This is a genomic window from Luteimonas sp. A277 (assembly GCF_054052045.1).
Genome location: NZ_JBSVRG010000010.1, coordinates 1 through 56,410 on the forward strand (window position 1 = coordinate 1; position 56,410 = coordinate 56,410).

Below are 56,410 nucleotides of genomic sequence, written 5' to 3' on the forward strand. Positions count from 1 at the left end.
CCCGAAGCAAAAACTCGCACTTGCTGCTTAGCTCCACTTTTGGTGTCCGCTAAAAATGGGGGGATTACCCTGGGTTCTACCCTCCAGCACGGGATTCTTCTAGAAGGGAGCTGTTCCGAAATCAAGACACTTCTTACCTCACAGGAAGGTCCGCTCTAAGATTTCGGAAATGATGCGGATTACTGACCGTGGCTGGCGTCGATGATTGCCGTCTGATCCGTTCAGTCCTTCACGAGCTGAACGGCCGGTGTTGGCCGATAGCAGACATTTACTCTCCAATCCTCGGGTATCTGCTCGCCAGGGCCTGCGCGATTAGTGGCCGCGTTTGGGCATCTATCTGTCCCAGATCCTTCGCCATGAAGTTGGCGCCGTTGCGCATCGGGCTAAACACCTTCACCCGAGAAGAGCGCCAGATTTCGTCTGGCTGTTCGATCATCCAGCCCGGCAACGCCAAAGCCGGGATGACGGGAGCGTTGATTTCAAACTCACGTAGCGTTTTCTCCAGCCAGTGCGCATAGCGTTCCGCCTGCTCGACGGCTCCGGTCTCAACGAAATCCGGAAAGTGAAGCCTCTTCCCGTCGAAGCGGACGTTGTAGTTGCGTTCGGATTTGGCGCGCTTGGGTTTGCGGAACGACTTGGTCTCCACTGCGTAGACGCCGCGCGGAGACACAACTACGTGATCAAGGTTGAAGCCGTCTGCAGGCAGGTCATGGAGGACCAGGCAGCCTTGGGCCACCAGGCGATTCAGTTGCATGCCCGTGACGCGCTCCGCCAGCAGGCCGTCGGCGACCCGATCCCGGGCGTGCAGGTGTTTGATGTACTCCCAAAGACCGTAAGCGAAGCACGCGAGTGCTCCGGTGGTAAGCAGCCCCTCACGCGTTCCCCATTGGAACTCGGTCCAGTCGATCTGCATGCCCGCCCAAAGCATGAACATCATCGGGAAGGCCATGTACATGATCATGACCGACGTCATCAGCTCCGTCTCGTGGTCTGACATGCGCTTGACGAGCTGTTGTCCGGGCACGTGGCCGATGTGTCGCGATGCCAGAGGTGAGCGTCTGGCGAGCCGTTTCTTGACAGCCTTGTAAGTGAGCGCGCAGGCCAGCGCCAAAGAGGCTGAGAAGAAGAAGGGCAATATGCCCAGGTACATCTGCCAATCCATGGTCATGCACTCCGTCGTCTGCGCGCCTTTTTCTTCTTGGGGACTGGAAGCAGGCTTGTGATCGCTTGATAGCGTTCGAACAGGAAGGCGACGCGCTCCGCATCAGTGGTGAGCTTCGGGGCCTTGCGGCCGGCGTTCCTTTCGGCAGCGACGTAAGCGTCCTCGACGACTTTGTCGAGGTGCCGGTGAGCCGAGACTAGAACCGGCGGCATGCTAAGTGGGTCATACAGATCAGCGAGGGTGCCGCTTGGGAACTGTCCGCGCGTGTGGAGCACCGCTTCAGCTGCGGATTCGATGGCTGAGTCGTGCTTGGAGTCGCCGATCTCAGGCCAGGGAAAGTTGTTGTAGACGATGCTGCCCGAGTAGCGAAGGTCACTCTTCAGGCGTCCGCATACCGTACGAACCCAAGCCATGTGCATGTTTGAGGTCAGTACACCGAACTTTCGGAGATTGGCATCAGGCACCAAGTAGTTTGTGTTGCTGCAAATGACATCAGGTGGGAGGAATCCCATTGGAATGTACGTCCGGCGCTCAGATGAAACCTCGGGTACCACGACGTATGAAGAGTCGGGCTGTGACCGGTAGAAGAATTCGGTGGGGATATCTGCCGCCTTCCTGGTAGGTGCTGCGGAGCTGGCTAAGCGGAACTCGCGAACGGCCTCAACCCTCTGAAGGACAAGCGGCATGCGACGGAGTTGATCAGGCTGAATTCCAGTAAGCCACAAACACCAACGTTCGATTCCATTGATGAAGTCGGCAGACCCAACATAGCGCCTGATCCATCGCTCTGCCGCTGGCTCCTCAGCAACAAGGGCAGCCTTCTCCCCGGGGCTGAGGATGAAGTTTCCGCCATCCGTTGGCTTATTCCCATAGCGCATTTCCGGCACATTCATTAGAGGTCGTCTACGTTTAACGACCACGATATTTGGTGCATCAATAAGGTACGGATTGATTTGGCGTACAACGATTTCAGATGGTTCACCTGCCGGCCTGTCGTAGTCGAAGAGACGATATTTGGTAGGCAGCTGGCGAGAGAATCCGACGATCACGCAGTGTACGGCTGCTTTCCCCCGCGCGTCATTAGTCCAGTTAAAGGTTCGGTGTGCGAACGTAATCGTCACCTTCGCTTGATTGAGCAGGTAGCCCCAAAGTAGAGCTACCTGCTCTCCTTGAGTTATGGAGTTGGTTGAGACGAACGCTACGGACGTGTCGGAGCCTGCCGTGTAGTCGGCAGCCTTGATGAACCAGTTGGCGACGAAATCCAGGTCAGATCCGCTCTTGATCTTTGCTGTCACCAGTGCCTGATCCGCCCGCTGATCCTTGCTCTGGTAATGCTTTCCGCCGAACGGCGGGTTTCCAAGGATGTAATCCAACCTCTCCGCCGGCACCACCTCATTCCAATCGATCCGCAACGCATTCCCATGCACGATCGTCGGCGCCTTAACCAGCGGCAGCCGCGCAAAATATTCGCCGAACAATTCCGCCACCCGCAGGTTCATCTGATGGTCCATCAGCCACAGCGCCACTTGGGCGATCTGGGCCGGGAACTCCTCGATCTCGATGCCGTAGAACTGGTCCACGTCCACCGCCACGTGGTCGGCCACGCGGGTCAGCACGCTGCCCTGTTTGGCGAACAGACGCCTGAGCACTTCCAGTTCCAGCAGCCGCAGTTCGCGGTAGGCGATGATGAGGAAGTTGCCAGCGCCGCAGGCAGGATCCAGAAAGCGCAGGTTGGCCAGCTTCACGTGGAAGCTCTTGAGCTTGCCCTCGTGGTTGCCGATGCCCTCCAGCTCTTGGGTCAGCTCGTCCAGGAACAGCGGGCCGATCAGCTTGAGGATGTTCTTTTCGCTGGTGTAGTGCGCGCCCAGGTTGCGGCGGGCCTTGGCGTCCATCACCGACTGGAACATGGAGCCGAAGATCGCGGGGCTGATCCGGCTCCAGTCCAGGGCCGAGGCCTCCAGCAGGAGCTGCCGCATCTTTGCGTCGAAGGCCGCCAGCGGCAGGGTTTCTTCGAACAGCTTGCCGTTGACATAGGGAAGCTCGGCGAGCTGGGCGTCCAGGGTCCGTTGGCGCTGGTCGGGCGTGCGATTAAGGGTCTGGAACAGCTGCGCCAGCCACATGCCGACGTTGGCGCCGTCTTCGCTGGTGCGCTGGTCGATCAGGTCGTGGAAGGCGTGGCGCGGGAAGATGCCGGTGTCGTCGGCGAACAGGCAGAACAGCAGCCGCACCAGCAGCACTTCCAGCGCGTGGCCCTCGAAGCCGGCGGCCTTGAGCGCGTCGTGCAGGCGGCCCATGCGCTCGGCGGCCTGCACGTTCACCGGGTCCTGTTCCTTGAACGCGCGCGCCTGGTACCCGGCAATGAAGCCGAACAGGCGTACATGTTTGTGCAGGTCGGTGAGCGGGAACTCGGCGGGGGCCTCTTCGCCCTCCAGGTCGTAGAGGCGGAAGCTGGCGAAGTCGGAGACCAGCAGGTAGCGCGGCAGTTCGGCGTCGGTGAGGCCGTGGAAGTAGTCGCGGGCCTGGGTGTGGGCGCGGGTGAGGTCCTTGCCGCGGGACTTGTGCTCGATCAGCAGCACGCCCTTCCACAGCAGGTCGATGTAGCCGTCGCGCCCGTCCAGCTTCTTCACCCGGCGCTCGAAATTGGCCACCCGCCGGCGCGAGACGCCGAAGATATTGAAGAAGTCGTCCCAGAAGCTCTTGGCTTCGGCGTGCTCGTTGGCCTCGTCGGCCCATTCGCGCGAAAACCGCAGCGCGCGGTCCTTGATCTCGTTCCAGCTCAGCGGCATGTGGTCCCTCCCCTATGCCGCCATGATGCCGAAACCAGCGGTCGCTTGCCGACATCCCTCCGGTTACCACAAGGCCGGTTCTGGCTGCGCTTCGTGATCGCACATCTTCACAGCCCATCCACGTACTTCAACGTCAGCTGAAGGCGGGTCATGAGGCCCCCATAAACCCCGCTATATTCGAATACCCCACACGAAGGAGGATTGCCATGTTCCCGACCAAGAAGCATCTGGTGATGGCGCGTACGCTCGGCGTGGCGATCGTCGCCGCCGTCGGCCTTTCCGCTTGCGCTACCTATAGTGACGAGTTTGCAGGCATCAACTCGCGCCTCGATCAACTCGACACGAGGGTGCAGGGCGCGGCCCAGAGCGCCGAGTCCGCCAACCAGTCCGCGCAGCAGGCCAACCAGCGGCTGGATCAAATGGAAAGCCGCGTCCAGCAGCTCGAAACGGCCCCGCGCCGCGTGCCGCGCGGTTAGTCGCTCCTGAACCGGGACCGGTGGCCTTGGCTGGCCACCGGTCTCCTTGGTCTTCCACCCAGTCTTCGTTCCAGGGAGCCGTCCCATCCGTACGTCCTTACCCCCTGCGATCCGGGCCGTTGTTGTTGCGCTGGCGCTGGCGTTCGCAAGCTTCGGCGTGGCAAACGCCGAGGATGCCGTCGCGCAACCTGTCGCCGCCGTCGACCAGCTTCCGCGAGGCCAGGATGTGTCCGACACGGTGATCGAGCTCGCGGGCTGGGTTGTCGCAGCCGAGGACAACCAAGGCTATCCATTCGCGGTCATCGACAAGGCGGCCGCACAGATCCTGGTGTTTGGCGGTGACGGCCGGCTTCGCGGCGCGGCACCCGGGCTGTTTGGCTCGGCGAGTGGCGATCACACGGCCCCCGGCATCGCCGGTCTCGCGCTTCGCGAGATTCCGGGCCGGGATCGCACGACGCCTGCTGGTCGCTTCGTGGGCGGTTACGGTCCGTCGATCGACGCCGGGCGCGTGCTGTGGGTGGACTACGATTCGGCGGTCTCCATCCACCCGACCGCGACTGGCGTCCCGGCCGAGAGACGCGCCGAACGCCTTGCATCGCCTTCGCCCGACGACAACCGCGTCACTCATGGCTGCATCAACGTCTCGCCGGAGTTTTACGAGGGCGTCATCCGTCCGACGTTCGAGCGGGGCGGGGTGTTCTATGTCTTGCCGGATGAGGCGTCGATGGCGGAGCTCTTCCCGGAGTTCGCGCAAGGTCGCGCGACGACGCAACGCAACGATTGAAGACGCGCACGGCCCGCCCGCCAGTGAAGGGCGCGTCGGAAGCTATAAGGGCGTAATTCTCGCTCGCTTCATCGCCCCGGAAAGCTCAACGGGGCGGTCGCGGCTGGCGGACATCCGGGGGAGAATGTCCGCCCATGAGTATCCGATCTTCCTCTTTCTTCCTGCTGATGTGCAGGCGTGTCTGACCCATCCATGAGGCCGATGCCGGGAGCGCCGAGGCTGCGGGCGCCGGAGTGGTTCGTGTTCGGCCTGATGGCCAGCGTCACCTTCGTGGGGCTGCTGTCGGAGCTGATCCCTTCGGGGATCCTGCCGCAGATGACCGAAGACCTGGGTGTGTCCGAATCCCACATCGGCATGCTGGTGGGGGTGTACGCGCTGGCGTCCGCGGTGTGCACCATCCCGCTGGTCACCGCCACCCTGACGGTCAATCGCAAGCACCTGCTGCTGGTGCTGCTGGCCGGGTTTGCCGTTTCCAACATCGTGGTGGGGCTGGCCTCTTCCTATGCGGTGATGGTGGGGGCGCGCATTGTCGGTGGCGTATGCGCCGGGGTGATGTGGCCGATGATCGCGGCCTATGGCACGCGCCTCGTTCCCCCCGAGCGGCAGGGCTGGGCCATCACCGTGATCCTGGCCGGCAGCACCCTGGGTATCAGCGTCGGCCTCCCAGTCATGACCCTGGTAGGGCTGCAGTTCGGCTGGCGCACGGAGTTCCTGGTGTTCGGGCTGGGCGTGGTGGTGATCGCGGCGCTGTGCCATCTGTACCTGCCAGCGGTGCCGGGCGAGCAGCGCACCCGCAGCAACTCCCCGCTGACCCTGCTGAAGAACCGGGCGATCCTGATGGTGATCCTGCTGACCTTCCTGTCGGTGACCGGGCACTACGCCGTGTACACCTACATCGCGCTGCTGGTGGAGACGGTGGAGCTGGCCGGCGGCACCGGCATGGCGCTGCTGGTGTTCGGCATTGGTTCGGTAATTTCAGTGGTGGCTTCCGCCCGGGTCATCGACCAATGGCTGCGGCCATTGGTGGTGTCCATGCTGGTGCTCAGCGCGGTATCGATGCTGCTGTTCCTGGCCTTTGCCCGCACGCCCGGCATTGCCCACTTCACCTTCTTCCTGTGGGGCGTGTCCTTCGGCCCGCTGGGCGCCATGTACCAGACCGCCATCGCCCGGCAGGTGGACCGCGGCCGGGACGTGGCCACTTCGCTGCAGTCCAGCGTGTTCAACTTCTCCATCATGCTTGCCGCCGGGATGGGCGGCGTGCTGCTGGTACGGCTGGCGGGTGCCGGAGTAAAGGGGATCGTGTGGATGGCGCTGGGGTGCTTCGTACTGGCGGCATTAGTGGCACTGCTGGCGAAGCAGACGCTGCGCCGGGCATAGCTTCGCCGGCCTTGCCCGCGGCGGTGCCGCTGGCGTGACCGGCGAGGCCTGCTGTCACGAAGGCTGCTGTCAGCGACCGCGCCAGCAGCGTTGTTCGATCACGCGCTCGCCCTGGGCTTCCTGGCGGTTGCCCTGCACATGGCGGCCGATGGCTCCGCCGGCAACAGCGCCGCCGACCGTGGCGGCCTTGCGTCCGCTGCCGCTGCCCACCTGATTGCCGACCAGGCCGCCAATCACCGCGCCTGCGGCGGTGCCTGCAATGCGGTTGGGATCGGACGTGTCGCGGGCAACTTCAACGTTCTCGCAGATCACCCGGGTGCCGTCGTTGAAGGTGCGGCCTTCGTCCCGGGGGCCATAGGTCTGCCCCTGGGTCGGCGCATAGCCCTGCGTTCGGACCGGGGCCTGGGAATGGGCGCACCCGGCTGCGGCGATCGAAAGCGCGGACGCGATAGCAATGTGATGTAAACGCATCATGACGTCGTCCTCTGTTTGTGGTGTGGACGATCGTCGCGCGCTGGGCGGCCACGCGCCGTGAATCACGGCGCGTGGTGATGGGTTGGGTTCAGATGCGTCCCTAACCCAGTGCCACGATCAGCAGAAGCACATAGCCAAGCACCGCCAGTACCGCGTGGGCGAGTACCAGCCAGGCCGGCAGGAGGCGCTGTTTCCACTTGTAGGCCAGGCTCAGCACCGAACCGCCGCCGGCGGCGAGCAGAAACAGCAGCAGGGCAGCGAGAGCCAGGGCCGGGGCCCCTCCCACATAGGCGGTGTACGCCAACAGGGTGATGCCGGCAGCGGCAAGCAGGCCGTGGAGCATTGCGAGCCATGCAGGCGGGTTGCGCTTTCCCGCGAACCGGATTCCGGCCATGGCCAGGCCGCCGAGCGCGGCCAGGGTGAACAGCACGACTGCAGCTTGCAGCATGTCCATCGGATCGATCGGATTCATTGCATGGTTCCTTCATGGTGGGTCCAGCTGAATGGATCACGTGCTATTGCCGGGTAGAACGTATTCAGCAGGCGAAACCGGGCACGACGCATCCCAGGCTCCAAAAAGAGCGTGGCTCCGCGAGGTCATCGCGGAGCCACGTTGGACTCACCTGTAACAGCAGTTGGTTGCAGCTGGGCTGCGCACTGGGTCAGTCAGCGGCGGCTTCTTCCTGCTCCGGCTGCTGGTCTTCGGCTTCGACCTCGGTCCCGGTCTCGGGACCTTCGGGCTGATCCATGGCTTCCGGCTGCTGCGGCATCTGCGCCGGGCCGCCAATGCGCGAGACGCGCCAGATGATGTTGGCCAGGTCATCGGCAATGATCACCGCGCCGCGCGGATCCACGGTGACGCCCACGGGGCGGCCGCGGGTGGTGCCGTCGTCGTCGCGGAAGCCGGTGGCGAAGTCGATCGGATCGCCGGCCGGCTGGCCGTTGCGGAACGGTACGAACACCACCTTGTAGCCCACCGGGTCCGAACGGTTCCAGCTGCCGTGCATGCCCACGAAGGCGCCGTCGGCGAACTCCGCACCCATGACCGGGCTGGAGAAGTCGACCCCAAGCGAGGCCACGTGGGCACCGAGGCTGTAGTCCGGGGTGATGGACGCGGCCACCTTGTCGGGATTCTCGGGCCGCACGCGGTCGTCCACGTGGTTGCCCCAGTAGGCCCAGGGCCAGCCGTAGAAACCGCCTTCCTGCACCGAGGTGAGGTAATCGGGCACCAGGTCGGGGCCGATTTCGTCACGCTCGTTCACCACCGCCCACAGCACGCCGGTGTCGGGCTGGATGGCCAGTGCGGTGGGGTTGCGAAGGCCGGTGGCGTAGGGACGGTGCATGCCGGTTTCGGCGTGGATTTCCCAGACCCGGGCCCGGTCCTGCTCGGCCAGCATGCCGCGTTCGGTGATGTTGCTGTTGGAGCCGATGCCCACGTACAGGAACTGGCCATCCGCGCTGGCGGCCATGGCCTTGGTCCAGTGGTGGTTGATCGCGGACGGCAGCTTCGCCAGCTCTTCCGGCGGGCCGCTGGCCTGGGTCATGCCCGGCTGGTAGTCGAAACGCACCACCGCGTCCTGGTTGGCCACGTACAGGTTGTTGTCGATCAGGGCCAGGCCGTAGGGGGCGTTGAGGTTGTCGGCAAACACGGTCTGCAGCTCGTATTCGCCGTCGCCGTCGCCGTCGCGCAGAAGGGTCAGGCGGTTGCCGCTTGGCACCGATGTGGTGCCCGCACCCTTGATGGGCCCGGCAATAATATCCTTGGGCTTGAGGCTGGGAGCGTTGCCGCCGCGGCCTTCGGCCACGAGGATGTCGCCGTTGGGCAGCACCAGCGTCTGCCGGGGGATGCCCAGATCGCGGGCGATCGCGCGGGCCTCGAAGCCTTCCGGCACGACCGGCAGCTGGTCGCCCCATTCGTCCGGGCTGGCGATGACCATCTGCGGCAGCAGGCCGCGCTTGGGCTGGGGCAGGTCGGGGTTGGTGCCGTATTCCAGTTCCGGCTTCGGAGCCGGGTTGCAGGCGGCCAGCATGACCGCCGCTGAGCCGGCTACGGCAAACAAGGCAAGGCGCTTCATTTCACTTCTCCGATGCGCGGGCCACAGAAGGCAAGGCAGAGCGCCACGACGCTGAGCACCAGTACGATCACCGACATCACCAGGCCGGCGGGCATGCTGGCCCAGGCGTCGCGGGCGTGCTGCAGGGCATTGAAGAAGCCCACGATGAAGGTGGCCAGCAGTACCAGCAGGTACAGCACGCGGTTGCGGGTGCGCCGCGCCGGGGTCAGATCGAACAGCGCGAATACCAGCGCTACCCCTGTCCACACCAGACCGCCGACGATCAGCCAGGAGGCGAAGTTCTGCCACTGGATTTCGAACGTGCGGAAAAAGGCGAGGTCACTCAGCGCGGCGCCGCCGAACAGCGGCAGGATGCCGGCCACGAAAATTGCATGGATCGGATGGATCGGGTGCACGCTCCGGACGGAGGTGGTGTAGGCCATGCCAGTTCTCCCAAGGATCACAGTGACTGGATCGGTCCGAGACTGCCATGACCGATTTGATGATTGCGTGCAGGTGAACGGGGTGCCGGAGATGAACCGGCCTCGTTGCGTGACGTTTGGGGGCAGCAGCGGTCCCCGTCTGCGGCCCGTTCGCCGGACCCGACGTCCCAGTGTAGTGCCGTCATTGACCTCCGGAGGGATTATGAACGGAACACTGCGATGCCAGCAGGCCGGCAGCCAAGGCAGGGCGGGTGTGCGCATTGCGCCCCCACGCCGGCGATCCAGCTGCGGTCACTGGATGGTGAACTGGCGGGTCTCCACCACCTCGTCGTCGACACTGACTTCAAGTGTGTAGCTGCCCATGGGCCAGCCGTCGGGGTTGGTGATGCGGAAGCTGGTCACGTCCTGGCCGGAGAACGCGAAACGCTCCGAACGCTCGTCCACCAGCTGTTCGCCCTCGCCATCGTCAAAGGTCCAGCGCACCGCCAGCGTGCCCATGGTTTCGCCATCGGCGTCGTTGTTGGTGGTGATCGAGACGTGGATGTCGTCATCGTCAGCGGCAAAGCTGGTCGCCGGCTCGGCGATGGAGTGGTCGTCGCCGACGTCGGTGCCCAGGGTCACATCAGTGACCCGCACGGTGGCGGCCGGGGCTTCGGGTTCCGACATGGCGGGCGGCGTTTCGAGTGCGTCGATGGCCGGGGTGGCGGTGCTTTCCACCTGGGCATCCTGGTTGCAGGCGGCCAGGACAAGGCAGGCGGCCAGCAGGGAAGCGATGATCAAGGCGTTGCGGTTCATACGGGGGTTCCTCCAGCGGATGCGGTGGGCTCAGGGAATCCTGAGGGTCTGGCCGGGCCGGACCAGGTCGGGGTCATCCAGCTGGTCCCGGTTGGCTTCAAAGATCTCTTCCCAGCGGTTGGCGTTGCCATAGAGCTTTTTGGAAATGGCCGACAGGCTCTCGCCCTCGACCACCGTATGGGTCTGCCCCATCGGCTGCCCGGTGCTGGTGCCGGGGACCTGGCGATTACCAGGATCTGCGGGTGGGGAAATCATTCGGGCTCCATTGCATGCAGGGCTGGGAACCCGGAGCGTCCCACAGAGGCCGTTAAGCCGGCATGCCGGCGCAGTGAAGCGCCGGGCGGCCGGTTTCCGCGCCGGTTACTGCCTGGGGTCGCGTGCTGCCTGCGGCGCCGCCTGGCCCGGCATCGCCCGCCACGGGTTGATGTCGAGCCCGCCGCGCCGGGTGTAACGCGCTTCAACCGACAGTGCCGCGGGCTGCAGGCAGGCGAGCAGGTCCGTGAAGATGCGCTCCACGCACTGCTCGTGGAATCCGGAGTGGTCACGGAACGAGACCAGGTAGCGCAGCAGGGCGGCGCGATCCAGCCGCGGTCCCTGGTATTGGATGTGCACGCTGCCCCAGTCGGGCTGGCCGGTGACCGGGCAGTTGGACTTGAGCAGATCCGAGCGCAGGGTCTCGCTGACCTGGTGGGCCGGGTCGGCCAGCAGCAGGGAGGCATCGGGCGGGCCATAGGTGTCGATGTCGATGCTCTGGCCGTCGATGGATCCCGCGTCGTCGCTTTCCACTACCGGGGGCAGGCCGAAGGCCACTGCCACCGGGGCCTGCGCGGTGCGCGAGAGGTCTTCGACCAGGCGCTCGCGCAGCCCCTCAGGGCTGTCGAAACGGCTGGCGTTGAGCGAGTTGAGGTAGAGCTTGAGCGACTTGGATTCGATCAGCTGCGGGGAATCGGCCGGCACCAGGAAGGTGGCGGTATCGACCACCGGCTTGCCGCGACCGTCCAGCCAGGCCAGCTCGTAGGCGTGCCAGCGGTCGTGGCCGGTGAAGGGCAGGCCCGCGCTTGGCAGGCGCAACCCGGCCCGGCCCTGGGCGCGCGAGATCGGGAACAGCAGGTCCGGGTCGTAGCGGGCCGGGTAGGCGACCTCGCGCCCGAGGCTGGAATCTTGCGGTGTGTTCATGGGACCAATTCTACGGCCCGTTCCCGCGGACGCGGTGGCGTGGTCGCTCAGAACAGGCTGGCGCCGCCACCACCCGTGGCCTGCTGGCGTGGACGCTTGCGCGGGGCGTCCGGATCCGGCTGCGGGCGTGGCGGCGGAGCTTCGCGCCAGCGCCGGGTGACGCGCTGGAAGAACAGGCTGTTGGGTACGCGCAGGTGCGACTCGTTGCCGTCCTCGTGGGTCTCGCGCAGGGTGACGGAAATCAGGTTCATGTCCATCACCTGGCCGCCCAGGCCGCGACCCTCGCTGCCATCGAGCAGCTCGATGTGGTCATAGAGGCGGAACGGGCGGGTGATCAGCAGCAGCATTGCGCAGAAAATGTTGGACAGCACGCTCCAGGCGGCGAAGAAGGCCACCGCAGCCACGGCGGCAAAGCCGGTGAACGCGGTCCACAGCACCGTGCCCGACACGCCAAGGCGCTCGAGGATGATCAGCAGCGCGGCGGAGTAGATCAGGAAGGTGCTCAGCCTGCGCCCTCCCACCCGCACTTCCGGCGGCAGCTCCCAGCGGTCCGACAGGCGGTTGATCAGCCGCTGCGCGAACGTACGCAATACCCAGGCCACCACGATCACCAGTGCGATCTGCAGGGTGGGCAGTGCCACGCCCAGCCATTGATGGGTCCAGATCGGCAGGTAGTGCTTCATCGTGGGGCTCGCGGGCAGGTGGTGGCGGGCATTGCGGCCGACATTCTAGCCGCGCTCAGGCGCGGAGTCGGGCAGGTAGTTGTGGGCGGCGTCGAGCCAGACCGGGGATTCGGCATACAGCTCGCTCAGCAGTTCCTTGACCAGCAGGATGTAGCGCGAGTTGTCGTTGCGCCGATGGCTGAGGATGACCGGCGAGGTGGCGTCCTTCTCATCGATCAGGCGGTAGTGCAGGTCCGCGCGCTGACGGCTGGCGGCGTAGGGGATTACACACAGGCCGGTTTCCGCGGCAACGAGACCGAGCGCGGTCTGCATTTCGCGTACCTCGTGCACGCTTGCCGGCAGCGCGCCGTGATCGTTGAGCAGGGTCAGCACCTGGTCGGCAAAGGAGGGCCGGGGCTGGCTGGGATAGACGATGAGGTCCTGCCCGGAGAGGGCGCTGAGCGGCACCGGCGCGCTGCTGACCGCCAGGGGTGAGTCCGGCGACACGGCCAGTACCAGGCGCTCTTCGCGCAGCACGGTGCGCTCCACCGCCGGATCGTTGCTGCGCACCCGGCCGAAGCCCAGGTCGATGCGGCCGGCCTTGAGCGCCTCGATCTGCTGCACCGACATCAGCTCCAGCAGCTGGATATCCAGCTCCGGCGCGCGCTCGCGCAGCTTGCGCACCAGCGCCGGCACCCCGCCGTAAAGGGTGGAAGCCACGAAGCCGATCGACAGCACGCTGCGCTCCTGCTTGCCCACCCGGCGGGTGGCGGCCGTCATCTGCTCCACCCGGCCGAGGATCTGCAGGGCCTGCTCGTAGAACAAGCGCCCGGCAGCGGTCAGCTGCAGGGGGCGGGTGCGCGAGATCAGGGTGACGCCAAGCTCCTGCTCCAGCAGCTGGATCTGTCGGCTCAGCGGCGGCTGGGCGATGTGCAGCTTTTCCGCGGCGCGGGTGAAGTTGCGCGCGCGGGCCACCGCAATGAAGTACCGCAGCTGGCGAAGTTCCATTCTGGCACCCCTATTCAGACTTATACCTTCAGCGCATTGTTGCGGTGCAGCAGTCGCATGGCAGCGCCGTATTTGCTCCAATCATACTCAAAAGGTATTGATCAATAGGTAGTTGGTGTTGGACTCCGGGCATTTGTGGGCGGATAAACAGGTCCATGAATGCTTCCACCTCCCCCGCTTCCAGAACCAGCCCGACCATCGTTCGGGTCGAGGCTTTGCTGCTCGACCTGCCCACCATCCGCCCCCATCGCCTGTCGGTGGCCACCATGAACGGCCAGACCGTGATGCTGGTGCGGATCCACTGCTCCGATGGCGTGGTGGGCATCGGCGAAGGCACCACCATCGGCGGCCTGGCCTATGGCGGCGAAAGCCCCGAAGGCATGAAGCTGGCGGTTGATACCTACTTCGCCCCGCTGCTGCAGGGCGCTGATCCCACCCGGGTGCCGACGCTGATGGCGCGCATCGACAGCGTGATCAAGGACAACCGCTTTGCCCGCAGCGCGGTGGAAACCGCATTGCTCGACGCGCAGGGCAAGCGCACGGGGCTGCCTGTATCCGAGCTGCTGGGTGGCCGCCGCCGCGAGCGCCTGCCGGTCGCCTGGACCCTAGCTTCGGGCGATACCGCGCGCGACATCGACGAAGCCGAGCAGATGCTGGCCCAGCGCCGGCACAACGTGTTCAAGCTCAAGATCGGTGCCAAGCCGCTGGATGAAGACATTGCCCACGTCGCCGCGATCAAGCGCGCGCTGGGCGACCGCGGCGCGGTGCGGGTGGACGTGAACATGGCCTGGAGCGAGCTGCAGGCGGCGCGCGGCATGGCTGCCCTGGCAGATGCCGGCTGCGAACTGGTGGAGCAGCCCGTGGCCACCGCCGCGGCGCTGGCACGCCTGGTGCGCCGCTTCCCGGTGGCGCTGATGGCCGATGAATCCCTGCACGGGCCGCGTTCGGCGTTCGAGCTGGCAAAGGTGGCCGCAGCCGACGTGTTCGCGATCAAGATCGAGCAGTCCGGCGGGCTGTACGGCGCCCAGCGCGTGGCCGCGATCGCCGATGCCGCGGGCATCGAGCTGTACGGCGGCACGATGCTCGAAGGCGCGGTGGGCACCGTGGCCTCGGCGCACGTGTTCGCCACGTTCAATGAACTGCAGTGGGGCACCGAGCTGTTCGGGCCGCTGCTGCTGACCGAGGAAATCCTCGCCGAGCCGCTGGATTACAGCGACTTCCAGCTGACGGTGCCGGATGGCCCCGGGCTGGGCATCACCCTGGACGAGGATCGCGTGCAGTTCTTCCGCCGCGACCGGGCCACGCACACGGTCAGCCTCGCCCAATCCAACCCCGCGACAACCAAGGGAGCCTGAAATCATGTTGTTTCAAGTACGGATGGACGTCGATATCCCGGCCGATCTGCCGGCCGATGTGGTTGATGAGATCAAGGCCCGCGAGAAGGAGTACTCGCACCAGCTGCAGCGCAGCGGCAAGTGGCGCCACATCTGGCGCGTGGTGGGCGAATACGCGAACTACAGCATCTTCGACGTGGACAGTAATGAAGAGCTGCACGAGCTGCTGACCGGCCTGCCACTGTTCCCCTATATGCACATCGAGGTGATTGCGCTGTGCCGACATCCATCGTCGATCCGCGATGACGACCGCTGAGATTCAGGAGGGAAAACCATGAACGTGAAAATCTTCAACAAGCCGGAAGTCCAGGACTTCCTCAAGGCCGTGGCCGGGCTGGACCAGGAAGGTGGCGATTCGCGCACCAAGCAGATTATCCATCGCCTGATGAGCGATCTGTTCCAGGCGATCGACGACCTCGATATCACCCCGGACGAGTACTGGACCGGGATTGCCTGGCTCAACGCGCTGGGCACCGCCGGCCAGGCCGGCCTGATCTCCCCGGGCCTGGGCGTGGACCACTTCCTCGACCTGCGCCTGGATGCCAAGGACGCTGTGCTGGGCGTGGAAAGCAAGACCCCGCGCACCATCGAAGGCCCGCTGTACGTGGCCGGCGCGCCGGTGGAGCAGGGCTTTGCGCGGCTGGATGATGGGAGCGACGAGAACGGCCATCCGCTGTTCATGGCCGGCACCGTGTATGGCGCCGATGGGCAGCCGGTTCCGGGCGCGCAGGTGGAGGTGTGGCACTGCGACACCCGCGGGTTCTATTCGCACTTCGACCCGACCGGCAAGCAGCAGCCGTTCAACATGCGCCGCACGATCATTGCCGATGACCAGGGGCGCTACAGCTACCGCAGCATCGTGCCCAGCGGCTACGGCGTGCCCCCGGGCAGCCCGACCGAAAAGCTGCTGACCGCGCTGGGCCGCCACGGCCAGCGTCCGGCGCACATCCACTTCTTCATCAGTGCCGACGGCCATCGCAAGCTGACCACCCAGATCAACCTGGCCCACGACCCGCTGGTCCAGGACGACTTCGCCCACGCCACCCGCGACGGGCTGGTGTGCGAAGTCATCGAGCGCACCGACGAGGCCAGCATCAAGGCCAACAACATGGACGGTCCGTATGGCGAGATCGATTTCGATTTCCACCTGACGGCGCTGGTTGACGGCGTGGACAACCAGATCAACGAAGCGCGCGTGCGCGCGGCCGCCTGAGGCGAACGTGGCCGGGCGGCAGCTGCGCTGCCCGGCCCGGTCGCCACGCCTTGGCCGAAGCCGTCCGTGGTGACTGGCAGGGCGTCACTTGAATCATCCAGGAGATTGTCATGTCCGTTGTGACCGACCAGGCACGGAGCCTTGACCAGCTGCTTGCCACCGCCGTCCAGGACGATGCGCAGGCCGGCGTCTTCCGTTGCCGCCGGGATATCTTCACCAACCCCGATCTGTTCGAACTGGAGATGGAAGCCATCTTCGAGGGCAATTGGGTATACCTGGCCCACGAGAGCCAGATTCCTGAAAACAACGACTACTACACCACCCATATCGGCCGCCAGCCGATCATCGTGACCCGCGACAGGAACGGTGAGCTGCACGCGGTGATCAACGCCTGCGCGCACAAGGGCGCCCTGCTGTGCCGGCGCAAGCACGGCAACAAGGGCACGTTCACCTGCCCGTTCCACGGCTGGAGCTTTTCCAACAGCGGCAAGCTGCTGAAGGTCAAGGACGCCAAGACCACCCAGTACCCGGCCCAGTTCAACCAGGAAGGCTCGCACGACCTGCGCCGGGTGGCGCGGTTCCAGAACTACCGCGGCTTCCTGTTCGGCAGCCTGAATCCCGATGTGGCACCGCTGGAGGAATACCTGGGCGAAAGCCGGGTGATCATCGACCAGATCGTCGACCAGTCGCCGCACGGGCTGGAGGTGCTGCGCGGCAACTCCTCCTACATCTACGACGGCAACTGGAAGCTGCAGATGGAGAACGGCTGCGACGGCTACCACGTCAGCAGCGTGCACTGGAACTACGCCGCCACAATGAGCCGGCGCCACGAGGAAGGCACCAAGGCCGTGGACGCCAACAGCTGGAGCAAGAGCACGGCCGGTGTGTACGGGTTCGAGAACGGGCACATGCTGCTGTGGACCCGCACCATGAACCCGGAAGTGCGGCCGGTGTACAAGGTGCGCGACGAGATCACCGAGCGGGTGGGCGCGGACAAGGCGGACTTCATCGTCAACCAGACCCGCAACCTGTGCCTGTATCCGAACCTGTTCCTGATGGACCAGTTCTCCACCCAGATCCGGGTGGTGCGGCCGATCAGCGTGGACCAGACCGAAGTCACCATCTTCTGCTTTGCCCCCAAGGGCGAAAGCGCCGAGGACCGCGCCACGCGCATCCGCCAGTACGAGGATTTCTTCAACGTCTCGGGCATGGGCACCGCGGACGACCTGGAAGAGTTCCGCGCCTGCCAGGCCGGCTACGCCGCCGCAGCCTCCGCGCCGTGGAACGACATGAGCCGCGGAGCGCCGCTGTGGATCCAGGGTGCGGACGAGAACGCGAAGGCCATGGGCATTGCCCCGCTGCTGTCGGGCGAGCGCAGTGAAGACGAAGGCCTGTTCGTATGCCAGCACGCGTACTGGGCGCAGGAGCTGCGCAAGGCACTGGAGCGCAGGCAGGGCGAGGTGGCGGCATGAGCTTTGATTATCAGGACGTCTGCGCCTTCCTGTACCGGGAGGCGCGCCTGCTCGACGATCGCCAGTGGGATGAATGGCTGGCGCTGTATGCCGAGGACGCGACCTATTGGATGCCCGCCTGGGACGACGACGACCAGCTGACGGAAGACCCGCAGTCGGAGATCTCGCTGATCTACTATCCCGACCGTTCGGGGCTGGAAGACCGCGTGTTCCGGATCAAGACCGAGCGCTCCAGCGCGTCCACGCCGGAGCCGCGCACCAGTCACGCCATCCACAACGTGGAGGTGCTGGAGACCCGCGGTGAGGAAGCGGACCTGCGCTACAACTTCCATACCCTCAGCCACCGCTACCGGGTCACCGACCAGTATTTCGGCACCGCCCTGGTCACCCTGCGCCGCTCCGGTGAAGGCTTTCTGATCAGCAGCAAGAAGATCGTGCTGAAGAACGATTACATCCGCCAGGTGGTGGATATCTACCACCTGTGACGGTGCCCCGGGAGAAAGGCAGATGAGCTACAGCGTTGCTTTGAATTTCGAAGATGGTGTCACCCGTTTCATCCAGTGCGGGGAAGGCGAGACGGTGCTTGATGCCGCCTACCGCAACCGGATCAACCTGCCGATGGACTGCTCGGATGGCGTGTGCGGCACCTGCAAGTGCCGGGCCGAGAGCGGCAGCTACGACCTGGGCGACGACTACATCGAGGATGCGCTGGCCGATGACGAGAAGGAATCCGGACTGGTGCTGACCTGCCAGATGCAGCCCTCGTCCGACTGCGTGATTGCCGTGCCGGTGCCTTCCAGCGCCTGCAAGACCGGCCTGGTGACGTCAACGGCGACGGTGGCCGGGATCGAGCGGCACAACGACGCTGCGATCGTGCTGCAGCTGGACGTGGCCGGGGAGGCGGCGGCCTTCCTGCCGGGACAGTACGTCAACATCGAGGTGCCGGGCAGCGGCCAGGGCCGCTCCTACAGCTTCAGCTCGGTGCCGGGCGAGCAGCGTGTCAGCTTCCTGATCAAGTCCATCGACGGCGGACTGATGGGGGCCTGGCTGCAGGATGCCCAGCCGGGACAGTCGCTGGAGCTGACCGGTCCGCTGGGCAGCTTCTATCTGCGCGCGGTGGAGCGGCCGCTGCTGTTGCTGGCTGGCGGCACCGGCCTGGCGCCGTTCCTGTCGATGCTGGAAACGCTGGTGCGGGCTGGATCGACCCAGCCGGTGCACATGATCTACGGGGTGACCCGCGATGCCGACCTGGTGCTGGTCGACCGGCTCCAGGCCTATGCGGACCAGCTGCCCGCCTTCAGCTTCACCACCGTGGTGGCCGACGAGGCCAGCAGCCATCCGCGCAAGGGCTGGGTGACCCAGCACATGCCGGCCGAAGTGCTGCATGGCGGCAACGTGGATGTGTACCTGTGCGGGCCCCCGCCAATGGTGGATGCGGTACGCGGGCACTTTGGCGAGGCCGGCGTGGAGCCCGCCAGCTTCCACTACGAGAAGTTCACCCCCAACCCCGCCGTGCGGGCCGAGGCTGCATGAGCGGGCAGCGCTTCAGCGGCAAGGTCATCGTGGTGACCGGTGCCGCCCAGGGCATTGGCCGCGATGTCGCCCTGCGCGCTGCGGCCGAGGGCGGCCAGGTGGTATTCGTGGACCGGGCGGACTTCGTGGATGAAGTGGCCGCCGGGGCCAGCGGACAAAGCGCCGCCTTCAACGCCGACCTGGAAACCTGGGCGGGTGCGGAGGCGGCGATGGACTTCGCCACCCGCACCTTCGGCGGCATCGATATCCTGATCAACAACGTGGGCGGTGCGATCCGCATGCGCCCGTTCGACCGGTTCGAGCCGGCCCAGATCGACGCCGAGATCAGGCGCTCGCTGATGCCCACGCTGTACTGCTGCCACGCGGTGCTCAGGCACCTGTTCGCCCGCGGCGGCGGCACCATCGTCAACGTGTCGTCCAACGCCACGCGCGGTATCCACCGGGTGCCGTATTCGGCAGCCAAGGGCGGGGTGAACGCGATCACCCAATCGCTGGCGATGGAGGTGGCCGAGCGCAACATCCGCGTCGTGGCCACGGCGCCCGGCGGCACCGATGTGGGCCCGCGCCGCGTGCCGCGCAATGCCGCAGGCGATACTGCGGAGGAACAGGCATGGATGGCCGGGACGGTGGAACAGGTCAAGTCATCCAGCTTCTTAAAACGCTATGCGAGCGTTGCCGAACAGGTGGCGCCGATCCTGTTCCTGGCCTCCGACGAGGCGTCCTACATTACCGGCAGCGTGCTGCCGGTGGCGGGTGGTGATCTGGGCTGATGCCCGGCCATCCGCGCTGACAGGAGAAACAAAGTCATGATCGACAAGACAACATGGACCCTGGCCTCGGCGGTGGCGGATATCCCCGACGGCGCCACGGTGATGATCGGGGGATTCGGCACGGCCGGCATGCCCGATGAGCTGATCGATGCGCTCATCGAGCACGGCGCCAGCGGCCTGACCATCATCAATAACAATGCCGGCAACGGTGATACCGGGCTGGCCGCACTGATCGCCAACAAGCGGGTGAATAAGGTGGTGTGCTCGTTCCCGCGCCAGTCCGACTCATGGCATTTCGACAAAGCCTACGAGGCTGGGGAGATCGAGCTGGAGCTGGTGCCGCAGGGCAATTTGGCCGCGCGCATCCAGGCGGCCGGTGCCGGGCTGGGGGCGATCTTCACCCCCACCGGTTACGGCACCGAGCTGGCCGAAGGCAAGGAGACGCGCGAGATCGACGGGCGCCAGTACGTGCTCGAGTATCCGATCCGCGCCGATTTCGCCCTGATCAAGGCTTACCACGGTGATCGCTGGGGCAACCTGGTGTACCGCAAGGCGGCGCGCAACTTCGGCCCGATCATGGCCACGGCTGCCGCCACCACCATTGCCCAGGTCAGCGAAGTGGTGGAGCTGGGCGCGCTTGATCCCGAACACATCGTCACCCCCGGCATTTTCGTGCAGCGGGTGGTGGCTACCGGAGGTGCAGCATGAGCCGCTTGAGCCGCGAACAGATGGCCGAACGGGTGGCCCGGGACATTCCCGAGGGCGCCTACGTGAACCTGGGCATCGGCCTGCCCACCAGCGTTGCCAACTACCTGCCTGCCGACAAGGAGGTGTTCCTGCAGAGCGAGAACGGCCTGCTCGGCATGGGCCCGGCGCCGGAGCCGGGGCAGGAGGATCCCGACCTGATCAACGCCGGCAAGCAGCCGGTGACGCTGCTGACGGGCGGTGCATATTTCCACCACGCCGATTCGTTCGCGATGATGCGCGGCGGACACCTGGACATCTGCGTGCTGGGTGCGTTCCAGGTCTCCCAGCATGGCGACTTGGCCAACTGGAGCACCGGCGCGCCGGGCGCGATCCCGGCGGTGGGCGGGGCGATGGACCTGGCGATCGGCGCCAAGCAGGTATTCGTGCTGATGGACCTGATGACCCGCAAGGGTGAGAGCAAACTCGTTGCCGAATGCACCTATCCGCTGACCGGTCTGGGCAGCGTGTCGCGGGTGTATACCGATGTGGGGGTGTTCTCGGTCGGCCGCGAAGGCGCGCGGATGATCGAGCTGGTGGATGGCGTCAGTCTTGACGAGGTGCGCCAACTGACCGGGCTGGATCTGGAAATGGCGGCATGACCCAAGGGAGTGCAGGAACAATGAGCCAGGCTTTCATCTGCGATGCCGTGCGCACGCCGATCGGTCGTTACGGCGGCATCCTCTCGGCGGTGCGGGCCGACGACCTGGGCGCGCTGCCGCTCAGGGCGCTGCTGCAGCGCAATCCGGGGCTGGATCCGGAAGCGATCGAGGAAGTGTTCTACGGCTGCGCCAACCAGGCCGGCGAGGACAACCGCAACGTGGCCCGCATGAGCCTGCTGCTGGCCGGCCTGCCAGCCACGGTGCCGGGAGTGACGCTCAACCGGCTGTGCGCCTCCGGGCTGGAGGCAGTGGGCCAGGCGGCGCGTGCCATCCATGCCGGCGAGATGGCGCTGGCGATCGCCGGCGGCGTGGAGTCGATGACCCGCGCGCCATTCGTGGTCGGCAAGTCCGATCGCGCCTGGGGCCGGGGCCAGCAGCTTGAAGACACCACCATGGGCTGGCGCTTCGTCAATCCGGCCCTGGACGCGGCCCATGGCACCGAGTCGATGCCGCAGACCGGCGAGAACGTGGCCCGGGAGCACGGCATCAGCCGTGATGACCAGGACGCCTTCGCCCTGCGCAGCCAGCGGCGTACGGCCGCTGCGCGGGAGTCGGGCTTCCATGCCGAAGAGATCATTCCGGTGACCGTGCCGGGCGTGCGGCGCGGTGAAACCGTTGAGGTGGACACCGACGAGCATCCGCGCCCGGACACCAATGCAGAGGCGCTGGCGAAGCTGAGGCCGCTGTTCGCCGACGGCACCGTGACCGCGGGCAACGCCTCGGGCATCAACGACGGCGCCGCGGCGCTGATCGTGGCCAGCGAGGAGGCAGTGAAGCGCTTCGGCCTGACCCCACGCGCGCGCATCCTCGGCATGGCCTCGGCCGGCGTGGAGCCGCGGGTGATGGGCATGGGCCCGGTGCCGGCGACGAAGAAGTTGATGGCGCGGCTGGGCCTTGGCATCGACGATTTCGACGCGATCGAACTCAATGAGGCGTTCGCCAGCCAGTCATTGGCCGTGCTGCGCGGCCTGGGCCTGGCCGATGACGCTCCGCAGGTGAACCCCAATGGCGGCGCGATCGCGCTCGGCCATCCGCTGGGCATGAGCGGCGCGCGCCTGGCGCTGACCCTGGTGCACCAGCTCGAGAAGACCGGCGGGCGCCTGGGCCTGGCCACGCTGTGCGTAGGCGTGGGCATGGGCGTGGCGCTGGCCGTCGAGCGGGTCTGAGGAGGACGCATGGCATTTCTTGACCTTCCCACCCACCGGCTGCACTACCGCGTGGATGGCAACACCGGCCCGTGGCTGGTGTTCTGCAATTCGCTGGGCACCGACCTGCATATGTGGGACGCGCAGGCCGAAGCACTGTCCGGGAGTTTCCGGGTGCTGCGCTATGACCGCCGCGGCCATGGCCAGTCCACCGCCGCCGAAGGGCCGTATTCGCTGACCGACCTTGGCGGCGACGTGCTGGCGCTGATGGATGCGGTGGAGATCGAGCGGGCCAACTTCTGCGGGCTGTCGATCGGCGGTCTGGTCGGGCAGTGGCTCGGGATCCATGCCGGCGACCGGATCGAACGGCTGGCGGTGTGCGCTACCGCTTCGAAGATCGGCACCGCCGACGGCTGGAACCAGCGCATCGCGCTGGTGCGGGACAAGGGCTTGGCGCCGCTGCTCGATGCGACTGCCGATCGCTGGTTTACTCCCGCCTTCATCGCCGCCAACCCGGGCGTGGTGGAAGACATCCTGGCGCGCTTTGCCGCCGTCTCGGCCGAGGGTTACGCCGGCTGCTGCGCCGCGCTGGCCGGCGCCGACCTGCGTGCCGACATCGGCCGGATCACCGTGCCGGTGCTGGCGATCTCGGGCGATGACGACCCGGTATGCACCCCGGACGACCTGCAGGCGATCGCCGATGGTGTGGCGGACGGCAGGCACCTGTCGCTGCCGGGCAGGCATATCGTCAACATTGAATCGACTGACGCGTTCAGTTCCGCGCTCGCGGATTTCATGGCCTGACCGGACCAAGGACACTGCCCGCGATCGGCGCGGTCCGGCTATGCTGCCCGACTTTGACGCAACAGCCGATGGCAGTCGCATGAACCCAACAGAAGGCAACACCCTCAGCCGCGGGCTGAAAAACCGGCATATCCAGCTCATCGCTCTGGGCGGCGCCATCGGTACCGGGCTGTTCCTCGGCACGTCCACGGCGATCGGCCTGGCCGGTCCGTCGGTGCTGCTCGGCTACGCGGTGGCCGGCGTGATTGCGTTCCTGATCATGCGCCAGCTGGGCGAGATGGTGGTGGAAGAGCCGGTGGCCGGCTCGTTCAGCCACTTCGCCCACCGCTACTGGAGCGATTTCGCCGGTTTCCTCTCGGGCTGGAACTACTGGGCGCTGTACGTGCTGGTCAGCATGGCCGAACTGACCGCGATCGGCATCTACGTGCAGTACTGGTGGCCGGAGATCCCGATCTGGGTGTCGGCGCTGGCGTTCTTCGTGCTGGTCAACGGCATCAACCTGCTGCACGTGCGCCTGTTCGGCGAGATGGAGTTCTGGCTGTCGATCGTGAAGGTGGCCGCGATCATTGCCATGATCGTGTTCGGATCCTGGCTGCTGGCCAGCGGCACCGGCGGGCCGCAGGCCTCGGTGGGCAACCTGTGGGAGCTGGGCGGATTCTTCCCCAACGGGGTGAGCGGGCTGCTGATGGCAATGGCGGTGATCATGTTCTCCTTCGGCGGGCTGGAGCTGGTGGGCATTACCGCCGCCGAGGCCGACGACCCGGGCAAGACCATCCCCAGGGCCACCAACCAGATCATCTACCGCATCCTGATCTTCTACATCGGCGCGCTGGGCGTGTTGCTGGCCCTGTATCCGTGGGACCAGGTGCAGGAAGGCGCGAGCCCCTTCGTGATGATCTTTGATTCGCTGGACAACGGCTGGGTGGCGACCGCGCTCAACGTGGTGGTGCTGACCGCGGCGCTGTCGGTCTACAACAGCTGCGTGTACTGCAACAGCCGCATGCTTTACGGGCTGGCGCTGCAGGGCAACGCGCCCAAATCGCTGGCCCGGGTGAACCGGCGCGGGGTGCCGGTGGCGGCGCTGGGCGTGTCGGCCGCGGCCACCGCGCTGTGCGTGGTGCTCAACTTCTTCATGCCCGAAGGCGCCTTCGGCATGCTGATGCTGCTGGTGGTGGCGGCGCTGGTGATCAACTGGGCCATGATCAGCATCACCCACCTGATGTTCCGCCGGCATATGCAGCGCGAAGGGCGCAAGCCGGCGTTCGCCAGCCCCGGCGCGCCGTTCACCAACGTGCTGTGCCTGCTGTTCCTGGCCGGGATCCTGCTGGTGATGTGGTTCACCCCGGGCATCCGCACGGCGATCCTGCTGATCCCGGTATGGCTGCTGGTGCTGGCCCTGATGTACTACTTCCGCAAGCGGATGGCGCCGCTGCCGGCCTGACGGCAGGTGCCGCCGGGGCCGGCGGACATCAGGGTGTCATGGAGCCATCGGACAATGGCACCTGCAGCGCCGATGTCCTCTCTCCCATCTGTCTGCACGGAATGCCCGGACCTCCCCTCCGGGCATTTCTTATTTCCGGCCTTCCGATTCCGCGCGTTGCAGCAGGTCCAGGTGCAGGATGCGCCTGATCTCCAGGATCGCCAGCGCGGTCTGCTGCACGCTGTGCCCGGAGGTGATGACTTCTTCCGACAGCGCATCCGGCAGGTGCGCGCTGGGGTAGGGCACCAGGCCGTCGTCGGACTGCTCGAGCGGGACCGTGGGGTCGGTCCTGGCGATGATCGAGTGGTAGGGCAGCGTTGGCGAGATCGGCAGGTCCGCAGCGGCGCGTACGAACGGGTCGTTGCGGTCGAGGTTGTCGATGCTGTTGGACAGGCGCCCGGTGTCGCCACTGGACCCGTCTGCGGCGTGGGCGGTCGGCATTTGCAAGGCTTCACCCAGCTCTTCGACCAGGGTCAGCGGCAGGCGCACCAGGCGTGAGATCCAGCGGCCGAGGGTGTGGCCGGCCACGTCGGTGCCCCGGTGCGGCGTGGCGATGAAGACCGTGCGCGTGATCCCGGGGAACGGTTCGAACCGGAGCATCGGGTCGAGCCGCGGCCGGATCCGTTCCAGGCGCTCCGGATCGGTGTTCCGTCCTTCCTGAAACCATTCCCACAGCTCGGTGTCCGCGGTGGACACCATCAGCCGGGAAATCAGCCCGCCCATGCTGTGGCCGATCAGCACGATCTCCTGCGACGCGGTTGCCGTGCGGCCCGGGTCGAAATGTTCCAGCGCGTTGGCCAGCAGGCTGCGGATCGCGGCGTGGTTGAGCACCACCGGCACGTTGGTGGGGTAGTAGACCTGCCAGATCTGGAAGTTGCGCCGCAGATCCTCGTCGCCCTGGATCTCGTTGGCCAGGTTCACCCACGCCTCCGGGCTGCTGGCCAGGCCGTGCAGCATCAGGATGATCCGCCGGTCCGGGTCGTAGGGCTGCATCAGGTACAGGTGCGGGCGGTGGATGCCGTCCTCGCGGCCGAACAGCGTGCGCAGCGACTCCAGGTTGAAGCCCGAGCGGGCAAGCCACAGGCCGTAGCCGGCGGTGAAGTTGGCCGCCAGCGGCACCCGCTGGCCGTTCACCACGATGCTGTCGCTGGCGTAGGGGTCGTGGACTTCCACCTGCACCTCGTCCGCCGCAAGTACCGCGGCCAGGTCCGCGTTGTGGAAGCGGAACAGCACGGTGATGCCGGGCGATGGCATCTCGCTCCACGCAGGCGGTCGCGGGCGGCGCACGGGGCGGTCGCCAGCGGCGCGGCCATGCGCGGCAGCGTGGTCACGTGCTGGCCGGGGAGCCGTGGTCGACGCCTCGTCCATGACCGCCACCAGCTCGGCGCCAAAGCCGTCGCGGCGCCAGATGCTGCGCAGTCCGGTGAAGGCCAGCGACGCCGCCGGCAGCAGCTCCTGCGGCGGACTGCTGCTTTGCGGCAGGAGCACGTTGTCCAGGTCAAGGTGGAACGTCCAGCCGGCGCGCTGCATGTCGCTTTCTTGAGGCATGCCCGCGTCGGCATCGGCCGCCTGCTGGACCATGTTTTCCTCGAACAGCAGGGTGGAGGCTTCCTGGACGGCGTAGTTGTACCAATCGCGAACCTGGGTCTGGCGGTCCTCGAACGCCCGGTCGCCCGGCGTGCGCCCGGTGAAAAACAGGTAGGCGTAGGCGTGGCGGACGGCCTCCATCCATGCCTGCAGGCGTGTGTCGGGGTCGCCTTCCTCCAGCGAGATGGCGTGCTGCAGCCACAGTTCGGCCAGTGTCGACAGCTGGCGCTCGTCACCCAGGCCGGTGGCGTTGGACACTGCTTCGATGCATCCGGGCGATGCGGTCGTGCAGTCGCCCTGGTCCAGGCCGGTCACCCGGATCGCCTGCGCCGTATACGTGCTGAGCTGGCCACTGGTGAGGATGTCGCCGCGCTGCAGGGCGATGTACTCGCCCGGGGTCATGGGCTCAAGCGCCACTGCCGGCTTGAACTCGCGCAGGATCGCGCAGCCTCCAAGAGAGCAGACCAGCAGGCACGCGATGAGGAGTCGTTGTGGGAGCTTCATGGCCGGGCAGGATCCTTGATGCCGGGTACTCCGGTGCGGATGGCACGGGAGAAGTCTTCGGGTGGGCCGGTGAACGCTCTGGCACGGTCGCTGATGCGGCCGGCGGCCTGCAGCTGGGCGTAGTCGTGGCCAGGCACCAGTCCGCCCGCGTCATGGACGTATTCGGCGAAATGGCCCGACAGCAGCAGCCGGTAGTCCAGCGGCAGCGCCGGGGCGATGCCGCGCGCCAGCGTGTAGATGATGGTGGTGCAGTTGCTGGCCAGGGTGTTGTAGAAACGCGGCGTGCGGCGGATCGCTTCCGCCTCGTCCAGATAGCCCAGGAGCAGTTTGCGCAGAGCATCGGGGCTGGCATCGAGCCGATACAGATGGACATCCTCGCCACGGGCGTTGGTGCGGGTGCGGACGATGTCGTTCTCGTCCGCGGCGATCACCACGGTTTCGAACTTGCGGAAGAAGCCGCCGGTGGCGGAGAAGGCTTCGTGCTGCTCTTTCCTGATTTCCAGCGAAAACACCAGCTGGCGGCCGTCGTCGAAGCCGAATGACACCAGGGTGTGTGCGATGTGCGGGCCCATCCAGTAGGACAGGATCAGGTCGGCCGTGGCCAGCGTGTCCAGGTCGTACTCGCGTGTTTCCCAGCGGGAGCTGTAGTCGTCCTCCGAGCGCCAGTCGAAATTGCGCACGTTGTGCAGCACCACGTGGCTGCCGCTGACCTCGGACTCCAGCAGCCGGGCGACATCATCGGCCCAGATGCGGTCATGCGATGGCTGCAGGGTGGTCCACCAGGTCAGCAGCAGCGCCAGACCGGCGGCCGACAGCAGGTGCACAGTGCGCCTGCCGCGCGGCAGCCACGGCGTGGCCAGCGCCGCGGCGGCGAAGACGCACCAGACGGCCAGCAGAAACCAGAGCGCCGGGCGCGGCGCCTGGAACCACAGCGCCAGCGCGCCCCAGACGGCGATCAGCAGTATTCCCAGGCGGGTGGCCGCGAGCCACGTGGCGCGCCAGTACCGGGGCATCCGGTGGGTCATTGGTGGAACATCCGGGGGAGGCCGGTAGGGCGGCCGACGGCGCCGATTCTAGCTGCCGGCCCAGCGCTTGCCGCGGCTCTTGGCCAAGCCCTTCATGTTCGTCTCATGGCGGTTTGTGCAGCGCAGCTTGTATTGGCGCCGTTTCCGGACTATCGCTGGGCGGCGACTGTGGTACGTATCGCATGGGGATATCGGCTTTGGAGTCCGTTCGGACTCAGGGAGGGGGTCGTGTGCAGGATGCGGAGCGTTGTCTGGTTTGCAGGGCTGCTGGCTTTGTGTCTTGCCGGTGGGCAGGTTCGCGCACAGGGGGCCTATAACCTGCATGAAAAGGGAATCGAGCGGATCAACGAGGCGCGCTCGGTAGCGCCTTTATCGGTGGATACCCTGTTTGGCGACCAGATCAGTCATTTCGATGGCGGCGTCACTTTTACCAACGTGGATATCGCCGTGCCCGGCAATTCCGGCCTTCCGGTTGAGCTGCGCAGGACGCTCCGGGTGGATGATCGCTCGAAGGTCAACGGCAATCATCTGGGTGGATTCGGAGAGTGGGGCCTGGATATCCCGCGCCTGTCCAGCGAAGTGGCGGTTTCACTTGGCTGGCGGACCAGCGCAGGCACGGTCAACCAGCGCTGCAGCGCGCCGGGGGCGCTTCCGGACACGCCAATGGTTGCGGCTGAAGACTACTGGGGTGGCTACCGTTTGTCTGTGCCGGGAGCGGGTGAACAGCAACTGTTGATGAATCCCAGTCCGATGATCCCCGCAGCAGGTGGTGGGCCGTACCCGTGGATTACGAAGGATATGTGGCGTATCAGTTGCAAGTCCGCCACCAAGAACGGCTACGCCGGGCAGGCCTTCCTTGCTGTGTCCCCGGAGGGGGTCAAATATCACCTCGACTGGGCCATCACCAAGGCACACGCCTCCATCAACAGCGGCCTGGATTCCGGCCCCATGCCGCGCCAGGTCGTCCATTTCCTGGTCTCGCGCGTCGAGGATCGTTTTGGGAACTGGGTGGACTACGCCTACAGCGGCGACCGGCTGACCGGCATCAGCTCCAGTGACGGACGCCAGATTTCACTGGTCTGGAGTGGCACCAGGGTTGTCTCAGCCTCTTCGAGCGTCGGCAACTGGAGCTACACCTACTCAGGAGACCGCCTGTCCCAGGTGACGCAGCCTGATTCCAGCAAATGGACCTATGTCACCACCGGCGCATTGCAGGTCTACCCGCCGGGATGGTCTCCGATTTTTGAAGACCCTACTGGCTGCCCGGATTCCCTGGAAATCCCCACCGGCAGCTACGCGCTCACCATCACTGCGCCTTCCGGCGCAAGCGCGCAGTTCAATTTCAACGTGCGTCAGCACTACCGGAGCAATATTCCGGCGCACGCGTGCTACATCCATTCCCCGCAGTACTGGTTCATGAAAGTGCCCCGGTTCCACTGGAGCCTGAGCCTGGTCTCCAAGGTGGTGACCGGGCCCGGGCTGCCGTCCATGACCTGGAACTTCACCTACGGGGGTGGTCCGCTCATGTTTGACCACACCAAGCAGAACACGGTTTCCGGGCCTGCAAGCACCTACGTGCGCTATACGTTCGGTACCGGATTCAACCTCAATGAGGGGCAGCTGCTGGCCATCGAGAAGGGCAGCTCACCCAGCAACATCCTGCACACGCAGGACAATACCTACGTGACAACGGCCCAGGCCAGCGGCCAGAACTTTCCGGCAACCGTGGGCAGCAATCCGCGCCTCTGGGCGGACATGCTCAGCTCGGCCTGGCTGCGACCGCTCAGGCAATCCGTGACCGCCCTGCAGGGCGTCAACTTCCAGTGGCAGGCAAACAACAACTGTTCGGGCAAGTTGTGCTTCGACGCATTCGCACGTCCCACCACGGTCACCAGATCAAGCACCCTCGCCGGCAACCCCGCCCGCACCGAGCAGACCACCTATCACGACAACACCGCGCTGTGGGTGCTGGGGCAGGTGGCACAGGTGCGATGCGTGTCGCCCACCACCGCGCTGCCGGCGGGGTGCGGCTCTTCCGGCACGCTGATGTCGGAGACCAGCTACCACGCTTCATGGGCGGTGCCGCTGGTCAGCAAGCGCTTCGGCAAGACCATGCAGACGCTGGGTTACGACACCACGTCATCCATCGCCAGCGGCCAGCGCGGCACGGTGAGGACGGCGGCCGACGGGAAGGGCAATACCATCACCCTGACCGCGTGGAAGCGCGGCATCCCGCAATCGATCAAATACCCCGGCACCCCGGAAGCGTCCGCAGGCGCTACGCAATCGGCGGTAGTGAGCAACGCGGGCCGGATCACCTCGGCCACCGACGAAAACGGCTACGTCACCGGGTACACGTACGACGCGATGGGCCGGCTGGCCAGCATCGTCTATCCCACCGGCGACAGCACCGCCTGGAACACCACCACCCAGGCATTCCAGCAAATCGCCAGCGCCGAGTACGGCATCCCGGCCGGCCACTGGCGGCAGACCGTGGCCACGGGCAACGGCCGCCGGATCACCTACTTCGACGGCCTGTGGCGGCCGCTGGTGACGCGTGAATACGACACCGGCAACCAAAGCGCCACCCAGCGCTTCCAGCGCTTCACCTACGACCACGCGGGCCGGACCACCTTTGCGTCCTATTCGTCCACGGCCAGCAACCCGGGCACGGGCACCTGGAGCGAATACGACAGCCTGGGTCGGCCCACCTCGGTCTCGCAGGACAGCGAGCTGAGTCCGGGCGTACTGGTCAGCACCCTGCAGTACCTGAGCGGCTTCCAGATCCGCACCACCAACCCCAAGGGCCACCAGACCACCACCACCCACCTGGCCTGGGATCAGCCAACCACGGACCATCCGCTGCGCATCACCCACCCGGCCGGGGCCTATACCCACATCACCCGCGATGTGTTCGGCAAGCCGACCCGCTTGCGGCGCAGCAACAGCAGCAGTCCCACCGGCGGCACCGTGGCGCTGGACCGCAACTACACCTACAACGCCCACCAGGAGCTGTGCCGGGCGGTGGAACCGGAGACCGGTGCCACCCTGATGGGCTACGACGGCGCCGGCAACCTCACCTGGTCGGCCTCTGGCCTGCCTGCAGGCACGGCGTGCCACGCCAGCGGCAACCACTCCACCATCAACCCGCGCAAGACCACCCGCAGCCATGACGCCCGCAACCGCCTGACCGCGCTCAGCTTCGCCAACGGCATCGGCAACCAGGCCTGGACGTATACGCCCGACGGCCTGCCGGCCACCATCAGCACCCACAACACCAGCGGCGGCAGCCTGGTGACCAACGCCTACCAGTACAACCGGCGCCGGCTGCCGGTGGGCGAGAGCGTCAAGCGCGGCACCGCGGCGGCCTGGGCGTTGGGCTACGGCTACAACGCCAACGGCCACCTGGCCAGCCAGACCTACCCGTCCGGGCTGGCGGTGAGCTACGCGCCCAACGCCCTGGACCAGCCGACCCAGGCGGGCACCTACGCCACCGGGGTGAGCTACTTCCCGAACGGGACACTCAAGCAGTTCACCTACGGCAACGGGATCGTGCACACGGCCACCCAGAACGCGCGCGGCCTGCCGCTGCGCACCACCGACTGCGCCGTGTCCGGCACGTGTTCGGCCGCCAACCGGCGGCTGGACCTGCAGTACGCCTATGACCAGCACGGCAACGTCAGCCAGATCACCGACCACGTCACCGGCGGCAAACAGACCCGGGGCATGAGCTACGACCCACTGGACCGATTGATCCAGACCACCTCGAACATGTTTGGCACCGCCAGCTACGCCTATGACGTGCTGGACAATCTCAATTCCGTGCACGTGAGCGGAGGCAGCCAGGCGCGCAACCACACCTACGTGTACGACATGGCGACCCGGCGCCTGAGCCAGGTGACGAACACGGTGGGCGGGGCGGTGGTGGCGAACCTGACGTACGACGTGCAGGGCAATCTGGCCGGCAAGGGCGCGCAGACCTATCAGTTCGACCTGGGCAACCGGCTGCGCAGCGTGCCAGGGCAGGAGACGGGGTACGAGTACGACGGCCATGGAAGGCGGGTGTTTGCGCAGACGGTGGGCAGTGGGCAGGTGCTGTCGCAATACGGCAACGACGGCCGGTTGCTCTACCAGGAAGACCAGCGTCACGGCCGGCGGACCGATTACGTGTACCTGGGCAGTCGACTGGTGGCGTACCGGGAACGGCCGCTGGCGACCAGCACGGTGACGGTGAAGTACCAGCATGCGGATGCGCTGGGGACGCCGGTTGCGGTGACGAATGCGGCGAAGGCCACGATCGAGACGGGGGAGTACGAGCCGTACGGGCGGCTGGTGAACCGGCCGCTGTTTGATGGGCCGGGGTATACCGGACACGTGCAGGATGCGGCGACTGGGCTGACGTATATGCAGCAGCGCTATTACGATCCGATGTTGGGGGTGTTTCTGAGTGTTGATCCCGTGACGGCGTATGACAGCCCGATCCGTCAGTTCCATAGGTACCGTTACGCAAATAACAGTCCTTACAAGTTCACCGACCCCGATGGGCGAACATCAATGCTCAATAGACCCGGAATTCAGCAGAGCGCTGTACAGGTAATGGGCCAAATACCTGCGACTAATGAACAGAGGGATATGGTCCCTATGCAGTCAGAAGGGCACGAGTCTCCGGACGCTGCGGCAACTCAGTTTGGTCAAGATACCCAGGTGCAAGCAAAGGAAGAGAAGAGTGAGCCGCAGGCTGGAATTGTGCGAATAACAAAGGGAAACTACGGATACACTAAGCCTATGTGGGGGCCGCCCGGGGCGACGATTGTGTCGGTTGCAGCCTACACTCGCGCTTTGGTTGCTGTTTATGGCGACAGAGCGATTGCCTTGGCGCACGGGCATTTCGATTTGAACATGATGTTTTCACCCGATGATGTGGGGAACAGCTTCGTGACTACATATATGCATAATCAACGTGGTGAGACTAGAAAATTAAATTCCGATATTTTGCGTGAAGAGATCCGGCGCGGAAGATTCAGGAATTTGAGTCATATGCTTCAAGTTAAGCAGGGTGCGCAAGGAGTCTGTGTTGGGGGGTGTGGATAATGAACAAGATTTGCATTACTGCTTTTTTTGTTACGTTGCTACTTGGGTGCGTGACCCAAAAGGAGAGTGATTCTGCTGCTTTGGGGATGCTAAAAGTTGTGGATCGCGAGGCGAAGAAAGAGCAATGTATTGAAACATTTAATGCCAGAATAAAAGGAGCTCTTGACGGCAGTAATCTTAGTGGTGATAGGGATTCGATCTTGTCCGTAATGATTGATTCGTTGCCGCAAGCTGAGTCAGAGGCGTTACTCAGGACGGCCAGTGAACTGGGGCAAGTTGGTCGCCACGATCCAGACTCGGAGGTGATCCCAAGAGTGATGTCACGCCTGTCTCATGACTTTGAACAGTTTACGGTTTGTGGAAATGACAAATTTATTACAACCGCTTATGTGTTCGCCGATCAGCTTAATGTGTACTTGATGGCAAGAGGGATAGACACGAATTATCTATTTCCGTCAAATGATAATTGGCATGGAACACAAGTGCCGGCCCGATTGATGGTGGCTCTTGTAATCCATATTCAGGAGAGAATCCGGAAAGCGGTGTCAGAGTGAGTTGAATGTGGCATCATTTTCGCGAAATTACTTCTGACGCCTTTTCTGGACCCAGGCCGCATCGCCTCGACGGTGTTCGGAGTGGCCAGCTACGCTATGACGTGCTGGACAACTTGGCCACGGTGAACGTGAGCGGGGGCAGCCAGGCGCGCAACCACACCTACGTGTACGACATGGCGACCCGGCACCTGAGCCAGGTGACGAACACGGTGGGCGGTGCGGTGGTGGCGAACCTGACGTACGACGTGCAGGGCAACCTGGCCGGCAAGGGCGCGCAGACCTATCAGTTCGACCTGGGCAACCGCCTGCGCAGCGTGCCAGGGCAGGAGGCGGGGTACGAGTACGACGGCCATGGAAGGCGGGTGTTTGCGCAGACGGTGGGCAGTGGACAGGTGTTGTCGCAGTACGGCAACGACGGCCGGTTGCTCTACCAGGAAGACCAGCGTCACGGCCGGCGGACCGACTACGTGTACCTGGGCAGTCGACTGGTGGCGTACCGGGAGCGTCCACTGGCGACCAGCACTGTGACGGTGAAGTACCAGCATGCGGATGCGCTGGGGACGCCGATCGCGGTGACGAATGCGGCCAAGGCGACCATTGAGACGGGTGAGTACGAACCGTACGGGCGGCTGGTGAACAAGCCGCTGTTTGATGGGCCGGGGTATACCGGACACGTGCAGGATGCGGCGACTGGGCTGACGTATATGCAGCAGCGCTATTACGATCCGCAGCTCGGTGTGTTCCTCAGCGTTGATCCGGTGACCGCGTACAGTAGCCCGGTCAGCCAGTCCCATCGCTATCGTTACGCCAACAACAACCCTTACAAGTTCAAGGATCCGGATGGCCGTGCCGGATGTGCTGCGTCGAGAATTCAAGCAACCTGTGCCAGCTACGGCATGGGCCCCACAGACGCGATTGAGGCGGGATGGTCAGTAGAAAGGCGTACGAAGGCTGCAGACGCCATCATTAGTAGAACTGAACGTCAGTTTGAGTCGCGGAAGGATGGAAACAGGTTTGACAGTTTCGATGATGCCGCCAAGTACTTTAGATCGAGGTTTGCGAAGGTTGGTGCATTCCTTCGGTTAGAGTTTGGCGCCGTCAGTGAGCCGATTGTCCACAACATCGTTGGGATAACTAGGTCTCAGTTTCCAACAGATTTCATTGGAATGGTTGGTGTTGCGCCTTCGTTAGGCCCAACTCCTTTAGGTGGGGCGGATTTCCATACTCACCCGGCTATCTGGCACCCAAGGCCAGGTTTTAGTGGTGGCGATCTTCAATCTGCGATGTGGGGAAATGGCAGGTACTCGTATGTATTCTATGGATATACGACATATGCGGGTAAGCGGCTGGATGTAATGTCAGCCAAGCGAGATGGGGTGAGTCCAATGAGTTCGGATATTTATGACTACATCACTGACGTTCCATGACCGTATTGAGGTTGGTATGAAGCTACTAATTATCGTTGTAGCTTCGATGCTTCTCATTGCGTGTGGCATGAGTGCTGAGGATGGGCTGAGTGATCAGCGTTGTATCCCCTACGAGAAGGCAGGTGTCCCGTGTGAACTGCCACTGGTGGCAATATTGGCCAACCCGAAAGCGTACGAGTCGATGCCAATAACAGTCGGTGGATTCCTTGCGGGAGAAGCTTCGCCGGGCGCTCTGTACTCAAGCCGTGAAGCATGGGCAATTGGGGATAGATCTTCAGCGATTCTGCTTTCTTCAGAGGATGAGGGTATTGTAAACGATGGTTTGGAATACAAATTTTCGTATGTTGTTGTTTCCGGGGCTCTGGACAATGTTGGGCAAAGGCGATCAAGACAACCCAACTTGGTCTTTTCAGTGAGAAGCATTGTTCGTATACATCAACCTGATGACTTTTCAGGCCGAGAGCTGCGGATTATTGAAGGTAGGCGCGATGCCGAGACTAAAGGGGGCGGAGGTAATTAATCCGCGCCCATGAAGCACAAGGCCCGCATCGCGTGAGCCTTGTCGTTGTTGGGCTTTCGAGTGCGCTCAGCCTTTGGCGGTCTTCTTCTCGCTGGCACGAGCGGGCTGCATGCGCAACTGCGACTGCTTGGCGTGGTGCTTGAGGATCAGTCCTTCGAGCACGGCCTGTGCGGTCTGGCGTTCTTCCTCGTCGAACTGCAAGCGCAAGGTGTCGTCGGGGCCGCGCTCGTCCTCGCCGAACAACAATTCGTCGGTGTAATGACCCAGTGATTTCCTGCTCAGGTGTTACTTTGCGAAGGAGACACCCATGAGCGTGATGATGGAAGAAGGAATCAAACGTTGGACGGCGCTGCGCAAGACGGCGCTGGTGCTGGAGATCATCCAGGGCAAGACCACTGTTTCACAGGCGAGCCGTCAGTTCGATCTGGCGCCGTCCGAGATCGAGGAATGGATGGAGCACGCCAAAGCGGGCATGGAGAACGCCCTGCGGGCCAAGCCCGAGGACGTGCGCGAGCAGTACGAGCGCCAGCTCAAGGGCCTGCAGGAGGCCTATGGCGAAGCGATGCTGGAGCTGCGCGCCCGAAAATGTGCAGTCCCTGCTGGGCAAAGACGAGAGTTCATCAGCTCGATCCGGCAGGGACTGAAGGACGATGGCCTTGAGGTCTCGGTCAGCAAGCTGTGCTGCTGGTTCGGGGTGCCGTGCCGGACGGTGTATTACCGGCCGACCAAAGCGCCGCCGAAGGTGCAGCCGGAGCTGGCGGAGCCGATCAAGCGGCTGATCGAGGAGGAGCCGTCGTTTGGCTACCGCACGGTGGCTGGGTTGCTGGGCATGAACAAGAACACCGTGCAACGAATCCTCCAGCTCAAGGGCTGGCAGGTCCGCAAGCGCGCTGTCGGCCAGCGCCCGCGGATCCAGGCCTTGCCGTCGGGTGACCCACGTGTGTGCATCAACATTGACCAGAGGGTTATGCCGCCCATGGCCCGGGGTGTGAATCATCTTGTTTGGTACGACTTGTGAAGTGGATGGAACCATGGGTCCCGGGTGGCCTTCGAGCAGCACTCGTCCCTGCCTTGATGCTGGCAGTGCTCACAGGCGGTTGCGCCGGGGTTGAGCCACTGCCTGAAACCGCAGCATCTGCAACCTGTGACAGGACAGAGACCGTGTTCGCGGATCTCCAGGTGCAGCCTCTGTCGACAAGTGAAACGCTCCTGGGCATCTCCATACCGGACGGTCGCGGAACCTTCAGCCCGACGGTCTCGCACCGGGTGGTCGGTCCATGCGCAGAGCGGATCGCCCGCTTCGTCATGGAACTGGTGTATGTCCAGCCGTCTACGGTGGGACGAATCACCGCCGAGGGCCGGATCGTGCCGGTAGACCTTCCGTTCCGCATGCATACGCTCGAATCCACGGACCCGCATCCCGAGTTGGCGGGCGGCCGGTTCCTGATGGCCGAACGGATCGACGGGCGCCGCATCGAGGGCCAGGTGACCGAGACGTTGATCGGGCTGTGGTCTACATCGGAGGGAGCGATCCTGGGCAGCTTTACCCGTTTGCCCGATGGCACGTTCAGTCCGGTGGTGGAACAGATGAGGACCGACTTTGCGGTTCAGGGGATTTCATATTTTCCAGCGCTCCACGGTGGGGTCGGCCGGCTGGGGCTCGTCTCGCAAATCGAGGGAGGTGTCCGGCTGGTGGCGTTCACGTGGTTTCACCCCGGGCTGTAACCAGCCACATCAAGGTGCGGAGACACCACCTGCTTCCAGACTGGCTGCCTTCAAGCACGATTCCTGCTGCGCTTGCGGGTGGGGGACTTCGCGGCGCGCCTGGTAGGCTTGTCGCCTGGCGGAGCCAGACCGCCGGAGGCGTGCATGCGGTCCAGCCACGCCAGCGCGTCCATCCAGGTCATGAAGTGCTGCAGATACCCCGGCGAACTCTCGTGCATCACTGCCAGGGCGCGGTGAGCGAGGTTGGCGGAGTTGAGCGGGCCGGCGTCGGCGGGCGGGGGCTGCATGGAGGCGCGCAGCTGCGCCTGCTGGCGCTGGCTGGCCCACAGGCGGCGGAATGCCTCCACGGCGGGCAGCTCGGGGTATTCGCTTGCGGGCAGCCCGATGGTCCGCAGTGCGGCGTTGCGCTGGCGGGCCTGCTCCCCGAGGTGCGCCACCAGTCCGGCGAGGGTGTCCCGATGCTCAGCCATCGACGGGTGCGGGTCCCTGCCGCGGGACCGGGGCGATTTCCACCCGGCGGTTGCGTGCGCGCCCTTCGGCGTCTTCGTTGGAGGCGACCGGGTGGCGGTCACCGAAGGCCGCCGCGAACACGGATGATGCCGGTACGTCGCGTTCAACCAGCGCCCGGGTGACGGTAAGCGCGCGCTGCGCCGACAGATCCCAGTTGTCGTCGAAGCGGCGGTTGCTGGCGTGCACGGCGCGGTCGTCGGTGAAACCGCTGACCATCAGGATCTCGTCGCGCCCGCCCAGGTATTCGGCCAGCGGCCCGGCCAGATCATCCAGCAGCTCCGCGCCTTCGCCCTGCAGCTGGTCGGAGTTGTGGGCGAACAGCAGGCTGCCGCTGATGCCGATGCGCCCGTCGGCCAGGGTGATGCGGCCGGCAGCCAGCGGCACGGCCAGCGCCTGCTCCAGGGTCTGGAGGCGCTGCTGTTGGACCTCGCGCTGGGCCACTTCCTCCTGCAGCTGGATCTCCAGATGCAGCTGCACCCCGATCACCCCCACCAGGATCAGCACGAACGCCCCCAGCAGCACCGCCATCAGGTCGCCGAAGGCGGCCCAGATCGGTGTGGCGGAGTCGTCGCCTCCTTCCAGCGCGGAGCTCATGCCGGATCGGCCCCGGTGGATTCCACGGTCCCGGGGAGTTCGTCCTGCGCGGCCAGCTGCTGCAGGTTTTCGATGATCTGGCGCTGGCTGAGCACGCTCAGGTCCACCACCTCGCGGGCCTGGGCCACGTAGTAGGCGAGCTGCTCATCGCTGCGTTCCATTGAGCGTTCCAGCGCGCCTTCGATGGCCTGCAGGCGATCCACCAGGCCGGCGCTGCTGTCGGAGAACGCCTGCACGGCGTTGCCCAGCGAAGCGCCCAGCGTGGCCACTTCTTCCACGCCGGTGGACAGGCGGGTGGAGGCTTCTTCCAGGCGGGTTTCCCCGGCCTCGATCTGTTCACCGAAGCGGCTGCCCACCCGCTCCAGCAACTCCGAGGAAGTGCTGACCAGGGCCTCGATGGCAGCGCGCTGCTCGCCGGAGGCGCTGTTTACCGCGGTCAGCAGGGTGTCCAGGGTTGCCAGCATGCGGCTGCGTTCCTCCAGCATGGCGGCGTCGCGCTGCATGCTGTCAGACAGGCTCTGGCGCAGCTCGGCGATGGTTTCCGCGGCGGCGCGTGGGCCTTCGGCGGCGGCCTGCATCAGGGTCGAGATTTCGGCCACGGTGTCGCTGGCGTGGGTGCGGCTCTGCTCGGTGAGTTCGGCCCACTGTCCGCGCAGGTCTTCGCTGATGCCGGCCAGGCTGTCGCGCCACGTGGCCAGGCGCTGCTCGTCGCGCTCGGCCAGGGTCTGCTGCAGCTTTTCGTGGGCTTCGCCGACGCCTGCAATCAGGATGCCGGCCTGGCTGGCAAAGCCTTCCACGGTGCTGTCCAACGCCTGCTGCTGGCGGGTGACCAGCGCTTCCTGGCCGGCTCGCTGCGCGGTGAGGGCCTGCTCCCAGCCCGCGGCGGTGCCGTCGGTGATCGCCTGCATGCGCTCGCCGATGCGTTCCAGCAGTTCATCGGCGCGCCGGCTGAAGCCGGCCTCGAATGCCTGCAGCGCCTGGCCCAGTGCGGCGGCCTGGGTCTGGTTGGCAACGGCCTGGGCGCTGAGCGCCTGCTCCCAGCCTTGGCTTATGCCGGCGGTGCTGGCCGCGAGTTCCGCGGACAGCGCTTGCAGATGGTCGCGGGCGCTGGCGGTGACTTGGTCGTGCGCGGCGGTGGCCTGGCGGGACATGTTGGCGAGCTCGGCAGACACGGCCTGCAGGTGTTCGCGGGCACTGGCGGTGACCTGCTCGTGTACGGAGGTGGCCTGCCGTGACATGTCGGCCATGGCCGATTCCATGACCGGCACCAGCGCCTGTCCGGCGAGGCGCGCGCCTTCGGCGGCGCTGGTCTCAAGGGATCGGCCGACCGAGCCTGCCAGCTGCTGATAGGCCTCGCGGGTGCTGGCGTGGAAGGCGTCCTGCTGGCGTGCCTGCTGCTCATGCGCGGCGTGTGACTGCTGTTCCAGCGCACCCATCATCGATTCCAGCCGTTCCACCAGCGCGGGCATGGTGGCTGCTTGGGCCTGCAGCAGTTCCAGCGCCCGTTCGTGCTGGTGGGCGCGCTGATGGGCGCTGGAATGGCTGCGCAGGGTGGTGGTGATGTGGGCATCCAGCCCCTCCACCACCTGGATGCGCTCACGCCGGACCAGCGCCGACATCAGGCCAAGCGCGGCCGAGCTGGCCACACCCGCGATCGAGGCGCCAAACGCCACGCCAAGGCCGCTGACCGGGGCAGCCAGCGAATCGCGCACCGCCTGCAGGTCGGTGGCGGTCTGAAGCGCCATGCCGGTGCCGCGCAGGGTCAGCACCATGCCCAGAAGGGTGCCAAGCATGCCCAGCAGCACCAGCATGCCGACCAGATAGGGAGTGAGCGCGGGGATGGGCAAGCCGCCGCGGCCGCCTTCGATGCGCAGCTGCACCGGGCTGCGCAGGGAGGGGTGCAGGCCTTGCAGCCAGGACTCCAGCGCGGGCATTTCGCCGTCCAGCGTGCCAAGCGCACCTTCGAGCGTTGCTGTGGCCTGGCTGTAGCGATACAGCTCCAGCGCGCCGACCAGATACAGCGCGGCGATCAGCAGGGTGACCAGCAGGGCCGGCAGGTTGCTGCCCAGATAGCCCAGCCCGACCCAGGCCACTGCGGCCAGGCCCAGCACGAATACGGAAATCCCCAGGTGGTTGGTTTTCATCTTGTCCTTGATCAGGGGCTGCGAAGGGCTGCAAGCAGGCCTTCGACGGGTTGGAAGCGCAGGTCCAGCTCGGCCAGCAGCAGGTCGCGCAGTTCGTGGTGGAAGGTCGTTGCCCATGTGGATGGGGCGGTTTCGGAATCAGGTGCTGGCGCCGCCGCATCCGGTGCTGGCGCCGCCGCATCCGGGGTGGCGCTTGCTGCGGCGCTTTTTTCCAGATGCTCGAAGCGCGCGGCCAGCGCCGCCGCCACCGGCTGCAGCAGCGCGTGTTCGCGCGGGCTCAGCGCCGCTTCCATGGCGGCGTCCACCTCGGCCAGCCGGGCCTGGGAGGGCGAGCCGGCGGCCAGCAGTTCGCGCAGGTCTCCGCGCAGGTAGCCGGTGGCGGTCTGCATGGCGCGCTGCATCGCCACCACGTGCTGCTGCCAGGGCGCGAAGCCGGCGCCGGCGCGAGTCGGGGTCGGGCCTTTGTGGATGGATTCCTCCAGCTCGGCGCGGATGCGCGCGCAGTCCTCCAGCAGGGTGTCGTGATCGGGCGTGGCGCCGGGCTCGGCAGGCTGCACCTCGCCATCCAGCGCCCGCGACAGGCTGACCGCCCGCGTCCAGTCGATCCACTCACCCAGCTGGCGCGCGAGCGGCAGCGCAGGCGCTGCGGCCGGTGTGCCGGACGCCCGGGCGAGCAGGCGGATGAAGGTTGGCGCGCCGGGCGCGGAAACCGGGACTTGCATCACATCAGCGGCCAAAAGACGGCCATTTTACAGGTCGGGCATGAGCCGGACCTATCCGCCGGGCCGGGTGGTGACGGCCAGGAGCACGAGCTCTTCGCGAAAAGGGTCCGGAGAACGTCCCGCTCCGCGAAAATGGCGCCGTTGCGGGCCCGTCCGGGGCCGGCAGCGGGCCTCCCTGCCGGCGGCAAGGTATCATTGCAGGTTGCGGAGTGTGACCGCCTTCCCCTCCACCAGACGACAGGATATCGACGTGGCAATCAATCAGCAGCAGCGTGACAGGATCGGTTCCGGCAAGGGTTTCATCGCAGCGCTCGACCAGAGCGGCGGCAGCACCCCCCGGGCGCTTGGCCTTTACGGCATCGAGCCGTCGGCGTGGTCCAGCGACGAGGAAATGTTCGATCTGGTGCACCAGATGCGCACCCGCATCGTCGCCAGCCCGGCGTTCAACGCCGACCGCGTGGTGGGCGCGATCCTGTTCGAGCGTACCCTGGATGACAGCTTCGAAGGCCAGGACGCCGCCACCTACCTGTGGCAGACCAAGGGCGTGGTGCCGTTCCTGAAGATCGACAAGGGTCTTGAGGACGAGGCCAACGGCGTGCAGCTGATGAAGCCGATGCCGGGCCTGTCCGAACTGCTCGCCAAGGCCAAGGCCAAGGGCGTGTTCGGCACCAAGGAGCGCTCGGTGATCAAGTCGAACAATGCCAAGGGCATCGCCGACGTGCTCGACCAGCAGTTCGACGTGGGCCAGCAGGTGCTGGACGCCGGCCTGGTGCCGATCCTTGAGCCGGAAGTGGACATCAAGGCGGCCGACAAGGAAGCGATCGAGGTCGAGATGAAGAAGGGCATCCTCGAGCGCCTGTCGCGCTACAGCGCCGACAACCCGGTGATCTTCAAGCTGACCCTGCCGAGCGTTGATGGTTTCTTCCAGGAGATCGTCGATCATCCGGCCGTGCTGAAGGTGGTGGCGCTCTCGGGCGGTTACAGCCGCGCCGATGCCAACGAGAAGCTGGCAAAGAACCCCGGCGTCATCGCCAGCTTCAGCCGCGCGCTGACCGAAGGCCTGACCGCCCAGCAGAGCGACGACGGGTTCAACAGCGCACTGGACGACTCGATCGAATCGATCTATCGCGCTTCGATCGCCTGATCGGCGGCAGCGGCAGGTGGCAAGTAGGCCGGCGCGGATTCGCGCCGGCCTTTTTCATGCCCGCCGCCTGCCTCAGCCGGCGCCCGCCCCCGGGGCGCCAAGTATGGCGACGGCGATGGACAGGTAGATGACGACCCCGATCGCATCGCAGATGGAGGTGATCAGGGGTGCGCTGGAGGTGGCCGGATCCAGCCGCAGCCGTGACAGCAGGAACGGCAGCGACATGCCTACGACGCTGCCGGTGAGCACGATCAGGACCATCGAAAGCGACGTGGTCAGCGCGATCTCATAGCCGCCGCGATAGATGCCGATGGGCGCCACCGCCACCGCCATGGTCAGTCCCAGCAGCGCGGCCACGCCGAACTCGCGGCCCAGCATCCGGCCCCAGTCACGCATCTTCACGTCGCCCGTGGCCAGCGAGCGCACCATCAGCGTGGAGGCCTGGGAACCGGCGTTGCCGCCGGAGCCGATCAGCAGGGGCAGGAAGAACACCAGCGCGATGTAGTTGGTGATGACTTCCTCGAAATGGGCGATGCCGGCGCTTGAAAGCAGGTTCCCGAACACCAGAACCACCAGCCAGAACACCCGCTTGCGATACAGCAGCCAGGCGGAGGCGCCCAGCAGGCTGGTGCTCTTGAGCGGCAGGCTGCCGCCGCCCTTGTGGAAGTCCTCGGTGGCTTCGTCTTCGGCCGAGTCGAGCACGTCGTCGACAGTGACGATGCCGACCAGGGCGTGGCCATCGTCGGTCACCGGCACTGCCAGCAGATCGTAGTGGTCGATGGCCTTGATCGCTTCGCGCACGGGTGCGTTGGCCTGTACCGACACCACGTCGCGGGTCATCAGCGTTTCCACGCTGGTGGCGGCGGAGGCGACGATCAGATCGCGCAGCGAAACCACCCCCAGCAGGCGCCGCTGCTGGTCCACCACATAGGCGTGGTAGATGGTTTCCTTGTCCGGCGCCTCGCGCCGCAGGTGCTCCACCGCCTCGCGGGCATTCAGGCCCGGGTGCAGCAGCGCGTACTCGCTTGTCATCAGCGCGCCCACGGTGCCTTCCGGGAAGGAGGCAAGGCGGACGATGTCCTCCCGGTCGGCCTGGGCCAGGGCCGGCATCAGCGCTTCGCGGGCGTCTTCGGGAAGGGTGTTGTAGAGGTCGGCGCGATCGTCGGGGGACAGGCGCTCCAGGAGCTGGATGCGGCTGTGCCGGTCCATCAGCAGGGCGACCCCGGCCTGCTGGTCGGGTTCCAGGTAGCCGAAGAGCCGGGCGCGCGGGGTCGGGGCCACGGTGAGCAGCAGCCGGCGGATCCCGTCCGCGTCGAAGTCACGCAGGGCCAGGGCCAGGTCTGCTGGATGGACCTGGTCTGCAAGGGTGGCAAAGGTGTCGGAACCGGGCTGGGCAAGCGCGGTGCGTAGGGAAGCGAGCAGGTCTTCACGGGTCATGGACCATCTCCGTGGGCAGCGCGCATGGGCGTGAGCGACCCTCCGGGCCGCTCACGCCCATGCGGGGCGGATCAGGTGCCGGCGAATGCTGGCATGAAGGTGGCGGCAGCCGGACGGACAGGCCAGGCTGTCCGGTCGCGGTGCCACTGGGATCGGGGATTATAGGAGCGGCTTCCCCTGGCCGGGTCCGGGCTGTTCAGATTGGAGGGTCAGCGCAGCGCCGGAACCGGTGTCGGAGTGCCCCCGGCATCGAGCGCAATCATCACGAAACGGCCGCGGGTGCAGATCCTGCGTTCACCGCTGAGCAGGTCCTCGGCCACCAGCTCGACCTGTACCTGTATTGAGGTGCGGCCCACCGCCACCACCCGGGCGATCGTCTCCACCAGCTGCCCCTGGCGGATCGGCAGTTTGAAGTCGACCTGGTCCGAGCTCGCCGTGACCACAGTGCGCCGGGCATAGCGCGAGGCGGCGATGAAGGCGGCCTTGTCCATCCACGCCAGCGCCTGGCCGCCGAACAGGGTGCCCAGGTGGTTGGTGTGGTCGGGGAACACGATTTCCAGCAGCCGTGCCTCGGTGGGGGCAGGGCCCGGTGCCGGGATCATGCCGGGACCCCGGCGAAATGGGCGTGGACCGCGTGCGCGATCTGCTCCGGCGACTGGAATCCCGGCAGCCGCGCGGCTTCCACGCCGTCGCGGAACAGCGACAGGGTTGGGGTCTGGCGCAGGCCCAGGCCGCGGAAAAAGTCCTCGCCGACGGTTTCCAGCTTCACCTTCAGCAGCGCCACGCCCTCGACATCCGCGGTGGCGGCGAACTTGTGCAGCGACATCTCCAGCATCCTGCAGCCGGGGCAGTTGTCCTTGGAGTAGCCGACCAGCAGCCGCGGGTGGGTGGCGAGGGCGGTGCGGTAGTCGTCAGCGGATGAGGCGTGCAGGGTCTGCATGGGGCGTGGCCTTGTCGATGGTGGTGTGGGTGGCGCCGGGGTCGCCGGCGATGGCCAGGACGTGGTCGGTCCAGCGCTCGATCTTCAGCGTGTCGCGGTTGCCGTGCGGCATCTGCTCGATCTCCAGGCGCGGGTAGCCGGTATCGAAGAACGTGGCCATGCGCCGCACCGCGCCGCAGTAGTAATCCTCGCCCCACTGGGTCTCGCCGGTGCCGAACACCGCCAGCTGCCGCGGCTTGCCGACCGCTTCCACCAGCTCGGCGATGAAGCGCTTCATCTCCGGCGGCGTGCGGCCGGCGTTGTCGCTCCAGGCGCCGAGCAGGTAGAGGTCGTGGCGCGGGTCGTCGCCGGCCGTGGTCAGGCCCTGGATGTCGGTCTCGATCCAGGTGACCGCGTGGCCGCGCGCCTCGCAGCGCGCCTGCACCATGCGGGCGACGTCGCGGGTGTTGCCGCTCAGGGATGTGTAGGCAATCAGGATGCGCATCGGATCGGACTACAGGTCGTCGAAGCCGTTGTCGACGTTGGTCTTCTTGTACGACGCGTTGCGCATCTCGAAGAAGTCGGTCTTGGTCTCGGTGAAGTTGTCGGCGTAGGCCCGGATCCACGGCATCACGTTGTCGGTCGAATCCGGATAGAGGCTTTCGATGCCGAGCATCCCGGCCATCTTGTTGGCGCGGTACTGCACGTAGCGGATCATTTCGTCCACGTTGATGCCGTCGATGCCGTCCAGCACCTCGCCGGTCCACTGCATTTCCAGGTCCACCGCGTGGCGGAAGGCGCCGTGGACGTAGTCGGTCAGTTCGTCGGTCTGCAGCTCCGGGTTCTCGCCAACGATGGCGCGGATCACCTCGCTGATGAACTTGGTGTGGGCCAGCTCGTCGCGGTTGATGAAGCTGATGATCTTGCCGGTGCCGGCCATCCGGTTCTGGCGCACCAGGTTGTAGAAATAGGCGAAGCCGGAATAGAAGTTGATCCCTTCCAGGATCGAGGACTGGATCAGCGAACGCAGCAGGGTCTCGGCGGTCTTGTCGCGCATGAAGTCGTCATACGACCCCATGATCGGCGCGTTGCGCTTGATGATGGTGGGGTGGGTGCGGGCGATCTCGAAGATCCGCTTCTGGTTCTCCAGGTCGGTGATCGAGGCCAGCACATAGCTGTAGCTCTCGTTGTGGATCACCTCCTGCTGGCCGATGATCGCCGCGTTGGCGTGCGCGGCCGGGTCGGTGATGTACTCGGCGACGTTGTAGATGAAGCGCGTCTGCGGCGAATCGAGAGTGGCCAGAAGCCCGATGATCGAGTCGTAGGCGTTTTTCTCGCGCGCGGACAGGTCGCCGTATTCCTTGGCATCGCTTTTCATGTCGACCTCGTCCGGGATCCAGAAGTTGGTCGAGAGCTCCTTGTAGGCGCGGTAGAACGACGGATAGGGAATGTCGTTCCAGTTGAGGATGCCGCTGGTGCGGCCGTTGATGATGCCGGTGGAGCGGTTGGGATGGCGCGGCTCGAGGATGCGGATGCGCTCGAGGGGCGTAGAGGTGGTCGGTGCAGTGGCGGACATGATGTTCGGTCTCGTGTTTTCGTTGGGTGCAGGTGCTTTCAATCCGGATTTCGTAGGAGCGCGCCATGCGCGCGATGCCGCGTGACACATGGCATTGCGGCGGGGCGCCGGCGACAGCGATCTGGCCGAAGCCCCGTCGCGCGGACAGGATTCACGCGGCATCGCGCGCATGGCGCGCTCCTACAGTCGTGACGCGCGATCAATGCGTGTCGGGGGCGTAGCCCGACCTACGTGCACCACTCGCATTCGCTGATGTCGATGTCGTTGGAGCGCACGTAGTAGGTGGTTTTCAGCCCCTCGCGCCATGCGCTCATGTGCAGCTCCAGCAGGGTGCTGGCGCGGATGGTGCTGGGCACGTAGAAGTTGAAGCTGATCGACTGGTCGATATGGCGCTGGCGACGGGCGTTCTGGCGCACGCTGGCGAACTGGTCCAGGCGATAGCCGCCCTTCTCGTAATACGGCCAGGTCTCCAGAGACAGTCCCGGTGCGGCGACCGGGCGGCGGTAGTCCTTCTTTTCCTCGTAATAGAACGCGGAGTAGACGGGATCGATCGATGCGGTCGAGCCGGCGATCTGGGCGGTGCTCATGTTCGGCGCCACCGCCATCAGCCAGCCGTTGCGCAGGCCGTTGACCGCTACCTGGGCCGACAGGTCCAGCCACCGGGGATCGTTGTAGCCGCGGTCGCGGAAGTAGGCGCCGGTGTGCCAGTCGCTGCCGGCGAACGCCGGATAGGCGCCCTTCTCCCTGGCCAGTTCCATGCTGGCCTGGATGGTGAGCTGGTTGATGCGCTCGTACAGCGTGTCGCTGAATTCCTCGGCTTCGGGCGTGTCCCAGTGGATGCCCTTGAGGGCCAGCAGGTGGTGCCAGCCGAAGGTGCCAAGGCCAATTGCCCGGTACTTGTGGTTGGTGATGGTGGCCTGGAGGACCGGCAGCTGGTTGAGGTCGATCACGTTGTCGAGCATGCGCACCTGGATCGGGATCAGTCGTTCGAGCACGTCGGTGATCAGGTCGCACTGCGCGTCCTGCGGCACGATCGCGCGGCCCAGGTTGATCGATGACAGGTTGCAGACCACGAAGTCGCCGGCCTGGCGGGTGGTCACGATCTGGTTGCCGGAGATGATCTCCTGCATGAGCCGGGTGGGGCTCATGTTCTGCAGGATCTCCGTGCACAGGTTGGACGAATACACCATGCCGGCATGCTTGTTCGGATTCTTCCGGTTGACCTCGTCCCGGTAGAACATGAACGGGTTTCCGGTTTCCAGCTGGCTCACCATGATCCGCTTGAAGATGTCGATCGCCTTCACCGTGCGCCGGCTGATGCGCTCGTCGGCCACCACCTCTTCGTACTTCGTGCGGAAGCTGCCCTCGCCCTTCTTTTCGTCGAAGAAGTCCTGCAGGTACCAGCCCTTGATCCGCTGCACCTCGTGCGGGTCGAACAGGTACCAGTCGCCGCGGCGCTCGACCGCCTCCATGAAGATGTCCGGGATGCACACCGAGGTGAACACGTCGTGCGCGCGCAGGCGCTGGTCGCCGTTGTTCAGGCGCAGGTCGAGGAAGGCCTCGATGTCGCGGTGCCAGACGTCCAGGTACACGGCGACGGCGCCCTTGCGCTGGCCCAGCTGGTCGACCGAGACGGCGGTGTTGTTGAGCTGCTTGATCCATGGCACCACACCGCCGGAGGAGTTGGGCACGCCGCGGATCGCCGAGCCCGACGCGCGCACGTAGCCCATGTAGGCGCCCACGCCGCCGCCGCCCTTGGACACGCGGGCGATGTCGGTATTGGAGTCGTAGATGCCCTGCAGCGAGTCCTCGACCGTGTCGATGAAGCAGCTCGACAGCTGGCCGCCCACCTTGCCGGCGTTCTGCAGCGTGGGCGTGGCCACGGTCATGTACAGGTTCGACAGCGCCCAGTAGGCCTCGCCCACCAGCTGCATGCGCCGCTCGCGCCTGCCCGGGGCACTGCCGCCCTCGTCCTGCATCAGGTACAGGGCAATGGTCAGCCAGCGCTCCTGCGGCAGCTCATACACCGCCCGGCTGGTGTCGGTGGCCAGGTAGCGGGTGGCCAGCAGGTACAGGCCGTTGTAGGTGAACAGCCGGTCGCGGTCGGGTTCGATCATCCGCCCGGCCTCCTCCAGCTCCTCTTTGGAGTAGGCGCGCAGGATGTCGTTGGAATAGATGTTGCGGTCGGCCAGGCTCTCCTGCAGGCCCACGTAGGAACCGTACTTCTCGCCCACGTCGTAGAAGCGGTTGCGGCTGGCGCGCTTGTACAGCCGGTGCAGGTAGATGCGCGCGGCGAACATCTCCCACTCCGGCGCGGTCACGTCCACGCGGGCTTCCGCTTCGCGGATCAGGTGGTCGACCAGGTCGTCGGCGTTGACCGCCTGCTTGCGTTCGACGAAGCCGAACACGGCGGCCTTGTAGGCGGCGATGTCCAGCTGCTGGAACTCGGCGTGGATCCGGTCGATGGCGCGTTCCAGCCGGGCGCGGTCGTAGGGCATGCGGCGGTTCCCGGCTTCCTTGGTGATCCAGGTGGCCGTGCCGGCACCGACCGGGTCGGGACCGCTGGCCGGGACCGGGCTGGCGCTGCGGGGGCAGGGAATCGAGTCCGCGGGGCCGGAGGTGGCGGGGGCGGCCGCGGTGTTGTCCGCCGCGGGAGTCCCTGCAGTGGTGGTGAGGGTGGCGCTGTCGTTGCTGCTCATGGATGTCTCCCGGATCGGTTGCGCACATCCACCTGTCCCCGACAGGCGGTGAAGGGCACGGGCGCGCGCCGACGCAGGCGTCGTCGCGGCCTCGCCCCCTCGGGCGGGCGGATTCGTCACAGGATGGGAAAGCGGCGTCGCAGGGGCAGCGACAGCCTCCCGGAAAGCGGAGGCCGCGCGCGTGCTTCGCCAGCCATCTCCCCCCGGAGATTCCGCAGCCGGCACCGCGCGACGTGCTTGCGCGCGGCTGTCGGCAGGTCTTCGGACTCATGGGCACGGAGGCCCGTGGCCTCCACCTTGCCCGCCGCTTCCCGGAACCCAGGTGGCTCCAGTGCTGTGTGGCGGGGTCGTTCCCAGTTACCGCTGCGGGGCAGCGCCGGAATGGCCGATCCTGAGTGGAACGGCTTCACCGGCTTCCCTTTTCATCCGGCGGGTAGCGCTCGCCGGAACCGACGGACACAACATATCGTGGTCCGGGAATTTGTCAACGCAAAATGTGGGGGTGGCGCTCAGGGCCGGTGCGGACTGGCCAGATACTCGGCGCTGCGCATTTCGATCAGCCGCGAGGCGGTGCGCTCGAACGCCCCGGCCAGGCGTTCGCCGGCATACAGCGCGGGCGGCTCGGCGGCGGCGGTGCAGACCAGGTTGACGTGGCGGTCGTAGAGTTCGTCGACCAGGTTGACGAAGCGGCGCGCGGCGTCGTCGCGCCGCTCGTCCAGTACCGGGATGCCGCCCAGCAGCAGGGTGTGGAATTCGCGCCCGATCCCGATGTAGTCGCTGGAGCCGCGCGGACCTTCGCAGAGGACGTCAAAATCAAACCACGCCATGCCCGGGCAGCGGGCACGTACCGCGATCCGGCGCCCTTCCAGCTCGATGCCACCATCGCGGTGGGCCTGGCTGCCGCCCAGCTCGCGCCAGCGTGCCTGCAGCCAGGCTTCGGCGCCTTCATCCAGCGGAGTGCGGTAGACCGGCGATCGGGTCAGCGCCCGCAGGCGGTAGTCGGTCTCGCTTTCGATATGCAGCGCACGGCAGTGGGCCTGGATCAGGTCGATCGCCGGCATGAAGCGCGCGCGCTGCAGGCCGTCGCGGTACAGGTCGGGCGGGGCCACGTTGGAGGTGGTCACCAGCACGATGCCTTCGGCGAACATCCGCTCCAGCAGGCGCGCCAGGATCATGGCGTCGCCGATGTCGCCGACGAAGAACTCGTCCAGCACCAGCACCCGCAGGCCGGCGCGGCGCCACCCCTGCACGATCAGGGCCAGGCGGTCGCGTTCGCCGCCGTGCGCCTGCAGCTGCTCGTGCACCTGGCGCATGAAACGGTGGAAGTGGGTGCGGTACTTGCCGGGCTCGCCGGCGCCGGCGCCGCGCGCATGGCCGGTTACCCCAGCGGCCGCCAGGTCGGCGCCCTTGAGGTCGGGAAGCGGCAGGCCGGCATGCAGCAGGTCGACCAGGAAGGTCTTGCCGCGGCCCACGCCGCCCCACAGGTACAGGCCTTCGATGGGCTCGTCCGTGCCGGCGCCGCGCAGCCGGTCCAGCAGGCCGCGCCGCGGTGCGGGCCGCGACACGGCAGCGTGGATGCGGTCCAGCTCCACAAGCACCGCGCGCTGGGCCGGATCGTCCTGCCAGCTGCCTTCGGCAACGCCGGCGTCGTAGGCCTGCGTTGGGGTCATCGCCGTCCCGGGGTCACGCTTCGGCGGCCGGCAGGTGCTGGCGCACTCCGTTCTTGACCGCACCGCGCAGGTCCATCAGCTTGCGATGGAAGAAATGCCCGCTGTCGGGAATGCGCACCAGCTCGGAGGTGGCGTCGATCTTGTCCAGCCAGTCGTACACCGCCTGCGGATCGACGATCTCGTCTTCTTCGCCCTGGATCACCAGCCACGGGCAGGTGGGCAGCTGGATGGCATCGAAATCCCAGCGCCCGGCGGGCGGGGCGATGGAAATCAGCATGCCGGGCTCGATCTGCGCCGCGGCGGCCAGGCTCACGTAGGCGCCGAAGCTGAAGCCGGCCAGCCACAGGCGCTGGCCGGGGCGCTGTTCGCGCACCCAGGCGGCCACGGCGCGCAGGTCTTCGACCTCGCCGCGGCCTTCGTCGAACGTGCCTTCAGAGTCACCCGTGCCGCGGAAGTTGAAGCGCACGGTGGTCGCGCCCAGCTCGCGCAGCGAGCGCCCGGTCATGGTCACGACCTTGTTGTGCATGGTGCCGCCCTCGGTGGGCAGCGGGTGACAGACGATCACGGTGAGCGGCAGTGCCGCCACATCGTCATCGGGAAAATCGACGGCCACTTCCAGCGCGCCGGAGGGGCCGGGCAGCGAAAGCGCGCCCGACTGGATGGGGAAATTGGGGGTAGTCATGATCGAAATGATAGGCGATCCGGTGTTCAGGCAAGGTTTTCCGGTCAGGGAAGGCGCGCATCTACGCCGATAATGACCGGATCGTGATCCGAGCTTCGCCACGGATTTTCCAGCGGTTGATCGCCGTTGGCGGCACGATAGCCGACGTTGGTCGGTTCGTCGGAGTTGCTGTGCCAGGTCGCCGCTGCGCGCAGCCGGTCGGCGAACTCCGGGCTGAGGAAGGCGTGGGTCAGGCGTCCGGCCTGGGCAGCGAAGACATAGCTGTACGATTCGCGGCCTTCAAACACGTCGAGCCAGCCGGAATCGCGCAGCAGGCGGATCGGATCCTCCATGCCGTATGAGTTCAGATCTCCGACGAGGGCGGCGAGCCCCGTGCCCGACCCGGTCGGGTCAGTGGCCAACCATTCCACCAGGCGTCGCGCGGAATCCGTGCGCAGCGCATTCCAGCAGCCCTGGCCATCGTCCTGGTCGCGGTTGAGGCCGACGGCTTCACCGCAGCCCTTGGATTTGAAGTGGTTGGCGACCACGGTGAACACCGGTCCCCCGCCGGCGCGGAACGCCTGCGCCAGCGGCACCCGGCTGCGGGTTCCGAAAGGGCCGCCTTCCAGCGTGGCCGGCGCGCCCACCGGCTCCACCGCCGAGGCGCGATACAGCAGGCCGACCCGGATGGCGTCCTCGCCGGGGCCTTCGCCGGCATCCACGTAGCGCCAGTCCGGGCCCAGCGCCGTGGCCAGCTGGGCGATGCTCGAGTCCGGGCCGTAGCCGTCGTTTTCCAGCTCCATCAACGCCACGATGTCGGGCGCCAGCATTTGCAGGCTGGCCTGCAGGCGCGCCAGCTGGCGGGCGTACTCATCGGCGCTGCGCGCCCCGCGTGCGGTGGGGAAATCACCGCCCCGGCCGTCGCCGTTGAACAGGTTTTCAAGGTTGAACACCGCCAGGCGCAGGTCGCCTTCCACCTCCGGTGGCTGCGGGCGCGGTGCCGGGTGCAGGACCGGCTTGTCGAGCAGCTGCAGCCGGTACTGGCCGTCACGCTGGTCGACCACGGCCTGTACGCCGGTCAGCACGCTGCCGGTGCGCGGGGTCTGGTTGTCTTCCGGCAGATACCAGATCTGGCGTGGATCCCGGTCCTGCATGGCATCGTCGATCAGCACGCTGCGACGGGCGTTGTCCGCTGCCACGAGGCGAGCGTCCTCGCCGGGAAGGGCGACTTCGGTGGGCGCGGGCAGGCGTCCGTCGAAGCTGGCCACCAGCACGCCTTCCCGGGCCAAGTCACGATGGCCGCTGATGGCCAGTGGTGCCTGGATCCAGATGTGCATGCCTTCCAGACGTTCCCAGTCTTCGGGTGGCCCGTGCAGGACCAGTGGCTCCACCCTGGCGTCGGCCTCCAGTGTTTCCTGCTCAACCGGCTGCAGTGCGGTCAGGGTGGCGTCGCCCTCTCCATGTTCCAGCACCCGGCCGCGTACCCGCAGCCTGTCACCGCGGCGCACCGGTGAATCTCCATCGCTGAGTACAAACAGTGCGTCGGAGGTGGCCGGGTCTCCGTCGCCCGCGTCCTGCAGGAACCAGCCCCCCAGGTGCTTGCCGAAGTTGCCGGTCACTACGCCTTCCACCGTCACCTCCTCGCCTTCCAGCGGGCTGCGCTCGCCATCGCCCTGGACCGTGCCGATCAGGACCACCGCGGCGGCGCCGGGATCGGCGGAGGGCTGGGAGCAGGCCGCAGCCAGCAGGCTGGCCAAGGCAACGGATAGCAGGGGGGTGATGGCTTGCATGGTCATGGCTTGCGGCAGTCGAAAGTGATGTTCCGGGCACGAAAACGCCGCCCGGAGGCGGCGTTCGTCGATGGTGCTTTTGGCTGGCTTACTGGATGTTTTCCAGCATCCAGTCGACCGAAGCGATCACCTGCTCGTCGCTCAGCGCAGGGTTGCCGCCGCGGGCAGGCATGAAGCCGGTGTTGCCGGTAAAGCCTTCGATGGCGTGCTGGACCAGGGTGTCGCGGCCCTGGGCAATACGCGGCGCCCACTCGGCCTGGGTGAGGGTGGGCGAGCCGCCGGCGCCGCTGGTGTGGCAGCCAGCGCAGAGGTTGCTGTAGATCTCGCCGCCGTCCAGGGTGCCGCCGTAGGCCACCTGCGAGGCTGCCGAGGCTTGCGCCGCAGCTGCCGCCGCGGCCTGCGCCGCCGCGCCGGTGGAACCGGCATAGACAGACCCTATCGGAGCAATACGCTCAAGCCGGGCCAAGTTTGCGGTCTCTGACGGCTGCGGTGGCACCGAACGGTGCAGCGCCGCAGCCAACCAGATCAGTCCCCCGGTTATCACCGCCAGGAACAGGATCACCAGAGAGAATTTCTTCAGGAAGTCGAGGTCGTAATTGCGCACGGGACACCGTTCTGGCGCGTGGCCGCCCGGCCACAGCTGACGGGTAAGTATAGAACACGCGGGCGCGAGTTCGAACCATTCGCCTTGGCCGAACTTATTTTGGCGCAGCAGCTGCCGCCGCCTGGCGCTGTGGCAGCGCCGCGCAGTGATTCCGCGGGTCAGGAAATGGCGCGCCTGGAGGGGTGAGTCCGACGCGTCTGCGAACCACTGGTTCGCGCGTCGAGCGAACGCACGATCGCTGTGCGATCGGGCCGGGAATCCCGACCCGACGAAATATCCGCAGGAAATGGCGCGCCTGGAGGGATTCGAACCCCCGACCAATGGCTTCGGAAGCCACTACTCTATCCAGCTGAGCTACAGGCGCGCAGACGGCCATTTTCCACTATTCGGCCGGATGTTGCGAGCGTTCGCGTAGCGGGCTTGCATCCGCGGGCTGAAGTGCCGCTCGGCGGGCGGCCACCGGTACCATTGCCGTCGTTCCCTTCAGCCAGGCTCGTGATGGCGCAGAACGTATCGACTCCACCTGATCCAGTGCAGCGTCCGACGACGCTGTCGGCGATGCGCTATCCGATCTTCCGCAAGGTCTGGTTCGCGAGCGTCTCCTCGCACTTCGGCGGCATGATCCAGTCGGTCGGCGCGGCCTGGCTGATGCTTTCGATCGCGCAGTCGGCCGATATGGTGGCGCTGGTGCAGGCCTCGGTCACGCTGCCGGTGATGCTGTTCTCGCTGGTGGCCGGCGCGATGGCGGACAACTTCGACCGCCGCAAGATGATGCTGGCGGCGCAGGTGTTCATGCTGGTGGTGTCGGTCGCGCTGTCGGTCTGCGCGTGGTTGGGCCTTATCACGCCGTGGCTGCTGCTGCTCTTCACCTTCCTGATCGGCTGCGGCGCGGCGTTCAATTCGCCGGCGTGGCAGGCGTCCGTCGGCGACATGGTGCCGCGCGGGGAGCTGCCTGGCGCGGTCACCCTCAACAGCATGGGCTTCAACATCGCGCGCAGCGTCGGGCCGGCGGTCGGTGGCGCTATCGTTGCCGTTGCGGGCGCCGCGGCCGCGTTTGCGGTCAATGCCGCCAGCTACGTCGCCCTGGTCGTGGTGCTGGCGCGCTGGCGCCCGAAGCGGACCCCGCGCCTGCTGCCGCGGGAAGCGCTCGGGGGCGCGATGGCCGCGGGCGTGCGCTACGTGGCGATGTCGCCGGCCGTGCGCACCATCCTGGGACGCGCCGCCGTCTTCGGCGTCGGCGCGAGCGCGATCATGGCGCTCATGCCACTGGTGACCCAGGACCTGGTCGGTGGCGGTCCGTTGACCTATGGGTTGCTGCTCGGGGCATTCGGGGTGGGAGCCGTCTCTGGCGCGATGGGCAGCACGCGCCTGCGCGAGGTGCTGTCGACCGAAGGCCTGGTCCGCGGCGCCTGCGTCGCGTTCGCGGCCGCCGCGGCCATCGCCGCCCTGAGCGGCTTTCTGCTGCTGACGATGGCCGCGCTGCTGCTTGGTGGCGCCGCATGGGTGCTGGCGATGTCGACCTTCAACGTGACGGTGCAGCTGTCCACGCCGCGCTGGGTGGTGGCGCGCGCGCTGTCGCTGTACCAGATGGCCGCGTTCGGCGGCATGGCGCTGGGAAGCTGGCTGTGGGGTTTCGTCGCCGACAACGCCGACGTGCGCACGGCGCTGCTGGCGGCGGCGGCGGTCATGGTCGCCTGTGCACTGCTTGGCCTCCGGTTCCCGCTGGCGCGGCTGACCGAACTCAACCTCGATCCGCTGAGCCGCTGGAAGGAGCCTGCCACCGCGGTCCCGGTACAGCCGCGGACCGGGCCGGTGGTGGTCACGGTCGAGTACATCATCGGTGAAGAGGACGTGCTGGAGTTCCTCGGCGCGATGGCGGAGCGACGCCGCATGCGCCGCCGCGATGGTGCGCGCAACTGGCGGGTGCTGCGCGATCTCGCCGATCCGGAGATCTGGATCGAGCGCTACGAGACGCCGACCTGGCTGGACTACATCCGCCACAACAGCCGCCTCACCCACGACGACGCGACCATACCGGCGCACCTGCGCGCGCTGCATCGCGGGCCCGACGGGCCCCGGGTCCGGCGGATGATCGAGCGCCACACCACCGCCCTGCATACCGAGCCCGCATCCGGGCCACAGGCGCTGACCGAGCCGACGAGCGACTCCAGCCGGATCTCGTAGGGTGCGGGGCAATCGCGCTCCTTCTTGCTACGCTTTCGCGGTGGAATACGAACGATACGCCGCACCCCCGCCTCCCCCTGCGCCCTCGCGGCTGGCGCTGTACTGGAAACTGATGCGTGCGGACCGGCCGATCGGCTGGCTGCTGCTGCTGTGGCCCACCTGGTGGGCGCTGTGGCTGGCGGCCGACGGGTTTCCGCCGCCGTGGATCCTGTTCGTGTTCAGCGCAGGCGTATGGCTGACCCGTTCGGCCGGCTGCGTGATCAACGATTACGCCGACCGCTGGCTGGACCCGCATGTGAAGCGCACCCGCGACCGGCCGCTGGCCACGGGGGCGGTGTCGGGGCGCGAGGCACTGGCGCTGTTCGTGGTGCTGATGCTGGCCGCGTTCGCGCTGGTGCTCACCATGAACCGGCTCACCATCCTTATGAGCTTCATCGGCCTGGTGCTGGCCGCCACTTATCCCTATCTCAAGCGGCATACCTATCTGCCGCAGGTGTACCTGGGGCTGGCCTTCGGCTGGGCTATTCCGATGGCGTTCGCGGCGATACAGGGAGAGGTGCCGCCGGTGGCCTGGGTGCTGTACGTGGGCAATATCTTCTGGACCACCGCCTACGACACCTGGTACGCGATGGTGGACCGCGACGACGACATCCGCGTCAACAGCAAATCCACCGCGATCCTGTTCGGCGAGCTCGACCTGGTCGCCCAGGGCGTGCTGTACACACTGTTCTTCTTGGCCCTGGTGCTGGTCGGCCTGCAGGTGGGCCTGGGCACGCTGTACTGGGCCGGTCTGGCGGTGGCCCTGGCGCTGGTGGCGTGGGAATTCCTGCTGGCCCGCTACCGCGACCGCGAGGCCTGTTTCCGCGCGTTCCTGCACAACCACTGGGTGGGGATGGCGGTATTTGCCGG

General features: G+C 66.0%; 52 protein-coding genes, 1 tRNA gene and 1 riboswitch (1 of these 54 cut by a window edge). Of the genes, 24 read left to right on the forward strand and 29 right to left on the reverse strand.

All coding sequences use genetic code 11. The features are described 5' to 3' along the window. Positions 1-268: 268 nt before the first annotated feature. Together ACW7G2_RS10800 and ACW7G2_RS10805 are read right to left on the reverse strand one after the other, a co-directional pair. Entirely contained in the window at positions 269-1,168 is a 900-nt protein-coding gene (locus ACW7G2_RS10800) for a nuclease-related domain-containing protein (RefSeq protein ID WP_456975609.1), read from the reverse strand. After that, positions 1,165-3,948 (reverse strand): class I SAM-dependent DNA methyltransferase, encoded by a 2,784-nt coding sequence (locus ACW7G2_RS10805; RefSeq protein WP_456975611.1) that lies wholly within the window; start codon positions 3,946-3,948, stop codon positions 1,165-1,167. The genes ACW7G2_RS10800 and ACW7G2_RS10805 overlap by 4 nt, the downstream gene beginning before the upstream one ends. 206 nt (positions 3,949-4,154) lie before the next feature. Between ACW7G2_RS10805 and ACW7G2_RS10810 the strand changes: the two genes are divergently transcribed. The 3 genes from ACW7G2_RS10810 (at position 4,155) to ACW7G2_RS10820 (ending at position 6,585) form a co-directional block, all read left to right on the forward strand. Further along, positions 4,155-4,424 (forward strand): hypothetical protein, encoded by a 270-nt coding sequence (locus ACW7G2_RS10810; RefSeq protein WP_456975613.1) that lies wholly within the window; start codon positions 4,155-4,157, stop codon positions 4,422-4,424. Between the two features lie 130 nt (positions 4,425-4,554). Continuing rightward, a complete protein-coding gene (locus tag ACW7G2_RS10815) occupies positions 4,555-5,208 on the forward strand; it encodes a hypothetical protein (RefSeq protein WP_456975887.1) in 654 nt (217 codons plus the stop codon). Between the two features lie 192 nt (positions 5,209-5,400). Further along, complete coding sequence (locus tag ACW7G2_RS10820; protein WP_456975615.1) at positions 5,401-6,585, forward strand: MFS transporter; 1,185 nt, start codon at positions 5,401-5,403, stop codon at positions 6,583-6,585. A 69-nt stretch (positions 6,586-6,654) separates the two neighbouring features. On the opposite strand, the gene ACW7G2_RS10825 is transcribed toward ACW7G2_RS10820, so the two are convergent. From ACW7G2_RS10825 to ACW7G2_RS10865, 9 genes are all read right to left on the reverse strand, one after another. Continuing rightward, complete coding sequence (locus ACW7G2_RS10825) at positions 6,655-7,056, reverse strand: glycine zipper 2TM domain-containing protein (protein ID WP_456975889.1); 402 nt, start codon at positions 7,054-7,056, stop codon at positions 6,655-6,657. 103 nt (positions 7,057-7,159) lie between these two features. Beyond that, positions 7,160-7,531, reverse strand: a complete 372-nt coding sequence (locus tag ACW7G2_RS10830) for a hypothetical protein (RefSeq protein ID WP_456975617.1) — start codon at positions 7,529-7,531, stop codon at positions 7,160-7,162. 190 nt (positions 7,532-7,721) lie between these two features. Next, on the reverse strand, positions 7,722-9,134 hold the full coding sequence (locus tag ACW7G2_RS10835; RefSeq protein ID WP_456975619.1) for a PQQ-dependent sugar dehydrogenase: 1,413 nt from the start codon (positions 9,132-9,134) through the stop codon (positions 7,722-7,724). Then, complete coding sequence (locus tag ACW7G2_RS10840; protein ID WP_456975621.1) at positions 9,131-9,556, reverse strand: DUF2231 domain-containing protein; 426 nt, start codon at positions 9,554-9,556, stop codon at positions 9,131-9,133. The genes ACW7G2_RS10835 and ACW7G2_RS10840 overlap by 4 nt, the downstream gene beginning before the upstream one ends. A 291-nt stretch (positions 9,557-9,847) precedes the next feature. Then, positions 9,848-10,351, reverse strand: a complete 504-nt coding sequence (locus ACW7G2_RS10845) for a hypothetical protein (protein WP_456975623.1) — start codon at positions 10,349-10,351, stop codon at positions 9,848-9,850. Positions 10,352-10,381: 30 nt separating this feature from the next. Beyond that, positions 10,382-10,606 carry a LysM peptidoglycan-binding domain-containing protein gene (locus ACW7G2_RS10850; protein WP_456975625.1) on the reverse strand — a complete coding sequence of 75 codons (225 nt, stop codon included), beginning with the start codon at positions 10,604-10,606 and terminating at the stop codon, positions 10,382-10,384. 105 nt (positions 10,607-10,711) lie between these two features. Beyond that, positions 10,712-11,527: an NADPH-dependent 7-cyano-7-deazaguanine reductase QueF gene (gene queF / locus ACW7G2_RS10855; RefSeq protein WP_456975627.1), complete on the reverse strand. Its 816-nt coding sequence runs from the start codon at positions 11,525-11,527 to the stop codon at positions 10,712-10,714. Positions 11,528-11,574: 47 nt separating this feature from the next. Further along, positions 11,575-12,210, reverse strand: coding sequence for a mechanosensitive ion channel domain-containing protein (locus tag ACW7G2_RS10860; RefSeq protein WP_456975629.1), 636 nt, complete (start codon positions 12,208-12,210; stop codon positions 11,575-11,577). A 45-nt stretch (positions 12,211-12,255) separates the two neighbouring features. Further along, on the reverse strand, positions 12,256-13,197 hold the full coding sequence (locus ACW7G2_RS10865; RefSeq protein WP_456975631.1) for a LysR substrate-binding domain-containing protein: 942 nt from the start codon (positions 13,195-13,197) through the stop codon (positions 12,256-12,258). A 155-nt stretch (positions 13,198-13,352) separates the two neighbouring features. Here ACW7G2_RS10865 and ACW7G2_RS10870 point away from each other — a divergent pair, with 155 nt between their 5' ends. The 12 genes from ACW7G2_RS10870 to ACW7G2_RS10925 all read left to right on the forward strand — a co-directional run bounded on the left by ACW7G2_RS10870 (position 13,353) and on the right by ACW7G2_RS10925 (position 24,375). Then, positions 13,353-14,552: a muconate/chloromuconate family cycloisomerase gene (locus ACW7G2_RS10870; protein ID WP_456975633.1), complete on the forward strand. Its 1,200-nt coding sequence runs from the start codon at positions 13,353-13,355 to the stop codon at positions 14,550-14,552. Between the two features lie 4 nt (positions 14,553-14,556). Next, positions 14,557-14,847, forward strand: a complete 291-nt coding sequence (gene catC, locus ACW7G2_RS10875; protein ID WP_456975635.1) for a muconolactone Delta-isomerase — start codon at positions 14,557-14,559, stop codon at positions 14,845-14,847. 18 nt (positions 14,848-14,865) lie between these two features. Beyond that, positions 14,866-15,804, forward strand: a complete 939-nt coding sequence (catA, locus tag ACW7G2_RS10880; protein WP_456975637.1) for a catechol 1,2-dioxygenase — start codon at positions 14,866-14,868, stop codon at positions 15,802-15,804. Positions 15,805-15,914: 110 nt separating this feature from the next. After that, a complete protein-coding gene (locus tag ACW7G2_RS10885) occupies positions 15,915-17,276 on the forward strand; it encodes a Rieske 2Fe-2S domain-containing protein (protein ID WP_456975639.1) in 1,362 nt (453 codons plus the stop codon). Further along, complete coding sequence (gene benB, locus ACW7G2_RS10890) at positions 17,273-17,761, forward strand: benzoate 1,2-dioxygenase small subunit (RefSeq protein WP_456975641.1); 489 nt, start codon at positions 17,273-17,275, stop codon at positions 17,759-17,761. The genes ACW7G2_RS10885 and benB overlap by 4 nt, the downstream gene beginning before the upstream one ends. Before the next feature lie 22 nt (positions 17,762-17,783). Next, a complete protein-coding gene (benC, locus tag ACW7G2_RS10895) occupies positions 17,784-18,809 on the forward strand; it encodes a benzoate 1,2-dioxygenase electron transfer component BenC (protein ID WP_456975643.1) in 1,026 nt (341 codons plus the stop codon). Beyond that, positions 18,806-19,579 carry a benzoate diol dehydrogenase BenD gene (benD, locus tag ACW7G2_RS10900; protein ID WP_456975645.1) on the forward strand — a complete coding sequence of 258 codons (774 nt, stop codon included), beginning with the start codon at positions 18,806-18,808 and terminating at the stop codon, positions 19,577-19,579. The genes benC and benD overlap by 4 nt, the downstream gene beginning before the upstream one ends. A 36-nt stretch (positions 19,580-19,615) precedes the next feature. Next, positions 19,616-20,287: a 3-oxoacid CoA-transferase subunit A gene (locus ACW7G2_RS10905; protein WP_456975647.1), complete on the forward strand. Its 672-nt coding sequence runs from the start codon at positions 19,616-19,618 to the stop codon at positions 20,285-20,287. Beyond that, positions 20,284-20,925 (forward strand): 3-oxoacid CoA-transferase subunit B, encoded by a 642-nt coding sequence (locus tag ACW7G2_RS10910; protein WP_456975649.1) that lies wholly within the window; start codon positions 20,284-20,286, stop codon positions 20,923-20,925. The genes ACW7G2_RS10905 and ACW7G2_RS10910 overlap by 4 nt, the downstream gene beginning before the upstream one ends. 20 nt (positions 20,926-20,945) lie before the next feature. Beyond that, on the forward strand, positions 20,946-22,151 hold the full coding sequence (gene pcaF, locus ACW7G2_RS10915; RefSeq protein ID WP_456975651.1) for a 3-oxoadipyl-CoA thiolase: 1,206 nt from the start codon (positions 20,946-20,948) through the stop codon (positions 22,149-22,151). 9 nt (positions 22,152-22,160) lie between these two features. Continuing rightward, on the forward strand, positions 22,161-22,934 hold the full coding sequence (gene pcaD, locus ACW7G2_RS10920; RefSeq protein WP_456975653.1) for a 3-oxoadipate enol-lactonase: 774 nt from the start codon (positions 22,161-22,163) through the stop codon (positions 22,932-22,934). Positions 22,935-23,013: 79 nt separating this feature from the next. Then, positions 23,014-24,375, forward strand: a complete 1,362-nt coding sequence (locus tag ACW7G2_RS10925) for an amino acid permease (RefSeq protein ID WP_456975655.1) — start codon at positions 23,014-23,016, stop codon at positions 24,373-24,375. A 129-nt stretch (positions 24,376-24,504) separates the two neighbouring features. Here ACW7G2_RS10925 and ACW7G2_RS10930 read toward each other — a convergent pair whose 3' ends face one another. After that, positions 24,505-26,505, reverse strand: coding sequence for an esterase/lipase family protein (locus ACW7G2_RS10930; protein WP_456975657.1), 2,001 nt, complete (start codon positions 26,503-26,505; stop codon positions 24,505-24,507). Beyond that, on the reverse strand, positions 26,502-27,530 hold the full coding sequence (locus tag ACW7G2_RS10935; RefSeq protein WP_456975659.1) for a lipoprotein N-acyltransferase Lnb domain-containing protein: 1,029 nt from the start codon (positions 27,528-27,530) through the stop codon (positions 26,502-26,504). Before ACW7G2_RS10935 ends, ACW7G2_RS10930 begins: the two co-directional genes overlap by 4 nt. A gap of 237 nt (positions 27,531-27,767) precedes the next feature. Here ACW7G2_RS10935 and ACW7G2_RS10940 point away from each other — a divergent pair, with 237 nt between their 5' ends. Genes ACW7G2_RS10940 through ACW7G2_RS10955 form a run of 4 tightly spaced genes read left to right on the forward strand, consistent with a single transcriptional unit; the run spans position 27,768 to position 35,122 of the window. Next, the gene (locus tag ACW7G2_RS10940; RefSeq protein ID WP_456975891.1) at positions 27,768-32,621 is read left to right on the forward strand and encodes an RHS repeat domain-containing protein; all 4,854 of its coding nucleotides are present in this window, start codon (positions 27,768-27,770) and stop codon (positions 32,619-32,621) included. Next, positions 32,621-33,175, forward strand: a complete 555-nt coding sequence (locus ACW7G2_RS10945; protein WP_456975661.1) for a hypothetical protein — start codon at positions 32,621-32,623, stop codon at positions 33,173-33,175. The genes ACW7G2_RS10940 and ACW7G2_RS10945 overlap by 1 nt, the downstream gene beginning before the upstream one ends. A 5-nt stretch (positions 33,176-33,180) precedes the next feature. Continuing rightward, complete coding sequence (locus ACW7G2_RS10950) at positions 33,181-34,602, forward strand: RHS repeat-associated core domain-containing protein (RefSeq protein WP_456975663.1); 1,422 nt, start codon at positions 33,181-33,183, stop codon at positions 34,600-34,602. Beyond that, on the forward strand, positions 34,577-35,122 hold the full coding sequence (locus ACW7G2_RS10955) for a hypothetical protein (RefSeq protein ID WP_456975665.1): 546 nt from the start codon (positions 34,577-34,579) through the stop codon (positions 35,120-35,122). The genes ACW7G2_RS10950 and ACW7G2_RS10955 overlap by 26 nt, the downstream gene beginning before the upstream one ends. Before the next feature lie 66 nt (positions 35,123-35,188). On the opposite strand, the gene ACW7G2_RS10960 is transcribed toward ACW7G2_RS10955, so the two are convergent. Continuing rightward, positions 35,189-35,365 carry a hypothetical protein gene (locus ACW7G2_RS10960; protein WP_456975667.1) on the reverse strand — a complete coding sequence of 59 codons (177 nt, stop codon included), beginning with the start codon at positions 35,363-35,365 and terminating at the stop codon, positions 35,189-35,191. 64 nt (positions 35,366-35,429) lie between these two features. Here ACW7G2_RS10960 and ACW7G2_RS10965 point away from each other — a divergent pair, with 64 nt between their 5' ends. Together ACW7G2_RS10965 and ACW7G2_RS10970 are read left to right on the forward strand one after the other, a co-directional pair. Further along, positions 35,430-36,140 (forward strand): transposase, encoded by a 711-nt coding sequence (locus ACW7G2_RS10965; RefSeq protein ID WP_456975669.1) that lies wholly within the window; start codon positions 35,430-35,432, stop codon positions 36,138-36,140. A gap of 143 nt (positions 36,141-36,283) precedes the next feature. After that, entirely contained in the window at positions 36,284-36,847 is a 564-nt protein-coding gene (locus tag ACW7G2_RS10970; RefSeq protein ID WP_456975671.1) for a hypothetical protein, read from the forward strand. A gap of 50 nt (positions 36,848-36,897) precedes the next feature. Here the strand turns inward: ACW7G2_RS10970 and ACW7G2_RS10975 are convergent, their stop codons facing one another. The 4 genes from ACW7G2_RS10975 to ACW7G2_RS10990 are packed head-to-tail and all read right to left on the reverse strand — an operon-like array spanning position 36,898 to position 40,832. Then, a complete protein-coding gene (locus ACW7G2_RS10975) occupies positions 36,898-37,419 on the reverse strand; it encodes a DUF2894 domain-containing protein (RefSeq protein ID WP_456975673.1) in 522 nt (173 codons plus the stop codon). Next, on the reverse strand, positions 37,310-37,951 hold the full coding sequence (locus ACW7G2_RS10980; RefSeq protein WP_456975675.1) for an OmpA family protein: 642 nt from the start codon (positions 37,949-37,951) through the stop codon (positions 37,310-37,312). The genes ACW7G2_RS10975 and ACW7G2_RS10980 overlap by 110 nt, the downstream gene beginning before the upstream one ends. Beyond that, complete coding sequence (locus ACW7G2_RS10985) at positions 37,948-40,095, reverse strand: DUF802 domain-containing protein (RefSeq protein ID WP_456975677.1); 2,148 nt, start codon at positions 40,093-40,095, stop codon at positions 37,948-37,950. Before ACW7G2_RS10985 ends, ACW7G2_RS10980 begins: the two co-directional genes overlap by 4 nt. 11 nt (positions 40,096-40,106) lie before the next feature. After that, entirely contained in the window at positions 40,107-40,832 is a 726-nt protein-coding gene (locus tag ACW7G2_RS10990) for a DUF3348 family protein (RefSeq protein ID WP_456975679.1), read from the reverse strand. Positions 40,833-41,067: 235 nt separating this feature from the next. Between ACW7G2_RS10990 and ACW7G2_RS10995 the strand changes: the two genes are divergently transcribed. After that, complete coding sequence (locus ACW7G2_RS10995; RefSeq protein WP_456975681.1) at positions 41,068-41,961, forward strand: fructose bisphosphate aldolase; 894 nt, start codon at positions 41,068-41,070, stop codon at positions 41,959-41,961. A gap of 72 nt (positions 41,962-42,033) precedes the next feature. Here ACW7G2_RS10995 and mgtE read toward each other — a convergent pair whose 3' ends face one another. The 11 genes from mgtE to ACW7G2_RS11050 all read right to left on the reverse strand — a co-directional run bounded on the left by mgtE (position 42,034) and on the right by ACW7G2_RS11050 (position 53,681). Continuing rightward, complete coding sequence (mgtE, locus tag ACW7G2_RS11000) at positions 42,034-43,398, reverse strand: magnesium transporter (protein ID WP_456975683.1); 1,365 nt, start codon at positions 43,396-43,398, stop codon at positions 42,034-42,036. Between the two features lie 209 nt (positions 43,399-43,607). Further along, positions 43,608-44,000 (reverse strand): acyl-CoA thioesterase, encoded by a 393-nt coding sequence (locus tag ACW7G2_RS11005; RefSeq protein ID WP_456975685.1) that lies wholly within the window; start codon positions 43,998-44,000, stop codon positions 43,608-43,610. Further along, a complete protein-coding gene (locus tag ACW7G2_RS11010; protein WP_456975687.1) occupies positions 43,997-44,338 on the reverse strand; it encodes a thioredoxin family protein in 342 nt (113 codons plus the stop codon). Before ACW7G2_RS11010 ends, ACW7G2_RS11005 begins: the two co-directional genes overlap by 4 nt. Further along, on the reverse strand, positions 44,310-44,822 hold the full coding sequence (locus tag ACW7G2_RS11015; protein ID WP_456975689.1) for a flavodoxin: 513 nt from the start codon (positions 44,820-44,822) through the stop codon (positions 44,310-44,312). The genes ACW7G2_RS11010 and ACW7G2_RS11015 overlap by 29 nt, the downstream gene beginning before the upstream one ends. 9 nt (positions 44,823-44,831) lie before the next feature. Continuing rightward, positions 44,832-45,893, reverse strand: coding sequence for a ribonucleotide-diphosphate reductase subunit beta (locus tag ACW7G2_RS11020; RefSeq protein WP_456975691.1), 1,062 nt, complete (start codon positions 45,891-45,893; stop codon positions 44,832-44,834). 227 nt (positions 45,894-46,120) lie between these two features. Then, the gene (locus ACW7G2_RS11025) at positions 46,121-48,592 is read right to left on the reverse strand and encodes a ribonucleoside-diphosphate reductase subunit alpha (RefSeq protein WP_456975693.1); all 2,472 of its coding nucleotides are present in this window, start codon (positions 48,590-48,592) and stop codon (positions 46,121-46,123) included. 235 nt (positions 48,593-48,827) lie between these two features. Further along, positions 48,828-49,061: riboswitch (cobalamin riboswitch) on the reverse strand. Between the two features lie 40 nt (positions 49,062-49,101). Further along, positions 49,102-50,262 (reverse strand): cell division protein ZapE, encoded by a 1,161-nt coding sequence (gene zapE / locus ACW7G2_RS11030; protein ID WP_456975695.1) that lies wholly within the window; start codon positions 50,260-50,262, stop codon positions 49,102-49,104. A 13-nt stretch (positions 50,263-50,275) separates the two neighbouring features. Further along, complete coding sequence (locus ACW7G2_RS11035) at positions 50,276-50,944, reverse strand: alpha/beta hydrolase (RefSeq protein ID WP_456975697.1); 669 nt, start codon at positions 50,942-50,944, stop codon at positions 50,276-50,278. Between the two features lie 44 nt (positions 50,945-50,988). Next, positions 50,989-52,719, reverse strand: a complete 1,731-nt coding sequence (locus ACW7G2_RS11040) for an ExeM/NucH family extracellular endonuclease (protein WP_456975699.1) — start codon at positions 52,717-52,719, stop codon at positions 50,989-50,991. An 82-nt stretch (positions 52,720-52,801) separates the two neighbouring features. After that, a complete protein-coding gene (locus ACW7G2_RS11045; RefSeq protein ID WP_456975701.1) occupies positions 52,802-53,317 on the reverse strand; it encodes a c-type cytochrome in 516 nt (171 codons plus the stop codon). Positions 53,318-53,604: 287 nt separating this feature from the next. After that, positions 53,605-53,681, reverse strand: a tRNA-Arg gene (locus tag ACW7G2_RS11050). Positions 53,682-53,815: 134 nt separating this feature from the next. Here ACW7G2_RS11050 and ACW7G2_RS11055 point away from each other — a divergent pair. Continuing rightward, positions 53,816-55,501, forward strand: a complete 1,686-nt coding sequence (locus ACW7G2_RS11055; protein WP_456975703.1) for an MFS transporter — start codon at positions 53,816-53,818, stop codon at positions 55,499-55,501. Positions 55,502-55,541: 40 nt separating this feature from the next. Further along, a protein-coding gene (ubiA, locus tag ACW7G2_RS11060) for a 4-hydroxybenzoate octaprenyltransferase (protein WP_456975705.1) crosses the window boundary here: on the forward strand, positions 55,542-56,410 show its 5' portion. It continues 40 nt past the right edge of the window; the window shows 869 of its 909 coding nt (coding positions 1-869); it begins with the start codon at positions 55,542-55,544; the stop codon falls past the right edge of the window.

Bases quoted from the DNA above. Each gene is read 5' to 3' on its own strand.
- ACW7G2_RS10800 (WP_456975609.1), bottom strand. From the start codon at position 1,168: ATGACCATGGATTGGCAGATGTACCTGGGCATATTGCCCTTCTTCTTC.
- ACW7G2_RS10805 (WP_456975611.1), bottom strand. From the start codon at position 3,948: ATGCCGCTGAGCTGGAACGAGATCAAGGACCGCGCGCTGCGGTTTTCG.
- ACW7G2_RS10810 (WP_456975613.1), top strand. From the start codon at position 4,155: ATGTTCCCGACCAAGAAGCATCTGGTGATGGCGCGTACGCTCGGCGTG.
- ACW7G2_RS10820 (WP_456975615.1), top strand. From the start codon at position 5,401: ATGAGGCCGATGCCGGGAGCGCCGAGGCTGCGGGCGCCGGAGTGGTTC.
- ACW7G2_RS10825 (WP_456975889.1), bottom strand. From the start codon at position 7,056: ATGCGTTTACATCACATTGCTATCGCGTCCGCGCTTTCGATCGCCGCA.
- ACW7G2_RS10830 (WP_456975617.1), bottom strand. From the start codon at position 7,531: ATGAATCCGATCGATCCGATGGACATGCTGCAAGCTGCAGTCGTGCTG.
- ACW7G2_RS10835 (WP_456975619.1), bottom strand. From the start codon at position 9,134: ATGAAGCGCCTTGCCTTGTTTGCCGTAGCCGGCTCAGCGGCGGTCATG.
- ACW7G2_RS10840 (WP_456975621.1), bottom strand. From the start codon at position 9,556: ATGGCCTACACCACCTCCGTCCGGAGCGTGCACCCGATCCATCCGATC.
- ACW7G2_RS10845 (WP_456975623.1), bottom strand. From the start codon at position 10,351: ATGAACCGCAACGCCTTGATCATCGCTTCCCTGCTGGCCGCCTGCCTT.
- ACW7G2_RS10850 (WP_456975625.1), bottom strand. From the start codon at position 10,606: ATGATTTCCCCACCCGCAGATCCTGGTAATCGCCAGGTCCCCGGCACC.
- queF (WP_456975627.1), bottom strand. From the start codon at position 11,527: ATGAACACACCGCAAGATTCCAGCCTCGGGCGCGAGGTCGCCTACCCG.
- ACW7G2_RS10860 (WP_456975629.1), bottom strand. From the start codon at position 12,210: ATGAAGCACTACCTGCCGATCTGGACCCATCAATGGCTGGGCGTGGCA.
- ACW7G2_RS10865 (WP_456975631.1), bottom strand. From the start codon at position 13,197: ATGGAACTTCGCCAGCTGCGGTACTTCATTGCGGTGGCCCGCGCGCGC.
- ACW7G2_RS10870 (WP_456975633.1), top strand. From the start codon at position 13,353: ATGAATGCTTCCACCTCCCCCGCTTCCAGAACCAGCCCGACCATCGTT.
- catC (WP_456975635.1), top strand. From the start codon at position 14,557: ATGTTGTTTCAAGTACGGATGGACGTCGATATCCCGGCCGATCTGCCG.
- catA (WP_456975637.1), top strand. From the start codon at position 14,866: ATGAACGTGAAAATCTTCAACAAGCCGGAAGTCCAGGACTTCCTCAAG.
- ACW7G2_RS10885 (WP_456975639.1), top strand. From the start codon at position 15,915: ATGTCCGTTGTGACCGACCAGGCACGGAGCCTTGACCAGCTGCTTGCC.
- benB (WP_456975641.1), top strand. From the start codon at position 17,273: ATGAGCTTTGATTATCAGGACGTCTGCGCCTTCCTGTACCGGGAGGCG.
- benC (WP_456975643.1), top strand. From the start codon at position 17,784: ATGAGCTACAGCGTTGCTTTGAATTTCGAAGATGGTGTCACCCGTTTC.
- benD (WP_456975645.1), top strand. From the start codon at position 18,806: ATGAGCGGGCAGCGCTTCAGCGGCAAGGTCATCGTGGTGACCGGTGCC.
- ACW7G2_RS10905 (WP_456975647.1), top strand. From the start codon at position 19,616: ATGATCGACAAGACAACATGGACCCTGGCCTCGGCGGTGGCGGATATC.
- ACW7G2_RS10910 (WP_456975649.1), top strand. From the start codon at position 20,284: ATGAGCCGCTTGAGCCGCGAACAGATGGCCGAACGGGTGGCCCGGGAC.
- pcaF (WP_456975651.1), top strand. From the start codon at position 20,946: ATGAGCCAGGCTTTCATCTGCGATGCCGTGCGCACGCCGATCGGTCGT.
- pcaD (WP_456975653.1), top strand. From the start codon at position 22,161: ATGGCATTTCTTGACCTTCCCACCCACCGGCTGCACTACCGCGTGGAT.
- ACW7G2_RS10925 (WP_456975655.1), top strand. From the start codon at position 23,014: ATGAACCCAACAGAAGGCAACACCCTCAGCCGCGGGCTGAAAAACCGG.
- ACW7G2_RS10930 (WP_456975657.1), bottom strand. From the start codon at position 26,505: ATGAAGCTCCCACAACGACTCCTCATCGCGTGCCTGCTGGTCTGCTCT.
- ACW7G2_RS10935 (WP_456975659.1), bottom strand. From the start codon at position 27,530: ATGACCCACCGGATGCCCCGGTACTGGCGCGCCACGTGGCTCGCGGCC.
- ACW7G2_RS10940 (WP_456975891.1), top strand. From the start codon at position 27,768: ATGCGGAGCGTTGTCTGGTTTGCAGGGCTGCTGGCTTTGTGTCTTGCC.
- ACW7G2_RS10945 (WP_456975661.1), top strand. From the start codon at position 32,621: ATGAACAAGATTTGCATTACTGCTTTTTTTGTTACGTTGCTACTTGGG.
- ACW7G2_RS10950 (WP_456975663.1), top strand. From the start codon at position 33,181: ATGTGGCATCATTTTCGCGAAATTACTTCTGACGCCTTTTCTGGACCC.
- ACW7G2_RS10955 (WP_456975665.1), top strand. From the start codon at position 34,577: ATGACTACATCACTGACGTTCCATGACCGTATTGAGGTTGGTATGAAG.
- ACW7G2_RS10965 (WP_456975669.1), top strand. From the start codon at position 35,430: ATGAGCGTGATGATGGAAGAAGGAATCAAACGTTGGACGGCGCTGCGC.
- ACW7G2_RS10980 (WP_456975675.1), bottom strand. From the start codon at position 37,951: ATGAGCTCCGCGCTGGAAGGAGGCGACGACTCCGCCACACCGATCTGG.
- ACW7G2_RS10985 (WP_456975677.1), bottom strand. From the start codon at position 40,095: ATGAAAACCAACCACCTGGGGATTTCCGTATTCGTGCTGGGCCTGGCC.
- mgtE (WP_456975683.1), bottom strand. From the start codon at position 43,398: ATGACCCGTGAAGACCTGCTCGCTTCCCTACGCACCGCGCTTGCCCAG.
- ACW7G2_RS11005 (WP_456975685.1), bottom strand. From the start codon at position 44,000: ATGATCCCGGCACCGGGCCCTGCCCCCACCGAGGCACGGCTGCTGGAA.
- ACW7G2_RS11010 (WP_456975687.1), bottom strand. From the start codon at position 44,338: ATGCAGACCCTGCACGCCTCATCCGCTGACGACTACCGCACCGCCCTC.
- ACW7G2_RS11015 (WP_456975689.1), bottom strand. From the start codon at position 44,822: ATGCGCATCCTGATTGCCTACACATCCCTGAGCGGCAACACCCGCGAC.
- ACW7G2_RS11020 (WP_456975691.1), bottom strand. From the start codon at position 45,893: ATGTCCGCCACTGCACCGACCACCTCTACGCCCCTCGAGCGCATCCGC.
- ACW7G2_RS11025 (WP_456975693.1), bottom strand. From the start codon at position 48,592: ATGAGCAGCAACGACAGCGCCACCCTCACCACCACTGCAGGGACTCCC.
- zapE (WP_456975695.1), bottom strand. From the start codon at position 50,262: ATGACCCCAACGCAGGCCTACGACGCCGGCGTTGCCGAAGGCAGCTGG.
- ACW7G2_RS11035 (WP_456975697.1), bottom strand. From the start codon at position 50,944: ATGACTACCCCCAATTTCCCCATCCAGTCGGGCGCGCTTTCGCTGCCC.
- ACW7G2_RS11040 (WP_456975699.1), bottom strand. From the start codon at position 52,719: ATGACCATGCAAGCCATCACCCCCCTGCTATCCGTTGCCTTGGCCAGC.
- ACW7G2_RS11055 (WP_456975703.1), top strand. From the start codon at position 53,816: ATGGCGCAGAACGTATCGACTCCACCTGATCCAGTGCAGCGTCCGACG.